Genomic DNA, 57,671 nt, shown 5'->3' with positions numbered 1-57,671 from the left:
GGAGAGTACCAATCAAGCGGATGATCAGCAAGGAGGCAGAGGCAGTACGAACAACAAACATATCACTAGAACTGATGAAGAACAGGCGTTGGGGATGCAGACAGAGCCTGCACAAGTTTGGAATAGGCATGAAGTGCTGACAGCGCTGGAGGAAGCGATTTGGGAGCTATGTGGTGAATATACGTGGTGTTTGCCTGCGCATTTTTCATCAGGGTCACATACACCGGCATGGCAGGAGATTGATCTGTTCACAGCGGAAACAGCGGGCATGCTGGCGGAGCTGTCTATTTTGCTGGATGGCGTAATTGATAAGCGTGTGATTGAGCGGATGCGGCTGGAAATTCGGCGGCGTGTGCTGGATGTGCTGGTGGAGGGGGAGCGGCATTTCGGCTGGGAGACGGCGGAGCATAACTGGTCTGCGGTTTGTGCAAGTGGTTGTGGAATGGCTGCGCTACTCGTAGAACAGCATGATGGACGCAAGCAGCTTATTTTAAAACGAGTGCTTACGGCGCTCGATTATTTTTTGGAAGGTTATGGCGATGATGGTGGGTGCGCGGAAGGAATAGGTTACTGGGTATATGGATTTGGCTATTTTACATATTTGATCGATATGCTGGAAGCTACAGGTTATCCGGTTCAGCTCAGTGAAGCACAGCAACGCAAAATCCATGCGATAGCTGCTTTTCCACAGGCGGCGCATTTATCGAATGGTGTGTTTGTTAACTTTTCCGATAGTGAGGAAAGGCAGGCTTTACCAACAGGGCTGCTAAGCCGTCTGGCCCAGCGGCAAGGGGTGGATGTATCCTTGCCATTTGAGCTGCCTTTGTTCAGCGAGGATCATTGTCATCGCTGGGCACATGTGTTACGTGATCTGTTATGGTCGGAACCGGAGCGCTGGGCTGTGGATCATGTAGGCAATGATGATGGGAAAACAGATGGTGAACAATTATGTCACGAAGGTACAGGTGAAGTATCTAAAGTATCTAAAACATCTAAAGTATCTAAAACATCTAAAGTATCTAAAACATCTAAAACATCTAAAACATCTAAAACATCTAAAACATCCAGTATAGTACCTGCTACAGTATCCATGCAACTCTCTATCCAGAACGCTATAAGTAATGATTGTAGTCTCCAAAGAGAGCTACCGTCAGATCATGATCTGGAAGGAGATGCACCTATTCCATACAATGATGGTCAGCAAGATCGTACTAATTCTGCTATAGCTAACACAGATCGCCATGTAATAACGAAGTCTGCATATGGTGCGTGTAGTGATACGAATCGTGATGCAAATAGGTATATGGGCAATGATGCAAACAGCGAAAGTCATTACTGGAAACAGCTGGAGTGGCTCGTTGTACGTGGACGAATTGGTTTTGCAGCCAAAGGTGGGCATAATGATGAGCCGCATAATCATAATGACCTGGGTAGCTTTATTATTCATGGCGGCGGACAGAATCTACTCTGTGATCCCGGCGCAGGGATGTATACACAGGCTTATTTTGCGCCAGGGAGAGAAACGATTTTGCATATTTCCTCGGCTGGCCATTCGGTGCCATGTATAAATGGAATGGAACAACAATCTGGACGTCAGCAGGCAGCGGTCGTGCTGGATGTGCAACAACGAGCGCAGGAGACATTATTTGAACTGGAACTAGCAGCAGCCTACCCAGAAGCAGCAGGAGTTGCTAGTTTTACAAGGCGTTTTCACTGGCAGTCGCTTGCTACCGCAGATGCTTCGACGACTATGGCACAGCTGGATGTGCATGACCGGTTTATTTTCCAGAAGTGTATGGCAGTGAATGATATAGAAACGAAGCAAGCTACAGACGAGACTAACGTTCATCTTTGTGAGCGTTTTATGAGCCGTGTGAAGCCGCAGTTGAATGAGAGCAGTATTGTCTGGCAGGGACAACAAGCGCTCGTTCGACTTCATATAGAAAAAGGGCGCTATGAAGTAGATGTAGAGGAACTTGCCAGCCATGATCATGAAGGACAGCCGATTACGCTGTATCGAACGAATCTCATTTTGATAATGGATGCGCACAAATTAAGCCATGCTGAAGACGAGTTAAGTCATACTAAAGGAATGAATCGATCCATCGTCGATAAACAGATACCAGATGAAAGTACAGAAACTGAAAGTATAGCAATTGAAGATATAACGACATTAGACACAGCGGCATTAGGTACAGCGACGTTAGATAAGCACATGCCAATACTAACTAAGACGCGCACACAAACTCGTATAAACGTAAGCAGCACAGAACGGAGAGAAGGAAATAAGGGGAAAGGACGACTTTTGAGCACGGGAATCTACATTCCCTTTCTAATCCGTAGATTCCTGTGCGAGACCGGAGTCCGTCCCCTTATTCCTTCCCGCAGTGGTGTACGCTCCATCATAAAAAGTTCGCGTACACACCCAAGTAAAGAACAAAGCAAAAAATCAACCCAAGAACCAAACCAAGAACCAAGCAAGGAACGAAGTAAAGACCACAGTGAACAACCAAACGTCATCAAACTGGATGGTAGGGATCACATGTCAGCAAGAAACGATGGACAGCAGCAATGTGGCATTCATTGCCTATTCACATTCACCGTTATTTCACAGATAGGACTGGAGACGGATCAAAGGACAAAGGAGCGATCGTCATGGAGCAGCAGGTAGAAAAGAGTCCAAGCTACAAGCAGCCGTATGCCTGGGCAGAAGCATTACATACGTATGAAAACAAATTGGAGCAATGTGAACCGCTAGCTTCATCATGGAATGTACAGCGAAGATTACAGTTATTGAGAGGGATCGTACAACATTATCGTGCGTACCAGCAATTAGATGGTTCCATCCATGATCCTTATTCGCAGCAGGAACGATATTACTCGACGCCTGCGTATGCGCTTGCTGCGGCTGTATTAGTGTCCAAAGGACAAACCGAGCTACTGGAATCAGCTGCATCGGCGTTGACGTGCAGTATACAAGCGTTGGTGGAAGAGCGCGCACCGGATGGTCATCCGGACTTTTTCCCGATTATGATCATGGGGGCGTATCGTATTCTTAAGTCGCTCTTACCAGAGCAGGCGCTACACTGGCAGCAACGCTTGAAGGAGATCGAGCCTGAACAGACCTATGTATTTACGATGAGTAAAATGAACGATCCAAACCGCATGATCAACTGGAACGCGATCATGTTGTCCGGTGAGTATATGCGCTATGCGGAGGGGCTGGACGGAGAGGATGCGAGCTGGATCGATACGTATTTACAGCGATATCATGTGCCGCGTTTTACAGCGCTTGGCTTGTATCAGGATGGGCCGCTACATAAGCCGAATTGTCCATTTGCTTACGATATCGTCACACGTTATCATCTCACATTGATGATGCAGGCAGGGTATAGGGGCAAAGCTGCGGATTGTGTGGACGAGCTGTTACAGCGCGGCGCTCGCAGCTCGCTATTGATGCTGTCGCCACTTGGTGAATGGCCGACTCGCGGACGCAGCTCACAGCATCAATGGAATGAAGCGACAGCGGCATTGATTTTTACGGTGCAGGCAGTGCGTGAAGCACAGCAGGGACAGATAAGACGGGCAGGAGCGTTTCGTCATGGTGCCGATCTTGCGTGGGAAGCGATCGAGCGCTGGCAGACAGAAGCAGGCGATCTGCATATTGTACGTAATTATTATTCGCCGCCGCAGCGTCATGGCTATGAAATATATACAAATCATACATGCTACAATTTATGGACTGCCGCGGCGCTTGCTTATGCGATCGTACATGGCGAGCAGCTGGAGCCGATTGTCGCTTATCCGATCCCAGCATCTTGCACCAGCTATACACTGGACACGGATGGCTGGTTTCAAACGGTATTTAGCGGTGTGCCGGGGCAACAGCTCGTCTGGCATACTGCGCTCAATGACCCGTACAATATTCCCGGCTTATCTCGCATACATCGTGCCGATATGCCTGCGCTGATCGGGCCATCGTCAGCCGGCTATCGCGATCAGGGTTTTACACGTTTTGCAGAGGGCGAAATATTCCCATTAATTCATGCGCCTGCCTGGCAAACGACAGACGGGATATGGCATCAGCTGGCAGACGGCATTCGTACAAGCGTACCTTTTGATTGTGATGCGGGTGTAGATCCAGCTGATGGAGGTGGCAGTTATCGGATTGTGGAAGCGAAGCATGAGGAACAGAGAACACGACTTGTTTTGGAATGGAGTGGTCCGTTATCGGCTGGTGTAGGGCAGATTCAGGCTACGTATGAGCAGCGACCTGGCATCATTAGGGTGAGCTATCGCATCACAAATGCAGATCAAGCGGACATTGAACGACTCGGTGCATGGATTCCATTATTTATGTATGATGGTAAGGAAGCGGCAGTATTGGAAATGGTGGAAGACGAAATGCTGGAGAATAAAGCGTTGTCCCGGACAAATGGCACTGTCACCGAGCGCTTACGTTTGCAGTATAATAACGGTCTTTTATCACTACGTTGCCTGACGCCAAACTGCAAAGTAACATTTCCGCCAGAAGCAAGTCATGTGGCTAGTCGCAACGGAATATTGAAAGGGGTTCGTCTGGAAGGAGAAGCGGGCCATGATTCTATTGCGTATGAGCTTCGATTGGAAAAGAGTCGTTCATCCGTGTAATTGACGTTTACGATCAATCGTTAAATTCGAGGATTCGATATACTGAGGATCGATACGATAGTATACGATAATGAAGTATCATATGAGAATAATGAGCTGTTTGATGGAGAGCATGCGTTACTGTGTAGTGATCATAAATCACTGTATAGTGATCATAAGTCACTGTGCAGTGATTATAATTACTGTATAAAGATGATGAATCGGTAATTCAACATAAGTAAGTAATGAGTTGCTATATGAAATGGACGAATCAATAAAAGGATACATCCATACATGAGATGAATAGTTGTTAAATAAACACGATGCATCACTACACAGCGAGAATAGAGCATAATACTATAATACGTCCTTACTAAATCACACTATAGATAGTCGGATATACATTATATTTTAAAAGGAACCCTACACCCTATTGAACAAAAGCTTGCGCTGACTGCTATGTACCTAAACTAGCAGTTAGCGCGGGCTTTTTCATTTGCATATGTATATGTTGTTGTATGGTACGCATATGCACAATCCAAGTCACGTCAAGTTACGAAATTTAGTTGACATTGTCCACAATACACACTATATTAATTTTAATCAAAAGTGGACATTGTCCACTAAATGATACGCAGCTTGAGCCATAAGATGTGATTGCTGACTGTTATACATACGATTTGAACGCACAGCATAAAACCGGGAGTGAACAACAACATGGACAAGGCGATGATCGCGGATATTCGCCATTTTAACCGCAGATATACGAATATGATCGGTGTGCTGAATAGCCATGTGCTCGATAGCGGGTATTCGTTTACCGAAGCACGTGTCATGATCGAGATTGGCATGAATGAGCCGTGTATCGCGAATATGCTGGTCGATTCACTAAATATCGATCGTAGTTATATGAGCCGAATTATTCGTCGTCTGGTGAAGCTGGGACTACTGTATAAGGAAGCCTCGGCAGAGGATCAGCGTGTTAGTCTATTGCGATTGACCGACGCAGGCAAGGCATCCTATCAGGATCTGGATGATCGATCCAATGAGCTGATCATTCGTTTATTTCGCGCTTTGCCGCCTCATGAACTGGAAGAAATGCATGCTGCTATGCAAAAGATTGAACAAAAATTAGATCAATTGGAGCGAAGAGACGATGATACGATTTGAAAGTGATTATACCGAAGGCGCGCATGAGCGCATTATCCAAAAGATGGTAGCTACCAATATGGAGCAGACGAGCGGCTATGGTGTCGATGAATATTGCGCACGCGCGCGTCAGCATATTCAGACAGCCTGCGGAAACGAAGCGGTAGATGTACATTTTCTCGTTGGCGGTACGCAGACAAATTTGACGGTCATTTCGGGCATTTTGCGTCCACATCAAGGGGTGATTGCGGCGATCACCGGTCATATTGCAGTGCATGAGACAGGTGCGATTGAATCGACCGGACATAAGATTCTCACACTGCCAAGTGACGACGGCAAAATTACCGCAGCTCAAGTTCAACAGCTGTACGATGAACACTGGAACGATGTGACGCATGAGCATATGACGCAACCAGGTATGGTCTACATTTCCCAGCCGACCGAAAATGGTACGATATATAGCCACGCTGAGCTGGAAGCACTGTACGATGTGTGCCAGCAACATGATCTGCCACTGTATATCGATGGTGCACGAATGGGTTATGCGCTTGCTTCACCGGAAAATGATCTTACGCTGGAGCGAATTGCTCAGCTGTGCGATGTGTTTTATATTGGCGGCACCAAAGTAGGTGCGCTGATGGGTGAAGCGGTCGTGATTGTAAAGGATACGCTGAAAAAGGATTTTCGCTATTTGATGAAGCAGCGTGGCGGTATGCTGGCTAAAGGACGGATTCTGGGCATTCAATTTGAGACATTGTTTGAAGATGGATTATATATGGAAGTCGCTCACCATGCGGTGCAGCAGGCGTTACGTATTCGTGATGCATTTGCAGCGCAGGGCTTTACATTCCGCTACGATTCTTCAACGAATCAGCAATTTCCGATTGTTTCTAATGAAGTGCTGGAAAAACTGCGGACAAAGTATTCCTTTTCGTTCTGGGAAAAAGTTGATGCGCAGCATAATGTCATTCGTTTCTGTACCAGCTGGGCGACGCAAATGGAACAGGTCGATGAGCTGGTACATGATATTGCTAAGCTGGGCCATGCCTGTTCGATAACAGGGCAATAAAGTTTAACGGATTGGAACGTATGCGGCGATCAATTTATCTACTAGCCATAGGACGCAGCATATTATGTAGTATAGATGATGTGCATAAAGGGGACTACGTATGAAGATCAGACCAATCGAGCCTAAAGATAACGAAGCTATTGAACGGATTATTAAGCAGTCATTGGAATCCTTCCAGCTGAACTTGCCAGGCACAGCTTATTTTGATCCACAGCTACGTCATCTGGCTGAATATTATAACAGCGATCCGCGTATGGCATACTGGGTTGCGGTTACAGATGATGATGTTGTGGTCGGTGGTGCGGGAATTGGCACCTTTGGCAAAGAAACGGAAGTGTGTGAGCTACAGAAGCTGTATATTACACCTGAAGCACAGGGCAAAGGCTTATCGCGTCTGCTCGTGCAAAAGGCACTCGATTTTGCCGCTCAGCATTATCGGTACTGCTATCTGGAAACATTTGATCGCTTGGAAGTGGCGAATACACTCTATCTCAAGTTCGGTTTCCGTCAGTTGGAACGCCCGCTTGACGGTACAGAGCATAATGCATGTGATGCATGGTATATGAAGGATCTGGCTCCGGTCAGTGGAGCGTCTGTCGTAAACGAGTAGCGGTAGATGAGCAGGCACTTGTAACGTTGCCATAGGGGTAAAGGTGTTACATTGCAGGTATTAACAGGCTAAAGATAGCATAGTTATTATTTTCAATGATGTAGCATCTGAACTACAGCATCATTATTGTAGGGATCGTGGATTGGCTAGAGTCGTGCAATGGAGAGGGATCGGCAGGAATAGGAAATACTTTGGAATTGGATAGTAGGATACAGCAGGTCGGTTGCCAATCGTTTCTTTGCAACCGGCTTTTTGCTGCATGTTTATATCATATAATCGTATAGATTTGCAAAGGTATGGATTATTATGCGTTTGACTGTTGCATTTGGATAGAATTCCTTTGACGCATCTTTTTGTAAGCGTTATCATCTTGAGGAGAAATATTCTATCGATGAATGATAAAGACTGCGCTGTTTGCTCACGCCATACATATTGGATACAGATCATTAATCCCTTAAAAGCAAAGGAGAGAGCATATGAATGACATGGCATCAAACGAATGGGTACACGAGGCATGGCAGTGGGTGACCGATCGAACGATCACGCAGGCTCAGGTAACGACCGATCATTTTCCACATGTAGCCGAGCATGGACAGTATGATCAATGTGATCCTGCATGGTGGACAGCTGGTTTTTGGCCGGGGTTATTGTGGCTCATATACAAGCACAATCAGCATGAGCAGCTTGCACAATGGGCGCAAAGCTGTGAGCGCCAGCTAGAGCTATGTTTGCACGATACAGAGCAGGTCGATCATGATCTCGGCTTTATCTGGCTGCTTAGCGGCGTAGCCCATTATGAGCAAACTGGCGATGCAGATGCTCGGCGCCGCAGTCTATTAGCAGCGAATCTGCTAGCCGCCCGTTTTAATGTCAAAGGCAATTATATTCGTGCCTGGAATTTTGATTCTCCCCATATGGATACGCGTGGTGTGGCGATTATCGATAGCATGATGAATTTACCGCTACTCTACTGGGCTTCACTGGAAACGGGTGATCCTCGTTATCGCGAACTGGCGATCGCTCACGCGGATACCGTCGCTCATGAGTTTGTACGAGCTGATCATTCCATATGCCATGTTGTGGAATTTGATCCCGTCACAGGTCAAAAGCGCTGCGAGCATGGCGGTCAGGGCTACGCACCGGGTTCTGCCTGGGCACGTGGCACCGCATGGGCATTACATGGCTTCGCACTCGCCTATGGCTATACAGGAAAAGCCCAATATTTAGACATAAGCCGCCAAACAGCTCAGTTCTTCCTCCAGCAACTCGGCGACGATATCGTGCCGTACTGGGATTTCCGCGCCCCAGAACATAGTCGCGATGCCTACGATTCATCCGCCACAGCGATCGCTGCCAGCGGTATGTTAGAACTCGCCAGGTATGTAGACGAACCGGAACGCCATTCTTTACAGCAAGCAGCATCCCGACTACTGTCAGGCTTGTACCATGACTATTCAACACGTACTAGCAACACCGAAGGATTAATCACCTATGGTACGGTTCACTATCCCGAACAACGCCAGCTCAATGTGTCCATTATCTACGGAGACTATTTCTTCGTGGAGGCACTTGCCAAGTTACGAGGGGAGCAAGGATGGTTTACGCCAGGGTTGTAAAATGAGTCGTGGATATAGGTTGAACATAGGTCTATAGAACAGCCTATCTGGTGCTTGGCTAGTAGGCGTTATAAGTACAACATGTAACGATAAGCTGAGCGTTAGGATGGTTTCTACATTCAGTATATTATAAATCATCGTTAGCGCTCCTGACTTGCATACGTACCTGTCATCTGCATAAACGACCCATCCCCCTTGACGCCACTCGCACCTTATGAAACTATAGAAACACAAGTAGGATGTGACAACGATACGGATATGCAACATCAAGCCGGGCCTGCTGTGTCCGGTTTTTTTGCCATGATATCGATTTCGTGCATGAAAAGGAGGATCAGCATGAGCGACAATATACAAGCAGCATGGTCTCAAATCGACCAGCTTCTCAAACAAGGACAGCTCCCTAAAGAAGACAGTGCTGCACTTCAACAACTGCTGGATGCGGTACAACATCTGGAAGCAGAAAACAAACGACTACGCACAGCACTGGTCAAAGCGAACAGCAAAAAGCCCAAAATGTCCAGCCGACTTAAAGACGCTTTATACGAGTAATTGAAGTTTGACAGCTGATCCAATAGGTCGAGCCAAGCTTGCTTGTCCAGCGGCAATCGAAGCTCGACTTTACATAGCGTAGCTGCATCTTATTCATCGATATGGTTATTTTGCTGCTTGAACTGGAATGCGATTCAGTATTAAGATGATGTGGTGTCAGCACGATATACGGTGCTCAGAAATTCATAATAGTCGATGGTATCTGAATGGATGATCGTGCTAACCTGCTTCATTGTGCATCATTTCGATGCAATCCCAACAGGCAGCATAACGAACGTACATTTCAAGCAAGCTATTCAAATCAGTCGATTTATTCAAACTAGCGAAAAGAGAGTGACTCATTTATGACAATACAATGTGATATAGCAATTCTTGGCGGCGGTACTGGCGGATATGTGGCCGCGATTCGCGCAGCTCAGTTAGGAAAAGAAGTCGTTATAATCGAACAGGATAAGCTTGGCGGAACGTGTTTGCATCGCGGCTGTATTCCGAGCAAAAGCTTGCTACGTAGTGCCGAAGTGTTTGCCATGATGCAGGATAGCGAGCAATATGGCATCGCTGCGGACGGTGTGCGTTTGCAATTTGATCAAGTACAGTCGCGTAAGCAAGGCATTGTCGATCAGCTGCATCGCGGTGTGCAATATTTAATGAAAAAGAACAAAATTACGATTGTACGCGGTCAGGGTCGTGTGATCGGGCCATCGATCTTTTCGCCACAGAGCGGCGCTGTTGCGGTTGAGCTGGAAGATGGCGAGATGGAGACGGTCGTTTCCAAAAATCTCATTATCGCTACCGGTTCGCGTCCGCGCGATCTGCCTGGTCTGGAAGCGGACGGTAAGCTGATCCTAAACAGTGATCATGCACTGCAACTGGAGCAATTGCCAGCATCGATCGTTATTGTGGGCGGCGGTGTGATCGGTATGGAATGGGCATCGATGCTGAATGATTTTGGCGTACAGGTGACGGTCGTTGAAGCGGCGCCGCATATTTTGCCACAGGAGGATGAAGAAGTGGCACGCGAGCTGCATCGTCTGCTGGAAAAGCGCGGTGTTACGATCTACACAGGTGCTTCGTTGCAGCTTGATTCTTACACAGCACAGGAAGATGGACTGAGCATCTCGCTTCTACACAATGAGCAGACGATTCAGCTATCTGCATCCAAAATGCTAGTGTCGGTCGGTCGCCGTGCCAATGTAGAAACGATCGGACTGGCGAATACCGATATCGCGATCGAGAATGGCTTTATTAAAGTGAATGAATATATGCAAACAAGTGAATCGCATATTTATGCAATCGGCGATGTGATCGGTGGCTTGCAGCTTGCTCATGCGGCTAGTCATGAAGGGATTACAGCGGTCAATCATATTTGCGGTGAGCCTGTTCATTACGACCCAGTCCAGGTATCACGTTGCGTGTATACCCGTCCGGAAGTAGCCAGCGTTGGCATTAGTGCAGCACAGGCGAAAGAGCAAGGACGTGAGATTAAGATTGGCAAATTCCCATTCAAGGCGATTGGGAAAGCGTTAGTACATGGCGACAGCGAAGGCTTTGTCAAAGTGATTGCAGATGCCCATTCCGATGATCTGCTCGGCGTACAGATTATCGGGCCGCAGGCGACCGATCTGATCAGCGAAGCGGCACTGGCTCAGTTTCTCGATGCAACGCCGTGGGAAATTGGGCAAACGGTTCACGCTCATCCTACACTGGCGGAAATTTTGGGCGAAGCGATGCTGGCCGTCGATGGCAAAGCGATCGGGATGTAATCCAGAAGTGGCATAGCAGAGGGGACGGAATTTCTCCTCACTGAATGTCCTTATTTATCGCACTCTGCATTGAAGTGCATCATACATTAAAAAGTGAACAAAATGGAAAAGATGGACTGTCCCGCACGACTTGGGACAAATCCATCTTTTCTTTTCGCTGTAAGTATGTTTATAATAGAATTGTACTCAAGTCTTAGTACCAGGTTTTAAGACAAGCGCTAATTACATGTTAAGCCGCTATGATGACGTTACGAAAACCGCGATATCGCGCAGCATAACCGATGTACGTTTGCGAAATGGTGTATGGGAAGTGTACCCTTACAAGTAGAAGCATGATCAACACACCAAACAGCGATCCTTTTGCTACCGCATGATGAAGGTGTACTACCCCATCAGCGAATGATAGCTGGAGGACGCGAAGTGAGCACGAAGCGGATTAGATCGCTTCGTTATTTATGAAGGAGGTACCTGCAATGAAGGCAAAAGGTACTATTGACCAGCAAACCCGGCATGAGCAGCTTGGACTGACCGATGACCAGGCGATTGAATTGTATCGATATATGATGATGGCGCGCAAGTTTGACGAGCGTTGCTTGCTGCTACAGCGCGCCGGTAAAATTAATTTCCACGTATCCGGTGTAGGACAGGAAGCCGCTCAGGTAGGCGCTGCTTTCGCATTGGATCGTCAGCAAGATTATTTCCTGCCGTATTACCGCGATTACGGCTTTGTATTGACGGTGGGCATGACTGCACGTGAGCTGATGCTGTCTGCATTTGCCAAAGCGGAAGATCCGAACAGTGGTGGACGTCAGATGCCAGGACATTTTGGCAGCAAACGTCTGCGCATTGTCACAGGTTCCAGTCCGGTAACGACGCAAGTTCCGCACGCAGTCGGTGTGGCACTCGCTGCCAAGATGAAGCGCCAGAAGCTCGTTTCGTTTGTTACATTTGGCGAAGGTTCTAGCAATCAGGGCGATTTCCATGAAGGATGTAATTTTGCCGGTGTACATAAACTGCCGGTTATCATTATGTGTGAAAATAACCAGTACGCAATCTCCGTACCGATTCACAAGCAACTTAGCGGCAAAATTAGCGATCGCGCGCTCGGCTACGGTTTCCCGGGATTGCGTGTCGATGGTAACGATGTGCTGGAAGTATATGCGGCGGTAAAAGAAGCGCGTGAGCGTGCCATTAACGGCGAAGGCCCTACATTGATCGAGGCGATGGTATACCGCCTAGCACCTCACTCCACGTCTGATAACGATCTTGCATACCGGACGAAGGAAGAAGTAGACGCGAACTGGGCAAAAGACGGTGTGCCACGTTACAAGCAATATTTGCTCGATTGCGGCATTTGGAGCGAGCAGCAGGATGAAGAGCTGCAAAAGGAATGCACGCAGATGATGAAGGAAGCGACCGAGTATGCCGACAACGCTCCTTATCCGCGTGCAGAAGACACACTGCTGCATGTATTCGCAGGTGACGGGGAGGATGCACAGTAATGGCAATGATGGAATATATTGATGCGATTCGTCTGGCGATGAAAGAAGAGATGGCGCTGGATGAAAACGTATTTGTACTGGGCGAAGATGTAGGCGTAAAAGGCGGCGTATTCACGACGACCAAAGGCTTGCAAGAGCTGTATGGTGAAGATCGTGTGATGGATACACCGTTGTCCGAGTCAGCGATTGCTGGTGTGGCGATCGGTGCAGCGATGTACGGCATGAAGCCGATTGCGGAAATGCAATATTCGGACTTTATGCTGCCCGCAACGAACCAGATTATTAGTGAAGCAGCGAAAATTCGTTATCGTTCTAACAATGACTGGAGCTGTCCACTCGTTGTACGCGCGCCAATCGGCGGCGGTATCTTCGGCGGACTGTATCACTCGCAATGTATGGAGTCGGTATTTTTCGGTACAGCAGGTTTGAAAATTGTTGCGCCGTATTCTGCGTATGATGCAAAAGGCTTGCTGAAAGCGGCTGTGCGCGATCCCGATCCAGTGCTCTTTTTTGAAAATAAAAAATGTTATAAACTGGTCAAGGGCGATGTGCCTGAAGATGATTATGTGGTACCGATCGGTAAAGCGAATGTGCTGCGCGAAGGCGACGATATTACGGTTATCAGCTACAGTCTGCCACTTCATTTCATTATGCAGGCAGCGGAGGAGCTGGAGCAGGAAGGGATCACTAGCCATGTGCTTGATCTGCGCACGATTCAGCCGATCGATCGTGAAGCGATTGTGGAAGCTGCACGCCGTACAGGTAAAGTGCTGATCGTACATGAGGATAATCTGACCGGCGGTGTAGGCGGCGAAGTGGCTGCGATCATCGCGGAGGAATGTCTGTTTGATCTGGATGCGCCGATTCGCCGTCTGGCTGGACCGGATGCACCAGCGATGCCAATCAACCCACCACAGGAAAAAGCGTATATGCTAAATAAAGATAAAGTCAAAACGGCAATGCGCGAGCTGGCACTGTTCTAAAACGAATAGCGTCCGATGCCTGACTTCGGTTATGCAGCTTGCCTATGTGCATTATTAAAATAAATTGCCGGTTCATCAACAGGATGGCCGGCAATTTTCAGGAGTGAATAAAATGTCTCAAAAAGGAAACCTAACTGACATCACGATGCCTCAATTAGCGGAATCGCTCGTATCGGCAACAATCGCCAAATGGCTCAAGCAGCCCGGCGATTCGGTTGATCAATACGAACCGATCTGCGAAGTCATTACCGATAAAGTGAATGCCGAGATTCCTTCGATCATGGAAGGAACAATGGGCGAGTTGTTAGCAGCAGAAGGACAGGAAGTCGCTGTAGGCGAGATCATTTGCCGCATTTATAGTACAGGCAGTGCCGAAACAGCAGCTCCAGCCGCAACACCAAGCGAATCGGCTGCTCAGCCATCTGCTTCCGTCAACGCCCCCGCTGCATCGGCTCCGTCATCTTCACCCGTAGCTGCGGCATCACGTCCGGCTGCTACAGATGCTGCTAGTAGTATGGCAGGTCGTTACTCTCCGGCTGTCCAGTCGCTTGCTGCCCAGCATGGATTGGACTTGTCACTCATTAGCGGAACAGGTGCAGGCGGACGCGTAACGCGTCGTGATGTGCTGAAAGCAGTGGAAAATGGTACCGCTCAGCGCGGTTCTGCTCCTGCGGCAACATCGACTCCGACTGCTATGGCAACGCCAGCTAGTAATGCTGGCATGGCTCAGCCATCAGCTGCCGATTATGCCGTCCGTAATTCCGGTATGCATCTTAGCGAAACGCCAGCGATTCCGAAGATTGAACTGGAACAGAGTGAACATGCAAGCGGACGCGGCGAGCATATGATCGATGTGACGCCACTGCGTAACGCAATCGCTCGTAATATGCGTCAGAGCGTATCCGAAATTCCGCACGCCTGGACGATGATCGAAGTCGATGTGACCAATCTCGTCATGCTGCGCAACAAGCTGAAAGACGAATTCAAACGCAGCGAAGGCATCACACTGACCTATCTGCCATTCCTGATCAAAGCCGTTGTCAATGCGATCAAAGATTATCCGATTATGAACTCCGTCTGGGCAGTCGATAAAATTATCGTGAAACGCGATATTAACGTTTCACTGGCAGTCGGAACCGAAGATTCGGTGATGACCCCGGTCATCCAGCGTGCTGATCAGAAAAACATCGCTGGTCTGGCACACGAGATCGACGATCTGGCACGCCGTACACGCGAAGGCAAGCTGAAACTGGACGATATGCAAGGCGGTACATTTACCGTCAACAATACCGGCTCATTCGGCTCTGTACTGTCGTATCCGATTATTAACTATCCACAGGCTGCGATTTTGACATTCGAATCGATCGTGAAGCGTCCAGTCGTCATTAACGATATGATCGGTGTACGCTCGATGGTGAATCTGTGTATGTCACTGGATCATCGTATTTTGGACGGCGTCATTTGCGGCCGTTTCCTGCAACGCGTGAAGGATAATCTGGAAGGCTATGGTATGGATACGAAGCTGTATTAAGATGAAAGTTGTATTGCCTTTGCAGGTGGGTTACATTTAATAAAGTGAAATGTCGTCTTTTAATAGGTTAAAGGATTACCTTTTAACAGGCATAACCTGCTAATGCTTTGACAGTCATTCATTTAGGTTATGAAGCCTATTGGAGTTCTGTACAAGTGTGATCTTCATAACATAAAGTAGATCCTATTTTAAATTTGAGTTGGTTATTGTATTAGAGCATTTATGCAAATTCGTATCAATGCAAGAGGCACAGAACGAAGGAAAGGAAATAAGGGGAAAGGACGACTTACAGTGTTAGCGATTTCCTAACACGGGGTTCAATGAGAAAAGGATTTTTGCATAGCAAAATATCTTACTACTTTGAGCACGGGAATCTACATTCTTTCCTACTCCGTAGATTCCTGTGCGAGACCGGAGTCCGTCCCCTTATTCCTTACCGGAGTGGTTGATGCCCTCACCATCTGCATTGGTATATATGCTCAAGCATCCAACAATTGCTTTCACCATGCACTACCACACCGGAATACACATGTAAAAGGTTGACAGCCCCGCGGCTTTGTCGACCTTTTGCTTATCCATCCGGTATGATCGCAATGAGTGGATAACAGGGAAAAGGAGTGCTTTATCATGAGTTCAATTATTCACGTATCCTATACCCCTCTGATGGAATATGCAGCGGCATGGGACAAACAAAAAGAACTGGTGCAGGCGATCGATACGGGGGAGGGGGGCGAACAGCTATTGTTGCTTCAGCATCCACCAACGTATACGATCGGCTCGCAGCGTCATCCTGAACATTTGCTGTGGAGTGAAGACGAGCTGAAAGAGCGTGGGATCACTCTGTTCCAAATCGATCGTGGAGGGGACATTACATATCATGGTCCAGGGCAACTGGTCGGTTATCCGATCCTGCTGCTGGATACGTCGAGAGGCTTGGACCCTCATCGTTATTTGCGCACATTGGAGCAGGTCATTATTGACTATCTGGCAGAGCAAGGAATCGAAGCTGGACGCAAAGAAGCCTATACCGGCGTATGGATAGGCGATTTGAAAATTGCTGCGATTGGCATCAAGTTTAATAAATGCCGCAGTCGCCGCGGCTTTATTACGAGTCATGGGTTTGCCTTCAATATCGCTTCAGGCATTGGGCAGCAAGGCTTCTCTGGTATTATTCCGTGCGGGATTGAAGAATATGGTGTTACCTCATTAGAGGATATAACCGGCCGTGCGTATGACATTCGCCAGATTGCGGACGAGATCGTGCCGCATTTTGCACGTCATTTTGGCTACGAACAGCCGGAATGGGGAGCTGCCTTTACAGGAAAGGCTGAGCAAGCGTAAAGATGACTGAGCCAACCATGGCGATCAGCATCACATAAATGAACACTTTAAACCATTTTTTCTGTTGCATAAGCTGAACTCCTTTACATGTCAATCTAGTTCATGCATGTACACAGGTGAATGGTATCATGCACATCATTTCTTATCATAACGTGTCTATGCCTTGTTTGCAAAACGATATCTGTATCGATCGTGTGAACAAACGGTAATGACAACCATATATCGGTTATATACGTTGTAGCCGGGCATTCGTTGCTATACAAAAGGAGCGTATTTATCGTGGTTAATCCAAGCAGATTAGTTGAACAATTTATGGAACTTGTACAGATCGATAGCGAAACGAAAAATGAACGTATCATTGCAGATCATTTAACCGAAAAGCTACTGGCACTGGGCTTGACGGTAATCGAAGATGAGTCCGCTGCCAAAACCGGACATGGTGCAGGTAACCTGATCGCCATGCTGGCGCCAAATACAGAGCAATCGATTCCGAAAATTTTCTTTACCACCCATATGGACACGGTAACGCCAGGGATCGGGATTCAACCTGTCATCGATGAGCAGGGCTGGATTAGCAGCGCAGGCGATACGATTCTCGGTGCGGATGATAAAGCAGGGGTAGCGGCGCTGTTTGAGCTTGTACATGTGCTCAAAGAACAACAAATTCCGCATGGTCAAATTCAATTTGTCATTACCGCAGGTGAAGAATCAGGCTTGATGGGGGCACGCGCAATGGATCGTTCTTTGCTCGATGCGGAGTTTGGCTATGCGATTGATTCGAATGGAGCCGTAGGCACGATCGCTGTTGCGGCGCCAACGCAGGCACGGATCGTGATGGAGATTTTCGGCAGATCCGCACATGCAGGGGTAAATCCGGAAGATGGTATTAGTGCGATTCAAGTAGCAGGTAAAGCGATCTCGCGTATGAAGCTTGGACGGATCGATCATGAAACGACAGCGAATATCGGCAGCTTTGAAGGCGGTGGCGCGACCAATGTCGTATGCGATTATGCGAAACTGCATGCAGAAGCACGCAGTCTGGTGCATGAGAAGGTAGAAGTACAGATTGCGGCGATGAAGGAATCGCTGGAAGCGACCTGTGCTGATTTTGGTGCGACTTGCAAATTCCAGAGTGTGATCGTATATCCAGGCTTTAAATTTACCGCCGATGATGCGGTCGTACAGCTTGCACAGCGCGCGTCGGCCAATCTAGGATTGCCGAATGATATTTTCCATACAGGCGGCGGCAGTGACGCTAATATTTTCAACGGAATGGGTGTGCCAACTGCGAATCTGGCGGTAGGTTATGAACATATCCATACGACCAGCGAGCGTATTCATCGGGATGAATTGATGAATGCGGCGCGGCTTGTGATTGAAATTGTACGTGAGACCGGGAAATTGAACGGTTAAACGATTAATTGTAGATCGTAATCGATAATGGCGTAAATATCGCGTTGCAAGGAGTTAATCGAAGATAATGCAGTGGAAACCATGTTGCCTTTGACGCTGATGTGCATATTTATTCTAAACACAATCACCAGCAGCAGACATACACTCAGGAGGGATACGATGAGCGATTCAACGAAGCATGATCATCAATCGAAGCACCAGCCTAATCCAGCATTGGATGAGGTGACATTATCTACAGAGCCAATTTTTGATGGCAAAGTGATTCGGGTACAGTTAGATACGGTCCGTCTTCCGAACGGCGAAATAGGCAAACGAGAGATTGTGCGTCATAATGGCGCAGTGGCGGTACTGGCGATTCATCATGATCGTATGATCGTCGTTGAGCAGTTTCGTCAACCGCTTGGACGCACACAGGTAGAAATTCCAGCAGGCAAGCTGGAGCCAGGTGAAGATCCAGGCGATGCGATTGCGCGTGAATTGAAGGAAGAGACAGGCTATACAGCTAAACAATTAAAACTGCTCTATTCCTTTTATACATCGCCAGGTTTTGCGGACGAGTTAATTCATCTGTATCTGGCAGATGAGCTAGTGCAGGGCGAGGCACAGCTGGATGAAGATGAGTTTCTGGAAATGAGTGCGATTACGCTGGATGAAGCATACGAGCAGATTCGCGCCGGACGAATCAGCGATGCGAAAACGATCATGGCGGTGCAGGCATGGCATCTGATCAAGCAGGGCATTGAACCGAAATAATGAAGCAATCGATGCCATCGGTTGAACCGCTGTCCGGTCTAAACGTACACAGTGAACATGCTGCGCAGCTACAGCAGGTGTATACCGATTTGCACATTCATATTGGTCGTAGTGAAGATGGTCAACCTGTCAAAATTAGCGGCAGCCGCAATCTGACATTTGCCAACATTGCAAAGGAAGCTTCCGAGCGCAAAGGGATCGGGTTGATCGGCATTATCGATTGCCATTCGCCTGGCGTGCGTGCGGATATTCGAGCATTGATCGCTAGCGGTGAAATGAGTGAACTCGCTGGTGGCGGAATCCGCTATCAAGATACGACTATTTTGCTTGGATCGGAGATTGAGATTCGCGAGCCGGGCTATCAGGAAAGCCATGTGCTGGTCTATTTTCGTGATCTGGAGCGAATGGATGATTTTGCAGAGTGGATGCGCACACGGATGAAAAATATCCAGCTTAGTTCGCAACGTCTGTACACGACCTACCGCGAGCTACAGCAGCAGGTCAAACAGCGCGGCGGTCTGTTTATGCCTGCTCATATGTTCACGCCGCATAAAGGCATCTATGGGAGTGTGACCGCACGTATGGGCGATGTGCTCGATCTGGACTTAGTGGATGGTGGCGAGCTGGGACTCAGTGCAGATACGACGATGGCTGGTTACATTAGCGAGCTGGATCGTTATCCACTGTTCACAAATTCCGATGCCCATTCGCTTGGCAAAATCGGACGTGAGTACAATGTACTGCGTATGCACGAAGCAAGCTTTGACGGCTTGCTTCGTGTATTGAGTGGCGACAATGGCGCTCATATCGAAGCCAATTATGGACTCGATCCGCGGCTGGGTAAATATCATCGAACGTACTGCCGTAACTGTGAGCACATTATTCACGAATCCGGTTCGATACTGGAGCGTTGTCCATATTGCGGCAGCACCCAGCTAACGATTGGTGTACTGGATCGTGTGCTGCATATTGCAGATCGCGCGGAGCCAGAGCCACCTGAAAATCGTCCACCCTACCGCTATCAAGTACCGCTCTCTTTTATACCGGGACTGGGTCCTGCCAAAATGAATCGTTTATTAGACGTATTCGGTACGGAGATGGCAATTTTGCATCGTTCTTCCGCAGCGGAACTGGAAGCGGTCGTTGGTAGTGAAATCGCACATTATATCGTGCTGGCACGTGAAGGACGTCTTACGCTTAGCGCCGGTGGCGGCGGAGCGTATGGCAAGGTGATCACGGGCTAGTCGATGGATGGGGATGAAGATCATTACAGAGTGATGTAATGGATGGAATAGACCGTGTAGGACGGGATAAGATAAAGCATGAACGAGCGCCAGCATAGCGATCATGCTCGTTCATGTTAATCTGTTACTTAGTTACTGACATTTCAGCTTCGATTTGAATGATATCGATCGTTTGAAGTCCAGTCTGATCTTTTGCAGTGGCTGCGTTTTGCCCTCAGGCAACAACGGTATGTGTCAGTTGCTAAAACGTTTGACTTTAACTTCATAATCCCCCTATAATAATTGGAGTGAGCATTTCAACGATGCAGTGATTTCCACAGGGGGAGGGCAAAAATGGAAGCACGGATCGATAAAATTAAACACCAGTTACAATCCAAAGGTTACAAATTAACACCCCAGCGGGAAGCTACCGTGCGAGTGCTCCTTGAGAACGAAGAAGATCATCTGAGTGCCGAGGACGTATTTATGCTCGTGAAACAAAAAGCTCCCGAAATCGGTCTGGCTACCGTGTACCGTACCCTTGAGCTTTTGAGTGAACTGCATGTCGTGGAGAAGATTAATTTTGGCGACGGCGTAGCGCGTTACGATCTGCGTACCGATACGAGCAAGCACCACCATCATCACCTGATCTGCGTTCAATGCGGAAGCATGGATGAGATTCGTGAGGATTGGCTTGGACCGCTAGAAGAACGGCTGGATAAGGAATTCGACTTTGCTGTTCTTGACCATCGTCTGGACTTTTACGGCATCTGTCATCGCTGCAAAGACAAGGAAAACGGCGACAACGGTGCAACGGACAAGTAAGCTTGTTACAGCCTGGTAATTGATGCAGTTTAGCTGTCTAACAGCAGTCGATACCGCAGCAATAGGGCCAATACAACTAAATAGATCATGTGGATACCAGAGACTCTCGCCCGATAGTATGGCTGTTCGGGAGAGGGTCTTTTTGATGCAATACCTGTATGTTGGAAACTGCAAGTACGAAAGGTATACATTGTTTTTACATAATCCCGGTGAAATCATATGATGCTACACGGTGCGGCATCGTATTGCAACTATATGTATACGGCCTGAAGGTGGCAGCCAACCGACAGTCCATGGCCAGGGCGTAGGCGTCCTATTCCGGCACATTCGATCGTGTCTGTAACCCAGACGCAAAGGAGGCTGATTGACAATGAAATCATATTTAGAGCAGTTTGTTCGATACTTAACAGAAGAGAAAGGGCTTTCACGAAATACGTTGGAGTCGTATCAGCGTGATTTAAGCCAGTTTATCGAGTTTGCTCATCAGCGTGATATTATGATGCCTGATCAGATTCGCAAAACACATATCGCTTTATTTTTAGGAGAGATGCGCTTGATCGGCAGAGCATCGTCCACGATTACACGTATGACAGTATCCCTGCGTTCGTTCTGTCAGTATCTTGTACGTGAAGGGATTATTCAGCAAGACCCATCGATCCATATGGAAGCACCAAAAGCGGAAAAGCGGCTACCGCAAGTGATGAGTGTAGGCGAAGTGGAGCAACTGCTGGATGCACCGGACAAGCATACCGCACAGGGACGTCGTGACCGTGCGATGCTGGAGCTGCTTTATGCGACAGGTATTCGTGTATCAGAGCTGATCTCCGTGAATGTGGAAGATGTGCGCCTGGATTTGAAATTTTTACGCTGTGCTAGCAATTCAGGCAAGGAGCGTATTATTCCGATTACAGGTGTGACCGTGAAGCGTATTGGCGAATATGTGCAAAATGGACGCGCTCATCTGGTACGCCAACATGTAGATGAAACAGCATTATTCGTGAATCAGCTAGGTACAAGACTGACACGTCAGGGCTTCTGGAAGATCATTAAAAAGTACGCACGTGAAGCAGGTATTGAAGCGGATATTACGCCACATACACTGCGTCATTCCTTTGCTGCGCATCTACTTGAAAATGGTGCAGATCTGCGTTCCGTACAGGAAATGCTCGGTCATGCGGACATTTCGACGACTCAGATCTATACACGTATTTCCAAAAAGAACATGAAGGATGTATACGAGGCGCATCACCCGCGTGCTAACGCTACCTGACTGTCTTTATATTCTGATGGCTGCTGAGTAAGTAATCACTACGATGCAGGAGGTTCAGATGAACAAGTACAAGGCTGGAGATCTATTTACGATTCCATTAAAAGATAGTAGGTGGGCAGTCGGACAAGTTGTATGTGCACTGCAAGATCGCCTGAGCAAAGCCTTCTCATTTGGTGTCGTATCCATCGCTGACGAGCCTCATGTGCCTGACGTGGATTGCGAATTCATCACGTTTGATTCGGATGGGAAACCGGTACAATTGATATTTGCAGCTTCGTCCAATATGCGCCGCAATTGGAAAGTGGTCGGTCATCTTCCGCTGACACAATCCAAGCAAAAGATGCAGTGGTTTCACTGTGGTGGGCAATTGTATCATAATGACGAATGGATTCGTGTTCTGCCAATTGAGGAATATAGTAAGTATCCAGCGATGAGTGTGTACGGTAATGAACTTGTGCAGATCCGATTGACCGGGTATCAACCTGATTCATAACTAAGCATAAGCTGTGCGGTCAGCGTGGTCGATCTTCAGCATATCGATACACCAATCGATCATATCGCGACCGCTAGTAAAGCGAATATGCAATACTGTATATAGAAGCAATATTGTATATAGATGCAACATCTATAACGATCACTATCTGTCGACTGCTCATTGCAACGAGCAGTCGACAGATAGCTACTTAAGGAGGAAACGTAATGACAACAATTACGCAAGCAACGATTCAAGAAGCAGCAGCTTACATCCGCAGTAAAAGTAATATCACACCAGAGGTAGGTCTGATCCTCGGTTCCGGTCTTGGCGTACTGGCTGATCTCATTCAAGACGGTATCGCGATTTCGTATAGCGATATTCCGCATTTCCCTGTATCGACTGTCGAAGGCCATGATGGTGAATTGCTGCTCGGTAACATTCAAGGTCGCCCAGTTGTGATGATGAAAGGTCGCTTCCATATGTACGAAGGCTACGGTCCAGAAGTGACAGCATTCCCTGTACGTGTGATGAAGGAACTGGGCGTATCCAGCCTGCTCGTAACGAATGCAGCAGGTGGTGTGAACACATCTTATCAGCCAGGTGATCTGATGGTGCTTAGCGATCATTTGAACTTGACTGGACGCAATCCGCTGATCGGACCGAATGACCCTGCACTCGGCGTTCGTTTCCCTGACCTGTCGGAAGCTTATAGCCGTCGTCTGCGTCAAATATTTAACGATACTGCGGCAAATCAGGGCTTGAACGTGCAGGAAGGCGTATATGCAGGTCTGCTTGGACCTACGTATGAGACACCAGCCGAAATTCGTATGCTGCGCACACTCGGTGCAGATGCCGTCGGCATGTCGACCGTATCCGAGACGATTGTAGCGCGCCATGCGGGGATTGAAGTGCTCGGTATTTCCTGTATTACGAATATGGCAGCCGGCATTCTGGATCAGCCGCTGTCTCATGATGAGGTTATGGAAACGGCAGAGCGTGTGCGTGATCAGTTCTTGAAGCTGGTACTGGCGATTATTCCGCAGATGTAAAAGTTTGTATTATATAAAGAAAGAGCCTGAATTTATATACTATTTCAGGCTCTTTTGTCTGTATCTTTAAAGATGTGTACGCAAACTTATAAGGGTAGCATCAACCACTTCACAAAAGAATAAGGGGACGGACTCCCGTCTCGCACAGGAATCTACGGATTAGAAAGGGAAGTAGATTCCCGTGCTCAAAAGCAGTGCGATATTTTGCTTCGCAAAAATCCCTTTTCATTGCACCCCGTATTAGAAGATCGCTAACACTTTAAGTCGTCCTTTCCCCTTATTTCCTTTCCTCCGTTCCGCATAACTCACATCCATACGAGTTTTGGCAAATACCTTAAAGGAGCTAATAAACAAAAGAGGTGAGAATATTGAATAAAAACTTGGTGTACATAACTGAAAATATAACTTTTAAGGATATCAAAAATGGAACATATAAAAGAAAAGAAGTTTATTTTAAACAAATGAAAAATTGGTTTTTTAAACCTGCTCAGTTGTTATTAGAAAGTAGTAAAACAGAAGGTAGTTATGAATATAAATTAGCAATTATGACTATACTGATTACATTTTTTGAATCACATGGGCAGTATTTAGAAGGTATAGGCAGTAATAGACGTTCCAAAAGAGTATTTACATCTGGATTTGAAGCTTATCTCGACTATTTAGTTCAACATGAAGGACATGTATTTGAAACGTATAGTACATTAAATATCCAGAAATTTTATGAGTTGGTTCGTTGTGGTTTAGTACATAATGGTTATATTGGAAATGGAGACGTGAGTTTTTTAATTGATATATTAAATCATGATACTAAGCATGTTATATATATCAATCCAATGTATTGTAATAATTGGTTGATTAATGTCGAGAACATGCTATGTACAATCGAGTCTTATTTGAATTACTATCTACAACAAATGGATAACGATCAGAATGTTAAAGAAAGGTTTGAAAAAATGTTTGATAAATTTTATTCAATATAACGATATATAGTTAATCCGTACACGCAAAGAAACCAGAATCTTCTCAACTTGGAGACTCTGGTTTCTTTGTCCGTCTTTAGTTTTTAAAACTATGAATCGGTGCCGGGATACGTCCACCGCGGTCGATAAAGTTCTGGCAGCTAAAGCCGTTCACCGGCATCACCGGTGCATAGCCGAGCAGTCCGCCAAATTCGGCGATTTCGCCTACCTGCTTGCCGATTACGGGGATAAGGCGTACAGCGGTCGTTTTGTTGTTGATCATACCGATCGCTGCTTCATCGGCGATAATACCAGAGATCGTCGATTCCTTTGTATCGCCCGGAATGGCGACCATATCGAGACCAACCGAGCAGACGCACGTCATCGCTTCCAGTTTTTCTAGCGTTAATGCGCCTTTTTGCACGGCTTCGATCATACCGTGATCTTCACTGACTGGAATGAATGCGCCGCTAAGTCCGCCAACATATGAAGATGCCATGACCCCGCCTTTTTTTACATTGTCGTTCAAAATGGCAAGAGCGGCGGTTGTACCCGGTGCGCCAGCTTCTTCCAGACCCATCACCTGGAAAATTTCAGCGATCGAATCGCCGATTTCCGGTGTAGGGGCAAGCGACAGATCGACGATCCCAAATGGAATACCGAGACGTTTGGACGTTTCCTGAGCAACAAGCTGTCCTACACGCGTAACTTTGAAAGCGGTCCGTTTAATCGTTTCGCATAATGTTTCAAAGTCGCTGTCTTTGGCATCTTCCAGTGCCCGTTTGACTACGCCAGGCCCGCTGACTCCTACGTTGATCACACATTCCGCTTCGCCGACACCATGATAGGCACCTGCCATAAATGGATTGTCTTCAACCGAATTACAAAAGATAACGAGCTTGGAGCAGCCCGCCGAATCGCGATCAGCGGTCAGTTCAGCGGTTTGTTTAATAATACTGCCCATCCATTTGACTGCATCCATATTGATTCCACTACGAGAAGAGCCGATATTGACCGAGGAACAAACACGCTCCGTCGTTGCCAGTGCTTCTGGAATGCTGGCGATCAGGCGGCGGTCACTCGTCGTAAAGCCTTTATGTACGAGTGCGGAAAAGCCACCGATAAAGTTCACGCCTACTTCGCGAGCTGCTCGATCCAGTGTCTCAGCGATCGACACATACGATTCGGCTTCGACACCGCCTGCTGCAATCGCGATCGGTGTGACGGAGATCCGTTTATTAATGATCGGAATGCCAAATTGGCGCTCCAGATCCTGACCGGTTTGGACTAAATTTTCAGCCAAACGTGTAATTTTATCATACATATTGCGATTAAATGTATCGATATTGCTGTGTGCGCAGTCGAGCAGACTGATGCCCATCGTGATCGTGCGCACGTCCAGATTCATTTCGCGGATCATTTTATTCGTTTCCTGTGCTTCTACAATTGAGATCATGCTTGTTCCTCCTCGTTCGTTAAACCGATCTATTCGTCTATGACATTATAATAAGCAATCATCAGCTTGGGGTAGATGAAGAGATGTCCATAGTTCTGTGGACAGCGCTACTTGCTTCTACGATGCACGAGCAACAACTAAATCCGATGCATCGTGCTGAAAATATCCTCATGCTGTAGCTTAATTTCCACACCGATCTCAGTGCCAAGCTGTTGCAAATCTTCGACCAGTCCTTCAAAAGCTTTACCTGCATTCGACGCATCCACAATCATCATCATATTAAAATAATCCTGAACAATCGTTTGCGAAATATCCAGAATATTAACGTTTTGTCCGGCTAGATATGTACATACGCCAGCGATAATACCGACCTTATCTTTTCCAAGTACAGTAATGATTCCTTTCATAACCAACAACCTCTCCTTATACGATAATGAGCAGCATAAACGGACGATACGGATCATGTTTCTCTATTGTACGTCACCGCGTTGTCGCATCCGTTCAGCGGGCTATCGTTATTATGTCAGACGTTTCAGTTGGGTTCAAGCGCATTTGACGACAGGAACGGATTGTTTTAGTATATGTTGCTAAGATCGACAAATATGTAGCAGATGGAATATCGTGTCCACGGGGAAGGCATATGGATTGTACAGCTATTGACAGTGTATCGCACGGTCTGCGATAGCATGCCATCGTATGACGCTGAATAGTATAAGCAGATGATGAATGGTGGCAGCAAATCTAGGAGCGTATAGGCTGAACAGGCTTGAGAATAGGCGAATAACGTAAAGGAAAAGTGGGGGATGAGCAAAAGATCAGTTAAAAACGCCTTATCTAGCTTAACCGATCAGCCGCATGCTGCAATGTAATTGAAGCGAACGTATGTGTTTCGCATATGTACATAACATCTAAATCAGGTACGATCTATGGAAGGGATGGCGAACCAAGATGGCAATTGAACAGGTCAAAGAACATTTTCGGAAATGGGAACGAGAGCAGGATATATTGGAATTTACTACGTCCAGCGCTACGGTGCAGGAGGCGGCAGATACGATTGGTGTCATTCCAGCACGAATCGCTAAAACGTTATCGTTTCGCAAAGGGGAAGGCGATGAGCAGGCGATATTGATTGTCGCGGCAGGTGGTGCGCGCATCGATAACAAAAAATTTCGCGCGGTGTTTGCGCTTAAACCGCGTATGCTCAGTCCAGACGAAGTGCTGAAGCATACCGGACATGCGATTGGCGGCGTATGCCCGTTCGGATTGGCGACTCCATTGGAGATATATTTGGATGAATCGTTAAAACGGTTTGATACCGTATTCCCAGCTTGTGGCAGTAGTAATTCTGCGATTGAGCTGACGTTACCGGAATTGGAGCGTTTTGCGGAGGCGAAAGGCTGGGTGGATGTGTGCAAAGATTGGGAAGAGAGCGTACCGTCTACATCGGTAGAACATGATGCGATGTAGCGATGTAGCCATGTAAAGCAGATGTGAACAAGAACAGTTGATCCACATAACCATGTGAATGAACTGTTCTTGTTCATTTGCGATTAAAAGTGTCTATTCTTAGTACACATACGTAGTTAACGTAACATTCGGAAAGCTTACTGTTGCTCGGCATGGCTACAGATGCACGACAACGATACGCAGTAACTGTGAACCCTATCGGACGAAGAAAATGATGACTATAATCTTTACAAATAAATATACGGTCGACCCTACAGCACCAATCCTATAGCACAATCCTATAGCATCAACTTAAAACCGATCGAAGTTGAATGGAGATACAAGCTGCCATGTAGTCGTAACTTCAATTGAAATGATGACACGCTTGAAATGATGACACGCTGTACTCCATCAATCATGCTTCTATTACCGTTGTGGCGCAACAAGTTGGGAACATATCAATGACAGTTGGACAGCTGGCGCGTCACGATTGCAGGAGGTTGACTACGTCCATTCCGTCGTTTACTTTGCTTACGCCTTCTTTACTGTCCATACGTAGCATTCTCCACAGTCGAAGGCTCTGCACCCTCTACTGTAGCCGGATCAACAGGCGCCGTTGTCGCTTCCGGCGGTTGCTGCGATTCAGTTGGCGGTACGACAGGGGCTACAGGTTCTGGACTGGTGAACTGTATTTGTCCGGTTCGGCTATCGACGACAAGGGCTGCGCCTGTCGCCTGACTGATCAGGCGAGCAGGTACATAGATCATGCCATCGATTAGGAGTGGCTTGCCGGATAATGTGATCGTTTTGCCATTCACCTGTGCATATGCCTGATTGAGTGTAAAAATAACGGTGCCGGATGCGCTGGAGGTGGCAGTGACGGTGCGTGTGCTTTGATCCCAGAATGCGGTAAAACCGTACTGCTCCAGTAGCGGCTTATAGGCAACATAATTTACCCCTTTTTGCATAAATGCTTTCGTTTGCTGAGCCGGTGGTTGTCCGTCAATTTGCACACTAATATTTTGTACTGGATTAGGATGACGCTTGTTCCATAGCGAATAGCCTTCCTGTGCCAGCCATAGTCCAATCTTCTTATTGCGTCTCCATTCTTCGGGAAATGCAGATACAGGCAAATTCGTTTCGCCTGGCTTGATGCCGATCTCTGGTGTAAAGGCTGGACGGTTAAACGTAGTAATAAACCAGTCGGTATAGCCACCACCAGATGAATCGCTGCGCTGTGGCATTAGGCGGTAGCCTGTGAGATTGCTAAACGTATTCGCCAGACGTTTGTCACGCGGCAGATTAGCCGGCAGGGTGTGAAAGCTCCAATAAATGATGCGTCCTGCGGAATGATAGGAAACAGCAATTTCGGGATCAATCTCGCGCGTAAAGCGCACGAGGGCTTGATTTTCCGGCGTTTGGACGGGAGCGGTTCCTTTATGATTGCGCCAAAATGGATAGGCGATATTCGCTTCCAGTGTGGCCCAGTACGAATCGTACTGTCGATTCGGATCGATTCCCTGCGGATTCGCTTTCCAGCGCTTGAAATTAGTGCTGCCCCCATTCATACGAATGAGTGCGGTATGTACAGAGGCTGGAAATGCGCTAAGTCCAAATTGCTGCAATGTCACGCCATCCGGATTGACCATCGGCACGAACCAGATCGTCGTTTTATCCAAAGTAGTCCGTGCAGGATACCCTTCATACGTGCGATTTGCGGTGTAGGCAGCAGCGTATTGCTCAATCATCGTCATATTTAGCGTCGTCGTCAGCCATTCTCTGGCATGATGAGAACCATTAATAAAAATGGTCGCTGTGCCCTTTCCGAGACCCACTGCCCAGATATCACGGCCGTATTTCGTTTTGCCGATCGAGCGGTAGGTGATGATATCCGGGTAGGTGGCAGCGAGCGTCCCAATATCCTTTGTCATTCGTTCATAGGTATAGGTGGCGGTAGCATCCACAATCGAACGACTGGCAGCGGAAATAGGATGTAGCGGAATCGCAGTCAACATGAGGAGCAAGCCGAGCACAGTAAGCGCAAATGTTTTCAAGTAAACCCTCCTGTATGTAATAGTGATGAGCATAGGTGTGAATAGGTATGAATATGTAGCAGACTTTGTAACAGTATAACAACGATTCCGATACGTTTGGTATCAGAATTTGTCGTCGATTTCATTTATTTAGCGATATATTCAGTAAACGATTCCGTTTAGACGTATGATCTTTTAGCCTACAGATCGATGAGAGAATGAACAAGCGCTGATGATCTCTAGCTCTAATCCTTGATCTCTGGCTCTAATCGTTGTGCAAATTTCCAGACGATTTGACATATCGATCTTTTTCGATATACACTGTGAAGCATGACCGAAATCGATATGTTTAAAGCATTATCCAATCGCACGCGTCTGCAAATTTTGCAATGGTTGAAAGAACCGGAGCAGCATTTTCCGAAGCAGCAAGCACATTTGCCCAGGGAGGTTAGCATTAAGGGAGGCGTTTGTGTAGGGGATATTCAGGATAAGGTGAATCTGTCTCAATCTACGGTGTCACATTATTTATCGATGATGCAAAAGGCGGGTTTGTTAGAAGCTGTGCGTTATGGACAATGGACGTATTATCGACGTAACGAAGATAACATTAAGAAGTTGGCCCGGTATTTGGACCAGGAAATCTAACCGGGTCAGTTTCTTTTTTGTTTGTCTATATCGAATATTCTCGATATATAAATATAAAGGAGTGGAGTAGATGACTAAACTGTTTATTTATGCGGCAGCGATCATTGCAGGTATGTCGCTCAGTATCGAAGCAGCCATTGGTGGTGCGCTTGGCGAGCGGATCGGTGAGCTGGAAAGTACGTATTACATTTTTATTATTGGAGCGATGGCGACTTTTCTGGTAACGCTCTTTTTTGGTAAAGGCAACTTGAAGCAAATTTTCACCGTACCACGCTGGAATTTGACAGGTGGGCTGCTCGGTGTCGTCTATCTCGCATTGCTCGTTATTAGTGTGACCCTGATCGGGGTAGGGGTATCGGTTACCGCCGTGATCGTGGGACAGATTGTGATGAGTATGGTGATTGAACATTTTGGACTGCTTGGCGCACAGCGGATTCGGTTGAATGCCAATCGATTGATTGCCGCCGGCTTGCTGGCTGTATCATTTATATTGATTTTATAGGAGGAGATAGCGATGAGTTTGATCATGATGATTTTACCGCTGCTGGCTGGGATTGGACTTAGTGTACAGTCGGCGGTTAACGGTACACTCGGTCGTCAGATTGGGACGATTGAGAGTGCATTTTTTACTTTTTTCACAGGAGCGATTGTGCTTACGATTGTCGTAAACTTTTTTGGACAGGGAAATATGTTGAACTTGCATGAAGTACCACGCTGGCAGTTATTATGTGCGATTTTTGGAGTCATTTATTTATCGTTGATGGTGCTCGCTGTACCAAAAATTGGCGTGACATCTGCGGTCATTTCCGTTATTGTCGGACAATTGCTTGCAAGTATGGCAATTGATCATTTTGGCTGGTTTGAAAGTGTGGTTGTGCCGTTTGGTTGGAAACGTCTAATTGGCGTTGTGTTGATGCTGGCTGCATTATATTTTGTATTCCGTGAAAAGCGGTCTGACGAGCAGCAGGCAGCATCAACAGCAGCGTAAGGGCACAGGCTGCGCACGGCTTATATTAAGATACGAACAAACAAATACACGAATAAGCGATAACGATTGGATTCAGTTTATAAACGTTTGTAAAACTGTAATCGCGTATAACAAGCATAACATGCTGTTCACCACACATCGATTAGGATGCGATCCGGTTCGATGTTACAATATAAGGAAAAGTAAGCATTTCATATGCAAGCATCATGACTGCACATGCTCAAGCTTGAGCAACAACGACTGGAGGAAACCCGATGCTTCAACCTATCGTAGTGGAAAGAATATTGCAGGCTGCACTGGAGACAGGCGGCGATTTTGCAGAAGTTTTCGTAGAGGATCGTACTGATCGCGATCTGGGCATGATCGGTGGCGTACTGGAACGGGCGTTATCCGGGCGTGATTATGGCATTGGGATTCGCATTTTAAAAGGAGTCTTTTCTGTCTATGCGTACACAAGTGATTTGAGCGAAGACAATCTCCTTCGCACAGCACGCAAAGCAGCAGGAGCGCTTGACGGTTCCAAACTGGATACGGTGCTGAATTTTGAACCATTGCAGGTAGATAATCGCCATCCGGTGCTACAGCAGCCATCGGCAGCACAAAATGCGCGCAAGCTCGACATCATGCGTATGGCGCATGAAGCGCTCAAGCAGGGTGATCCGCTCATTGAGCAGACGTCGGTGGGCATTTTAAGCTGGCAGCAAAAAGTGCTGATCGCCAATTCGGAAGGACTATGGGCAGAAGATACGCGTACCTACACGCGTCTTCGTCTGAGTGCTGTCGCTGTGGATGGCAATCAGCGTCAGTCCGGTATGCGTGCTCCGGGCGCACTGGCTGGGATGGAGTTTATCGAAGGATTGGATATTGGCGCAGAAGCGGCGGAAGCAGCACGTATCGCGGCTACGATGGTCAAAGCCGGTTATGCGCCAAGCGGTAAATTACCGGTCGTGATTGAAAATGGCTTTGGTGGCGTATTGTTCCACGAAGCGTGTGGTCATGGGCTGGAAGCGACTGCGGTTGGTGTAAATGCATCGGTGTTTGCCGGTAAACTCGGTCAGCAGATCGCTTCGCCTGTCGTGACGGCGATCGATGATGGCACGATTCCGAATGCATGGGGATCGCTCAATATCGATGATGAAGGTATGAAAACGCAGCGTAATGTGCTAATCGAAAATGGAATTTTAAAAGGCTATCTGATCGATCGTGTCGGTTCACGCCGTATGAATATGGCACCAACCGGTTCAGGCAGACGCCAATCGTATCGTTTTGCGCCAACATCGCGTATGAACAATACATTTATTAGCGAGGGCGATTCTACGCGCGAGCAGATGATCGCTGCTACGGAATATGGCATTTATGCCCGTTCGCTGGGCGGTGGCTCAGTCAATACAGCGACAAGTGATTTTAACTTCGCTATTAATGAAGCATATATGATTCGTAATGGTAAAATCGCCGAGCCGATCAAAGGCGCTACACTGATCGGTAAAGGGATTGATACATTACAAAAAATTGATATGGTCGGTGGCAATCTGGATCATGGGCAAGGGATGTGTGGCTCGGTTAGTGGCAGTCTGCCGGTAAACTGTGGTCAACCTACGCTGCGTGTATCTGAAATGACCGTTGGCGGTAGAAAGGGGGAGTAAGCGATGAAGATTACGCAATTTCAAGAGCGACTATTTGAACAGGGCCGCGAATATGGATATACCGATATGGAAATCTATTATTCGGCTAGCCGTTCCGTAGCCGTAACGGTGCGTGGGGGCGAAGTGGATAGCTATCGTGTTGCCGAAACGCACGGTATTTCTTTTCGCGGACTGATTCGTGGGCAAATGGGCTATGCTTCTACCGAGCAGCTTGAAACGGACAGCATTGCTTTTTTGCTGGAAGAGGCAGCAGGTAATGCGGCAGTGCTTGATACTAACGATGATAGCGATCTGTTCGGTGGATCAGATCAATACCCACAGCTTCAGACGTACACGGCTGGTTTACTGGATACACCACCTGACAAGCTGATCGATGCAGCGAAAAAGCTGGAGCAGCTCGTCCTTCATGCTGACAAGCGCATCACAATGGTACGTCAGAGTTCGGCGAGTGTACGTGAACATGAGGTACTGATCGCCAATACACGCGGTCTGCATTGCCATCAGCAGGACAGCATTGGTAGCATGAGCGTCTACGTACTGGCAGGTACCGAAAGTGAGACGGTAAGCGGAGGCTGGTTTGATTATGATCTGAGTAACTTTGAAGCGATTGATCCGCAACGTATAGCGGAGCGTGCCGCTTATGAAGTCGTCTCCAAACTGGGCGCTTCCTCGATGCCGTCCGGCATGATGCCTGTGATCTTACGCGAGGATGCGGCATCTTCATTGCTCGCCGCTCATGCCTCGATCTTCTCGGCGGAGCAGGTGGAGAAAGGTTTTTCCAGTCTGGTCGGCAAGTTAGGTCAAACGATTGCTGGTAGTAATATTACGCTCGTCGATGATCCGCTTATGGAGCGCGTGCCCGGCACAACGATCTTCGATGCGGAAGGCGTCGCTACCAGCCGTCACGTATTGATCGAGCAGGGGAAGCTGAACACATTCCTCCATAATCGCAAAACAGCTACCAAAGCAAGTACAACGACGACGGGTAACGCCGCCAGAGGTGGTTATAAAGGCAAACTGGGTGTGTCCTATCATAATCTACATTTGGAACCCGGTACACGTAGTCTGGAGCAAATGATCGCCGGGATCGAGCACGGCGTGTTAATTACAGAGCTGCATGGACTGCATGCCGGTACCAATCCAACCAGCGGTAACTTCTCGCTTAGCTGCATTGGCTATTTGATCGAACAGGGTGCGATTGCCCGTCCGGTGAATCAGATTACCGTGTCTGGTAATTTTAATGAGTTGTTAAGCGATGTGGTTGAATTAGGAAATGATGCCCGTTTTACAGGAAGTTGTACTTCGCCATCGCTGCATGTGCGCGAGCTGTCGATTTCGGGTTCGTAGGTAGTCGAGGATTCAGACGAACTCCTAAAAATTTTATCTTTGAAGCTTTAAAAGCCTGATCGTCCCATAGGGTAATATACGATGCTGTTCCATCAGAATATCGTATACTACCTTATGGGGCTTTTTTAAATAAAGTTGTACACTTCATACATCTAACCCTGTACACTTAACAAAGTCATAAACGGAGACAAGGATATGAGGCGAAGCACGATTTTGGAGGGATAGAAATCTTTATATCTTCCCCATGCCAAAAGATTCGCGTGGCTCCACTGAGTCCGTTCCCATATCCCCCATCACAACTTTATGCCAAGTTAACACTCCCACATACATCACCCTTCCATTTGATGCTACAATATGACAGAACCCTAACCATAAAACGCACAAAACGTGCAAAATACAAATGTTCAGCACAATAGTCCATTCTGAACACCAGCCAACAATTTTATACTGACGATACATTACACAATACGCAGTGATCAGGCTAACTTTAGCCTGACCTATCGCTGCATCCAGTTGACAGAACGAACGGAGGACAACGATGTATTTACATGGAACGAGCACAATCAATGAACAGGGCCATCTGGAAATCGGTGGCTGTGATACAGTAGAACTCAAGGAACAATACGGTACACCGTTATACATTATGGACGAGCAGCTGATCCGTCAGCGTTGTCGTGACTATATGGATGCTTTTCGCGCAACTGGCATGGAATTTCAGGTAGCGTATGCGAGTAAGGCATTTTGTACGATGGCGATGTGCCGCATCGTTGAAGAAGAAGGATTATCGCTCGATGTCGTCTCGGAAGGTGAGCTGCACACGGCGCTACAGGCAGGTTTCCCGTCTGCACGCATTCATTTTCACGGTAATAACAAAACACCGGATGAGCTTGAGATGGCGCTGGATGCAGAGATCGGCTGCTTTGTCGTAGATAACTTTATCGAAATGCAAATGCTCGATGCGATCGCAGCGGAAAAAGGGCTGAAGCCCGGCATTTTACTGCGCGTCACACCAGGCGTGGAGGCGCATACCCATGAATTTATTTCTACCGGTCAGGAAGATTCCAAATTCGGTTTTGATATCGGTAACGGTACAGCCGAAGAAGCGGTAAAGCTGGCGCACAAGCTGGCACATGTAGAGTTACTTGGTTTGCACTCGCATATCGGTTCACAAATTTTCGAAGTGGATGGCTTTCAGGTTGCTGCCCAGCGTGTAGCTGATTTTGCCCGTCAATTGCAGCAGGAGATCGGGGTTATTTTTAAAGTGATCAATCTTGGCGGTGGCTTTGGTATTCGGTATACGGAGGAAGATAGCCCACTCGATACGGCTGAATACGTGCACGCGATTGCCGATGCGGTGAAGCAGCAATTTGCCGGTCTGGAAGGACAATTGCCGCAGATCTGGATTGAGCCAGGACGTAGCATCGTAGGGGATGCAGGTACGACGCTGTATACGATCGGCACGAGCAAAGATATTCCCAATGTACGCAAATATGTTGCTATTGACGGTGGTATGACCGACAATCCGCGTCCTGCGCTGTATGATGCTGTCTATGAAGCCGTGCTGGCGAATCGCGCAGATGATGAAGCGACCGAGCTTGTGTCGGTAGCTGGCAAATGCTGTGAAAGCGGCGATATGCTGATCTGGGATATCGAGCTGGCTGAGCCAATCGCCGGCGATCTGTTGGCTGTGTCTTGCACAGGTGCGTACAATTATTCGATGGCGAGCAACTACAATCGTATTCGCCGTCCAGCGGTTGTACTGGTGCATGATGGCGAAAGCGATCTGATCGTTGAACGCGAAAGCTTTGAAGATATTACGCGCAATGATGTGGTGCCTGCCCGTCTGCGTAGTAGCGTTTCGGTTCAGCGCTAAGTGTCACCATTTCCTTTACCCTTTACGGGTACCGACATTTCATAGTAAACTGATAGGGTGCTGTGCCACGGCTGTACTGCTGCGGGCATGGCATCCTGTATTTATGATGCGGGCCTATAACCGGAATGGTGGCGAGTGGACGCTAGAAATAGCATAGCGGCAGGACAGCGCGAACGTTATCAGAGCAAGCACTTCGTTTATCATTTCGTCGCAGTTTTATCTATCCGGCATGATCATCATGCCCATTGCTGAGAGGAGATCGATGTAATTATGACAAAACAGGCAAAAATCAAACTGGCAAACGGTGGCGAGGTTGTCATCGATTTGTTCGATCAAGATGCTCCTAATACGGTAGCAAACTTTGAAAAGCTGGCTAATGATGGCTTTTATAACGGTCTGAGTTTCCACCGTGTTATTCCAGGCTTCGTAGCACAGGGCGGTTGTCCGAATGGTACAGGTACAGGCGGTCCGGGTTACACAATCAAATGTGAAATCAACCCGAACAAACACGAGCGCGGTTCACTCGCTATGGCTCACGCAGGTCGCGACACAGGCGGTAGCCAGTTCTACATCTGCTACCAACCACAACCACATCTGGACGGTCAACATACCGTTTTTGGTAAAGTTGTAAAAGGTATGGAGTATGTTGATGCATTCCAGGGCCGTGACAAAATGGAAACCGTTGAAGTCGTAGAAGCTTAATTTCACGAATTTACGCATGTATCGTATGTGCATATATCGTAAAACATCGTAAAACAAAAACGAAGGTTGCGTGGAGCAGCCTTCGTTTTTTGTATATTGAAGATCGTTTCGTGCATCTTTTGTGCATCTAAAGTAGCTTTATATATTGAAGATTGTGTTGTATAGTCAAAGTATTTTTGTACAGTAAAGATAGCTTTGTACATTGAAAATAATTAGTATAGTCAAGTACGTTGACCGAGATGAATGTTAACTTTACATCCGATTTAAATTCTTATTTACAAAAATGCCATCATACAATCCAATATAATGTTTAACCTGGTCAATGTATTAGGCGTATGCAGCAATGTTAGAATACACAGCAATGTTAGAATTACACAGTACATTGATCTGTACAGTCACAAATGTACGATAGTAGTTGAGCCAATCCTGCTTATGTTAAACTAAGCATAGTGATCTGTTGGTAATGATCATGAGCACAATCCGAATCCGAACGAAAATTCGTCTATTCCAGATGACTGAGCGAAGGAGAATACAGATGACACAAACATTATACATAAACGGACATTTTCGCCCTGAACTTGGCTTACCTGCTGGAACAGAAGCGATCTATGCTGAACAGGGGATCATTCGCGCCATCGGCAGCCATGACGAGCTGAAGCTTCAGCTTAGCGGTCAAAGTTACACAACCGTCGATTGGGACGGCGGCTATGTGTTGCCCGGCCTTGTCGATTCACATATGCATCTGTCCATGCATGGCATGAAGCTGTCGATGCTGGACTTTTCCAATGTACGTTCCAAACAGGAGATGCTAGAGCTAATTCGGCAGCGTGTTGCGATCACACCAGCCGGAGAGTGGATTATGGGTTTAAACTGGAACGAAAATGTATTTACCCCGGCGGTGCCACCGCTGCGGAGTGAGCTGGATGATATTACTACCGAGCATCCAATTTATTTGACCCGTACATGTTTTCATGCGTTTCTCGCTAACAGTGAAGCATTTCGTAGAGCCGGGATTGTTGCGACTACGCCCGATCCGCCTTCCGGTTCATTTGGACGCGATGCGGCTGGTGAGTTCAATGGCTGGGTATATGAGGAAGCGAATCAAGCGTTTGTGCGCGTTCAGCCTGAGCCGGATTATGCTACCAAAAAAGATGCGATTCGCCGTGCCTGTCAGGATGCGTTACGTCTCGGTTTGACCGGAGCGCATACGGAGGATTTGCGTTTTCTCGGTAACATCGATACGATGCTGCGTATCCATCGCGAGCTGCATGAGGAAGGTTTGCGTTTTCGCAGTCATCAGCTTATTTATTATACACATCTGGACGAAGCAGAATCGCTCAAACTGCGTGCAGGCGATGGGGATGAGTGGCTGCGTATCGGTGCAGCCAAAATTTTCTCTGACGGTGCTATCGGTGGACGGACAGCATTACTACGTCAGCCTTATGCCGATGATCCATCAACTTTCGGTATGGCGATTCATGATGAGGCTTGCCTCGGTGAACTGACTGCACGCGCGCGTAGTCTCGGCTTCCCAATCGCCGTCCATGCGATTGGCGATGGTGCTGCACAGATGACGATTACAGCGATGGAAAATCATCCGTTGACAGGAATTAGTCATTTACCGGATCGCTTTATCCATGCTCAGGTTTTGGATCGAGAACTAGTAGAGCGGATGAAGCATCTGCCGCTGATCGCAGACATTCAGCCCCGCTTTGTGGCTAGCGATTTCCCGTGGGTGCTGGATCGTGTTGGCCCAGAACGAACAGAATATCTATATGCCTGGAAAAAGCTACTGCAAGCAGGTATTGTCTGTGCTGGCGGTAGCGATGCTCCGATCGAACCGCTTGATCCGCTACTCGGCATGCATGCTGCGGTTACGCGTCGCCGTCCAGATCAATCCGAACCGGTAGCAGGTTATTTGCCGGACGAGCGCTTGAGCATTACGGAAGCAATAAACCTGTTCACAGCAGGCAGTGCTGCGGCAGTTAGCGAACAACAGACGCGTGGACGTATTGCCGTCGGTAAAGCTGCTGACTTTACCGTGTTGGATCGTGATGTGTATACGGAATCAGAGCAATTGCTTAGTGCTAAAGTACGCATGACGGTTGTGAATGGCGAGACAGCTTATACTAGCGTTTGAGTTTGAGTAAGAGTAATGAACAATCGAAATACCCTGATGACGTTAAGCATCAGGGTGTTTCAGCATCGTATATAGTTTGATTTTGTGCAAACATGATCGATAATTGGACAAATGTAGGGTTAATATGGACACAAATAGGGTAATGACCATGCTTATTCAACGGTATACGCCCTATTTTTGTCATAGTTCGATGGATAAAGGCTAAAATGCTGTCCATGTTGCACTTCATATAGGTCGACATTGTAATTCATATCTACTTATAGAACGACCGTACATGTGTAGATGTTCAAAGTATTTGCTCATTGAGGCGCTTTTGGCAAATATATAACGATGTCAGATGATGCTAAATTATTCAGAAATACTTGCTCGATAAGGCACCCTATTTTTGTCCATCTTTCTCATCGAACGTTACGATCGACTCTATTTGAAAATACGAATGGAAGATATAGATATAGATATAGATATAGACGTAGATGGATAGGATGAGCATGGGCGTAAGTAAAATAAGCTGACGATTCAGCATAAGATCTGTTTTTTGCGTCTCTTAGTCTGCAAATCAACTACTGAAAATTAACTATAGAATAAAGTATAATATCAGAGTTAGACAAATGTAGGGTTAATGTGGACACAAATAGGGTAATGATAAAGTTTGCTCTATGGCATACGCCCTATTTTTGTCATAGTTAAAGCAGATTGGGTTAAATCGTGTTTCTTTTTACGCTTTCTATGCCTTTTTATAGGCTCGGTATGCTTTATTTATAGAATATGTGAGCTTTTATACGCTAACTTTGCTTGTTTATCGTCATTGTGAAAGAGTTAGATCGATCAAGTGATCGCCCTAGTAACGATACGCCCTATTTTTGTCCATCTTTAGAAATGGCATTGAACCAATCTCCATAAAATACATCAAAAAGCTCAAAAAGCTCAAAAAGCTCAAAAAGCTCAAAAAGCCAGCATCCATCAAGGTTGCTGGCTTTTGATCGTCTATCGATCATTGGGATGATATTGTCTTATCCTGTTTATACATTCATTCCGTCTCCGTCTGTTGCTGGCAATATAGCTCAAATGTATAGTCTTTAAAATATTTCTTTTGAATATACTGGATAAAATAACTACCACTTTCGCTAAGCGGATCGATAACCTGATCATCTACAATATCGATACCTAGCGTGCGAACGCTATATTTTAGCCCTTCCAGCTCCAATTGCATCTGTTGAGGCGACAGATTGTCAATATAGAGCCGAACTTGCTGCGATAGCTCCTGAATATAGGCTTCCATCTGATCAATACTCATCTGCTTCGCTTGCTGTGTGGCGATTTGTTCTTCTTCCAGACCAGAGCGCTTTTTGCGATAATCGGTTTTTAGTGCTGACATCGTATAAGCAGGGATGTCTTTGATTTTACCGCGCTTGGCATCGCTGCGAACGACTTCTAAATTTTCGGCAATATAATGCTTATCATATTGCGTTAGCACCTGATCAATCGCTTTTGCCTGTAAACCAAATTCTTCTTTGAGCTGCTGACGCAGTCGGGAAGAGGTATGATGGCGAGTCCCAGCAGGCTTGTCGGCATTTGCGATCACACTTGTTTTGGAGTCAGCAGATTTGCTGCTAAGCAGAAACTTAATCTCCGTAATTTTACGTCCGGTTTTCATTTCCTCAAACGAAAATGAAATATCCGTATGCTTATTAATTTCCTGCTGCGCTTTAACGAGCACACGCTTTTTGAAATCGGCATAAACGGGATATTGATCTTCAATGCCAAGCAGTTCTTTCAGCCGTTGTACGGTAAACGTGCGGCTACCGATGCGCTCATATTGCTTGAGTAACTCGTAAATCCGCATCGCATACGCGCTTTTCAGCTTAATAATATCGATCAGTCGATACGTGGTGAACTTCTCTTTCAATTGCAGCAAATACGGCTTCAGTTTGGGCGAAAACTCCACTTCGACGACGCCTTCACCCGGAAAATATTCGGCAGAGGCAAGCCATGTCACCTGCAAATTGTCATGCAAATAAAACGGCTGTGACATCAAGCTGTATGTATAATCCTTAATTTGCTGATGAATGTTTTTGTTCTTCACGCCGATCATTTTGGCAAATTCGGAAATTTTGAATCGATACGGCTTAAAATCATCGTCATGCGGAGAAAGGGTACTGATCAACACAATGACAATCCGCATTTCAACGACCCCTAATTTCAATGGTGTCTCGATCAAGTTGTTTGATTTCGTAACGAGGTTGTTGCCGCGCATGTCAATTCCTCCACAACAAATAATAAAGCCCATTATATAGCATAAATGAGTAGAAACATAGAGTGAAAGCAACAACGAGCGGCTTGTGATGTTTTACTCCTGTTTTACATTTCTTGTTTAACCTGTTTTAAAATATTTACTTGTTTTATAGAGTCAGAAAGTCAGTATTATCATAGCTTTTTCAGCTTCAAGGTGGACAACTTTAGGGTAAAAGAGGACATTTTTAGGGTCAGTTATAGACGTTTTTAGGATGAGGTATGGACGAATTTAGGGTTGCATGATGGACAAAAATAGGATGAAGTCGGACAGATTTAGGGCGAAAGAGGACAATTTGAGGGTCAGTAAGGTCAAAAATAGGGCAAAGACGCCTGTTAAGCGATCTTTGCCCTATTTTTGTCATAGTTCTGCTGTAATCACACGTAAATGATATTAAATCCAATCATTGGAAATCGATGTTGCCGTCCTACGCCCTAAATTTGTCCATATTAAAGTCCACACAAAATTAAAGTCTCCATACATGATATGCACCAAGCTTTTGATGTTATTTGTGCTCATAGGTGGGTGTGACTTCTGTTTTCATGATTTTTAAGCCAGCGAGATCCTAACTTGCTCGCACGATGAGAAAAGATTGTGAGAAAGACAGACAGCAACACAGACAGACAGCCCGGAGCATTTGTCGTATGCGCTCCGGTGCTGTCTACGCTGTCTATTAGTAAGGCTGGTGAACCTGTATCCGTGCTTGAGCTGCGTATCATGCGATCGTGTACTGTCTATTCATCATGCTTCATTTGTCAAAGGTGCTCAATTTAGTATATGTGCTTATATTTCTGCAATAGTGAGTTAATTATTTTCATCAATACGTATGACAATATTCCCGAACTGCTCGCTTTGCTGCATTCGTTGGAAGGCAACACCGATATCAGATAGCGTATACACGTGATCTATCACTGGACGAATACGATGCTGCTCCAGCAGTGCAATCATAGCTGCAAATTCTGCATGACTTCCCATCGAGGTGCCCACAATGTTGATCTGCGGGAAAAATAACGATCGCATCGGAATCGTAATTTCGTCACCGGAGCTGGCTCCGAATACAACGATCGTTCCATTCGGCTTGATCACTTCAAAATATTGCGAGAATATTGCTGGACCGATACTGTCCAAGATGAGATCTATCGTATGGGAACCCATCTCCTGCACCCAGTCGCCATGACTGTCCAGCACACGATCAATCGGCAATTGCTGCGCCTGAGCGCGTTTCGCTCCATTTCTGGACGTGGCGGTAACGTGCGCTCCGATCGCGGATGCCATCAACGCAGCAAAAGTAGCGACGCCGCCACTGATGCCCGGAATCAGCACATGGTTGCCCGGCTGTACATGCCCTTTTGTGAACAAGGCACGATAGGCTGTAAGCGCAGCTAGCGAAAGTCCACCGGCTTCTTCCCATGACAGATACGCTGGCTTGCGAACGACATTTGCTTGCGGCACAATGACATATTCGGCGAGTGTGCCTGAAGTAGGGCCACCAAGTATGTTCGGAACGCTAGGCACTTCATCTGTTTTGACCCAATCCAGGCATGGGTTAATGATCACTTCGGTGCCGATTAGCAGCTCATCCACGTCAGCACCAACCGCTTCGATCATGCCCGCACCATCTGATCCGAGAATTAGCGGGACATCGTGCTCATTGCGCGCTGCCATTAGAAACAAATCGCGATGATTTAATCCAGCTGCTTTCAGTCGTATTTTCACCTCACCTGTACCGGGAAAACGTTCCGGCATCTCTGTCTGCTGAAGATGTTCTATACCTGAACCGCCTGTATGTATGATTGCTCTCATGTTGTACCTCCTGATAGGATAATGTTAGATTTCAAGTATATAGGTTGTGCATACATAGCATAAGTATGCACATAAAGGTTATAAACTAACCTTTATGTTAGTCATAGGAGGATCGATATGGACTTTGATGTCAAATTTGGGAACTGTCCCATTTACTACACCATTTCGAAAATTGAAGGGAAATGGAAATGGGTGATTTTGTACAAGCTGCACAAATGTAAAGTGATCCGCTATAACCGACTATGGGATGAACTGAAGCCAATCGCGCATCGGACACTCAGTCGACAGCTCAAGGAACTGGAAGCGGACGGACTTGTGCATCGGGAACAATATAATGAAATTCCGCCACGCGTGGAATATTCGTTAACTCTGGTGGGCGAGACGCTGGCACCGATTTTGGAACTGATGTCTGAGTGGGGGGCGGAGCAGCTCAGCAATGCTCAATTCCAACATGATGGATAAGAATTGTTGATTTTCGATGATCAAGGTGATATGATTTCACCATTACGCTGTATGTTAGTATGCAGCGGATGATTGGTAAGTGATACCTACAGTTGAATAAGTTTATATCCTCGGGGCGGGGTGAAATTCCCCACCGGCGGTGTTGAGATACCAGACGACTCATTGTCGTCTGTAAGCTCTAAGTCCGTGACCCGGCATGCATCTATGATGCTTGGCGGTGGATCTGGTGAGAATCCGGAGCCGACAGTATAGTCTGGATGGGAGAGGAACAGAACAGGTCTGACGTATGTGCAGGCGCTGTTCGTATGGAGATTCATGCGTTTTGGACAGGCATGAATACAGGATTGCCGATTGGAGGTGGCTTATTGGGCTGCATTCCTTTATTTGGGCATCTTTGTATACAGTCATGACTTGTCCCAATAGCAAGCTTGTATCAAGCTGCATGACAGTGTCTGCCGGAGCATCGGTATGTATTGCTGATGTCGTCGTTTGCATATGACCTGAATCCATATTTCGATCTGTTTAGGATGCCCCGTAGTACCGGAATAATGCCGGTCTGCGGGGTTTTTCGTATTTTCGGATTGTTCATAAGGTGTGATTTTGTTACTATGTTATAAATGGTAACTAAATAAACCGCTTGATCTGTCCTCTCATTTCCTGCTTGCATCATTTCAGGGGCATATAGGGGCATATACTATACCCTACGCGATGAACAGGTGGACGAGGTTACAGATCACATTTTGCACAATACGAAGGAGCCTTGAAGATGAACTTGTTAAACGATGAATTTTATATGTCACTTGCATTAGATATGGCGGAGCGCGCCCAGGGACAGACGGAGATTAATCCTGTTGTCGGCTGTGTCGTTGTTAAAGATGGGCGAGTTGTAGGTATGGGTGCGCATTTGAAGCGCGGCACCGGACACGCGGAAGTGCACGCGCTGAATATGGCAGGTGCGGAAGCGAAAGGTGCAACGGCTTATGTCACGCTAGAACCGTGCAGCCATTATGGCAAGACCCCTCCATGCAGTGATCGATTGATTGCAGAAGGGGTAAAACGTGTCGTTGTGGCCGCCGTGGATCCGAATCCTCAGGTGGCTGGCTCAGGCATTGAGCGTCTGCGCAGTCATGGTATTGAAGTGGTGACCGGTGTGCTGGCGAAGCGTTCGGAGCGTCTGAATGAGACATTTAACAAATACATTACGACAGGTATGCCATTCGTAACACTTAAGACAGCGAGCACATTGGATGGACGACTCGCTTCTCGTACCGGCGATAGTAAATGGATTTCCAATGCAGCTGCACGTGAACGTGTACATGCGATGCGCCATCGTCATCAGGCGATTATGGTCGGTATTGGTACCGCACTGGCGGATGATCCAGAGCTGACGACACGGACGGAAGTGCCCGGTTTGAATCCGATTCGAATTGTGATCGACTCGAAGCTACGCATTGGAAATGAAGCGCGTCTGCTGGATACGACGCTGGCACCGACTGTGGTCGTCACGACGACAGCAGCGGATCGCGCGCGTATTCAGGAACTCCAAAGTCGTAACGTACAGGTGCTAGTTTGCGGCGAAGGCGAGCATGTCGATTTGCAGCTGGCGATGCGTCGTCTTGGTGAACTTGAGATTTCATCTATTTTGCTGGAAGGTGGAGGCAAGCTGAACGGAGCGATGCTGGAAGCAGGACTGGTTGACCGGATGACGCTCTTTTTTGCACCGAAGCTGATTGGCGGTACGCTGTCCACATTCGTGTTTGACGGCTTTGAGCGGATGAATCAGGCGGTGACGCTGGATGAAGTCGAAGTGGAGACACTGGATGACAATGTGTGCATTAGTGGACGTGCGCTCTACCATCATTTGTAAAATTGGCAAAGGAAGGTGATGCCCTATGTTCACCGGATTAATCGAAGAAATCGGTACATTGAAAAAAATAGATCGTCGCGGCGAAGCGATGGTGCTTGGCATTCAAGCTTCCCATATTATGCACGGACTGGCACTCGGCGACAGCGTAGCTTGTAACGGTGTCTGTCTCACCGTAACGACGATATCCGGCCCCCTCTTTACCGTGGATGTGATGCCAGAAACGTATCGTCTGTCCAGCCTCAAGGATCTGCGTACAGGCAGCCCAATCAATCTGGAGCGTGCGATGGCAGCGAATGGGCGCTTTGGCGGTCATATCGTGCAAGGACATGTGGATGGTGTGGCGACGATTGAAGGGATTGAGAGTAACCAGAATGCGGTCATTTTCCGCATTAAACCGCAGCATGCCGATCTGTTTCGCTATATTATTCCGAAAGGTTCAATCGCGGTAGATGGCATTAGCCTGACGGTCGTTGCTGTCGATAGCGGCAGCTTCACGATCTCCATCATTCCGCATACGCTTAAGGAAACGGTGCTTGCGCATCGTAAGCCAGGCGATACGGTCAATATCGAATGCGATGTGCTGGGGAAATATATCGAGCATATGATGAATTATCGCCAGTCCACACCGAATGATGCACATGATGCGCGTGGTGGTGGCGTAACGGCAAACTTTTTACAGCAAAACGGGTATATGTAAACTAAGTATATCGATACATGTACAACTAGAATAGCATCCTGACAGATAGAAGGAGGCGGAGCGCATGAATGAGGAACTTACCGGTCTGAACCGGATTGAGGATGCTGTGCACGATTTGCAGCAAGGGAAGGTTGTTATTGTCGTCGATGATGAAGATCGAGAAAATGAAGGCGACTTTATCGCGCTGGCAGATCATGCGACACCAGCGATTATTAATTTTATGGTCACAGAAGGACGTGGACTGGTCTGCTTGCCAATTACAGCCGAGCGAGCGCAAGAGCTGAAGCTGGAGCCGATGGTACAGCAAAATACCGATTACCACGGTACAGCATTTACCGTTTCGATTGATCATGTGGATACGACAACTGGCATTTCAGCGTATGAACGCTCGTTGACAGCGATGGCGATTACGAAGCCCGAAGCAGGATCAGAACATTTTCGCCGTCCAGGTCATATGTTTCCGCTTATCGCCAATCCGGGCGGTGTGCTGGCAAGACCTGGTCATACCGAAGCAGCGATTGATCTGGCACGTCTGAGTGGTGCTTATCCTGCCGGTGTCATCTGCGAAATTATGAATGAGGACGGTACGATGGCACGACTGGATCAACTACGTACACTGGCGCGCAAGCATGATCTCAAGCTGATTAGCATTCAGGAGCTAATTCATTATTTGCAAAATCACAAGAGTGAATTGCATAGTAAATAAGTTTAGGTCATCCACTTTGGGGAAGCAAGCCTAGACCATCAAGCTTTAATGAATAAGTTCAGTGAATAAGTTCATTAAATAAATTGAGTAAATAAATTCAGCGAATAAATCCCGGTAATTAAGTTCCATTAATTAATCTCAGGTAAAAAGGCATTTCGGTCTTCGAACTTACGATGTGACTTATGGTGTAATTCCACATTTCTACTTTGATCATCTATAGCTTGATCATTTATGGGTGGATCAGTGGATTGTGGCGATTCGGTCGTCCGACTTGATCGTCGGTCATGTTCTACGATCTCGAAGCCGAAATGCATAGCATATACAATTTACCCACTATACTAACTAAAGCGAGGAATCCAATCATGGCGAACATTTTCGAAGGACATTTAGTTTCTCAGGGGTTAAAATTTGGTATCGTTGTTGGCCGTTTTAATGAGTTCATTACGAACAAGCTGCTAAGCGGCGCACTGGATGCATTGCAACGTCATGGTACAGCACAGGATGATATCGATGTTGCCTGGGTGCCAGGCGTATTTGAAATTCCGTTAATCGCGCAAAAAATGGCAGAGTCTGGAAAATATGATGCGGTCATTACACTCGGTACCGTTATTCGTGGTTCCACAACGCATTATGACTATGTGTGTAATGAAGTAGCTAAAGGTGTAGCGGCGATCAATCTGAAAACCGGTGTACCGGTGATCTTCGGGATTGTGACGACTGAAAATATTGAGCAAGCGATCGAGCGTGCCGGTACGAAGGCAGGGAACAAAGGCTGGGATGCGGCAAATGCCGCTATCGAAATGGCCAATCTGTCCAGTCAATTCAAGAACTAATTGGTGTAGCATTCATATCAAAGTTCACAAAAAGAGGCCATCCAAAAAGGATTGGGCCTCTTTTTGCTGAATAGGTATAGTCATGCCTTCACATTAAGGATAAAATAAGGTTGGTATGATACGCTATATGTGCTTACACTGTGTATGGTTAGATGAGCATCGTATGAACGCATATGAAATTAAGGGAGTGTGCCTGTGACTGTACTATACAAACTCGCTACGTTCGAAGGGCCGCTCGATCTGCTGCTTCACTTAATTGACGAATCGGAAATTGATATCCAGAACATCCCGATTAGTGAAATCACGGAACAGTATCTGGATTATCTTCATAGTATGAAGGAACTTGAGCTTGAAGTGACCAGTGAGTTTCTCGTGATGGCGGCGACACTGCTCTCGATTAAGAGCAAAATGCTGCTGCCCAAACCGCCGGTGATGGAGATCGACGATTTTGATTATATTGAAGATGACGATATGGACCCACGCGCCGAGCTGGTGCGCAAGCTGGAAGAATACCGGAAGTATAAAGGCATCGCCGGTCATTTGCGTGAGCGCGAAGAGGAACGGAGCCTGATTTTTACAAAGGAACCGGAAGATATGACTCCCTTTGTCGCTCGTGTCAACTACAATCCGGTCGAAGGCTTACATACGATGGATCTGGTGGAAGCCTTCCAGAAGGCGCTTCGCCGGGCGACAAGGCGTGTGCGTGTGACCCGGATACAGCGTGATGAGATTTCGGTAAAAGATCGTATTCGGCAGGTGGTGGATCACTTCCAGAGATTGGAGCGGGGCGAGCAATTGCTCTTTTCCAAACTACTGGAAAGTGAAGTCGTTCGTCAGGAGATCGTAGTGACTTTTCTGGCGGTACTTGAAATGATGAAAATGCGGCAGATTTGCTGCTACCAGAGTCGTCTGTTTGACGACATTGTGATGGAGTGGAGAGGAGAAGTAAGCCTTAATGAAGTCCCAGAAGTTGAAAGCAGTTATTGAAGGCATGTTATTTCTCGCAGGTGAGGAAGGACTGAATGTACGACAGATTGCCGAGGTGACCGAGCAGCCTGTCGATGTGGTGCAGATTGCGATCGACGAGCTACAGGCCGATTTGAAAAAGGCGCGCCGCGGCATCCAGATCGTCCATATCGCAGGCTGTTATCAGCTATCGACCCTGCCTGCGCATGCAGTCTACTATAAGCGGCTGGCAGACTCGCCAAGCCGCTCCTCCTTGTCTCAGGCAGCATTGGAGACATTATCAATTATCGCGTATCGCCAGCCGATTACGCGGGTCGAGATTGAAGAGATTCGCGGTGTTAAAACGGATCGTGCCATCTATACACTCGTGAACAAGGATCTGATTCAGGAAGTTGGTCGTGCCGAAGCGATCGGACGTCCGATTTTGTACGGTACGACAAAGTCGTTTTTAAATTATTTTGGCTTGAGTGGTTTGCGTGAGTTACCGGATGCGTCACAGTTCGAGACCGAAGGTGACCTGGAGGAGGAAACCCAGCTTCTGTTCAACCGGTTGGAGGAACAGACGTATGGGGAGGATCTTCCTGAGCTGGCGGAGCTAGGTGAGGAATTAATCGAAGCAGCAGAAGCAGCTGGCGTACAGGATGTGGAACTGCCGGAGTCGCTTCGTGAAGCTGCACATCATGATGGTCATAGCGACGAAGAGGACGCATCGAATCAGGAGCAACCGTCTCAACATCAATCGTCTGCAAAAGATGAATCCCATGATCGTCATTCGTTTTGAGTTATTGGAGTAACTAGGCTGCTTTGGCAGGTAGATAGTAATGATCACCATTGCAGAAGATGGGAGATCGAAACAGAGTGATCTGTGGTCGATTCGCATCATGCTAACCGAAAACAGGTCCGTTCACGTTAGCGTGAAGGACCTGTTTTTGTGTGTTACGTTGCATGTATAAATACGAGACGATGAAAGCAACTTGCCAGATGACCAAAGCCATGTACAAGATGAGCCAAATAATGAATTGGGATGTTGGAGTTCGCGATGATTAACGCCATCAGGGTGTTTCGAGCGCTCTCATTTGTATCATAACGCAAACACTAGTATAGGCTGTCCTCACCCTCACCGTTCACACCCGTCATGCGCACGTTAGCGCTGAGCGATGACTTGGAGTAGTACAAATTTATATAAGTGCATGCGATAAACTTCGACCGAGTCAGAAAGCAATAATTTGAATGGAATCTTGTCTCGTACAGAAAGCTAAAGAGCCAGCCGTACATTTCAAGCCCTATTCGTTTTGCTCTATTAAAGTGAAAATTACATCTACACTAATTACATGTGCCCGTTGCCAGCTTCCGCGTACTCCTTTTTCTCCACCGGAATATAAATGTCCATCACCAGATTCTCGTCCCCGTAACAACGCTGATCATACACCTCAAAGTCCACGCCGCCACTGGCATACGCATAACCTGAACTTGGAAACCACTCATTAAAAATATAACTTGTTGTGCCCTGAATGGCACGTCTAAAGCCACCGTCAGCACGATTGGCAGGAGGGGTGGTGAACACGGCATAGGTGGATGCAGGAATGACTGTTGTAAACAGTCCGTCCGGTACATGTTCAAAACCCTCTACTTCAACGCCGATCACATAGCGGAAGTGCTCGGCGTGCGGGTCATTCATAATGCAGGCGCCATATTCGGTATGACTTACAGGCTGGAGCACTTCGTGTAGCATATGCTCCCCATTTTCCTCCGTATAACGCTGCCAGAAGGCAGGAATATCGGTCATATTGTCACCGTTCACCCGTGTTTCGATGGCATAGCCTGCCAGCTTGAATTCCGGTTTGATTACAAAGGTTGGTCGCATCATCATTCCTCCGATGAGTTGGTAGTTGGCGAGCTTCGCAAGATCTACCTTTTCGGGAACATAGCCGGTAGCATGCATACGATATTGCTCTGGAGACAAACCGTATGTTTTACGAAATGCTTTAGTAAAGCCAGCATGCGTTTCAAAGCCATAATCCAGTGCGATATCGAGCAGTGTACGTGTGCTTGCCATGTCGGCAGCGGCATACGCTAACCGTCTGCGGCGAATATAGTCCATTACGGGCAGTCCGGTCTGTGACTGAAACACTTTATAAAAATGGTACAGCGAGAACCCTGCCAGCCCAGCAAGTTCTTCTGCTCGCAGCGGCTCTTTAAGATGCTGTTCGATATAGTCAATTGTCGACTGAATGCACTCCATATAATTCATAGATTGGTTCCCTCCCGATCGGTAACGTTATTGTAGCAAAAGGGATTGTACTCGGCTTGTCCATTTTTGCGAATAGTTTGAAGGGGAGCGGTGGAGCGTAGTGAGAGGCTTATCTTTGATCGTGCTATTTGATCGTGCTAATGGGAGGGATGCAGCAAAAAGGCTTTGTCTATGATGATGCTTTAGACAAAGCCCTGGTGTTGGAATGTTAGCTTAAATTGATGGTAAATGAAGCTGTTAGACTTGGATTGGAAGGGGCGGTTCCATAAGGCTTGTATCCTGTTGCAGTTTTCAGACAATTCCTAAATAAAATAAACCAAAGGGTGAAGTCCCCAAAATACAAGCTCCAAAATATAGACTTCAAACTACAATCGAATCCGCCTCTACTACTTTTTCAGTAGCAAATACAAAAAGTACGGTGCACCGATAAAAGCAACCACAACCCCCGCAGGCAAGCCGTCCGGTTCGGTCAGATTGCGACCGATCGTATCGGCAAGCAGTAGGAGCCAGCCACCGATCAGTATGGATACAGGGACAAATAGTTGGTGCTTCGGACCAACAAGTGCGCGTGCGATATGTGGAGCCATTAGCCCCACAAAGGCAATACCGCCGGTTACGGATACGGCCGAAGCAGCAAGGGCTACAGCGGCTAGCATGAGTAGTAGACGGTCACGTTGAATCGGAACGCCGGCACCTACTGCGGTCTCCTCATTAAGTGCGAGCAGGTTGAGGGAGCGGCATTTGTAGAGGACGAATGGGATCAGTAAGATTAGCCACGGCAATAAAGATAGAACAAAAGGCCAATCGGTTCCCCATACATTACCGGCAAGCCAGCGGGCGATAAAATCGACTTTGACCTGGTCGACCGAGGCGATCAGTACGACCATCACACCGGATAGGGCGAGCGAGAAGCCTACGCCGGTAATAATCAGCTTCATAGGCTGCAAGCCTTCGGCGCGGCTATAGGAGAAAAAGTAAATAATGATCGCCGTGACCAGTGCAGATAGAAACGCAACGATTGGAATCATATAAGCAAAGTTGCCGACTTCCAACGGAGCGAATAGGAAGAAGACAGTAATGCCAACGCCGGCGCCTGCATTAATACCGATGATGCCGGGATCGGCAAGTTCATTGCGTGTAATGCCCTGTAACACGGCGCCTGATAACGCGAGTGCCATGCCTGCCAGCAATGTGATCAGCATGCGTGGGAGACGGATGGAGAAGATTACGAATTGATCCATAAAGCTACCCTGTCCGAGTAATGTTGGAATGATACGATCGAATGATACCGATGAAGAGCCAAGACCGAGTGATACCACCACTGTGACGATAGTGAGTAGTATCAGTATGAACATCACCAGTTGCTGCCGACGAAACGTTTGCACGGCTTTGATCATAAGCTTTGCACTCCTTTACGGACGATGAGCAGGAAGAACGGTAAGCCCATAATCGAAAGGATGGCAGCAACCGGTGTCTCAAATGGAGCATGAATCGTGCGAGCAAGCATATCGGCAAACACCATAAAGGCAGCCCCAATAATCGCGGATAACGGTAAAATCGTTCGATAATCGGTTCCGGCGAACATACGCACAATATGTGGCACCATCAGACCGATAAAAGCCAGATTACCTACGAGTGCAACGCCTGATCCAGCGAGCAAGGTAATGAGCACGAACAACGCGATTTTGATCGGCATCGTTTTCAGACCTAAACCGACAGCCGTGCTTTCACTCAGGCTCAAAATCGTAAGCTGTCTGGACAGCATAATGGAGATGATCAGACAAATCACGATGATGGGTGTGAGTGCTTGAACTTGCGCCCATGTTGTACCTGCCAGACCGCCGGATGTCCACATCGATACACTTTTGGCCACTTTAAATTTGAGGCTGATGCCATCGGCAATGGCGCTTAATAATGCGGATACCGCAGCACCTGCCAGCACCATTCGCAGTGGTGACATATTACGTTTGCGCAGCGCCGCAATGCCGAATACGAGCATCACACCAATCGCTGCACCGATAAAGCAAGCAATCATCGTACCGATATAGCCTGCTGCTGGAAAGATCGCGAATACGAATGCGAGTGCTGCACTGGCTCCAGCGGTTAAGCCGAGCAGACCTGGATCAGCAAGTGGATTGCGTGTTAATCCTTGCATAATCGCACCCGCTACCGCCAGCGCTGCACCAACGAGTACACCAGCTACTTCACGTGGTAATCGAATTTCACGAATAATTGAAATATCGCCGCCACTCAAATGCGGACTAAAGATCGCATCGCGAATGTCGGCAAGTGAAATGCTTTTGGCACCGAGCAGAATCGCCACTACAAACACAACGACAAACAATACCAGACTGAGCACAAGCTGCAATGGAAAATAACGCATGCGTTTATGAAACGGAGGAGTTTTCATTCATCAATCAGTTCCTTCACTGAATTTGGAAAAAGGAACGCATCGCGTTCCTTTTGGTGTATAGCATTGTGCAGTTGAATGTGTGTATGATCAGGATTGACCGAGCAGGTCTTTTTTGATCAGATCCAGCTGGAAGTCCAGCGTCGTTGCATCATTAAATGTAAACCCGCGTCCATCGACTTCATACAGATGGTTATTTTTTACAGCTGGAATGTTTTTAAATGTATCCGTGCTTTCGAATGACGTATCTGAATCTGGATATTTACTGAAAAATACATAATCACCCATATAATCCGGCAACACTTCAGCAGATAGGGTATAGTACCCTTCTTTCTTCGTCATTTCTTTTACTTTTTCCGGCATGTTCAGACCCATTGCCTGATAAAGAATTTCCGTACCCCGTCCCCATGCATCGCCGAAAGTGTACATTTCTTTACCATACACTTCAAATACAGATACGGTGGAATCAGCGCCGATTTTCGCTTTAATCTCTTCGCCTGCTTTAGCCGCACGCTCCTTGAAATCTTTCACCCATGCTGCGCCTTCTTCCGCTTTGTTCACCACTTTAGCCGTTTCCTCAATCTGTGTCAGATAGTCGACTTTGTTGTACGTAAACGAAACGAGTGGAGCGAGTTGTTTCAGTTTGTCGATATTTTTAGTCGTGCTGCTGGTAATGATCAGATCTGGTTTCAGTTCAATAATTTGCTCCAGATTGTCAGCCGACACTTCTTTGGCGTTGCCAAGATAAGGTTTCATATTCGGATTGGACATTGTCCATGTGTCTGCACCTACGATCGGTACGCCCAGCTTAGCGAGTGTACCGGCAGAGCCGTCCAGCACAACGACACGTTGTGGGTTGGCAGGCACTTCAACAGGACCATTTTCCGATTGATATGTAATCGTTGAGGCTTCAGTCGTTGTCGCTTCACCAGACTGACTGCCTGAACCGTTCGTGTCCGTTCCTTTTGTTGCCGTGCTCTGTGCATTGCCACATGCTGCGAGCATCAATACGAGTACAACCATTAAAGGCAAAAACCATTTTCTCATGCTATAATCCCCTTTTTCTTTGTTGAAATTGATAATCATTATCATATGCAATAATCAAACTTTACGTGGGGAGCTATTATTTGTCAACCCTCATTTGCTTCTTGCGTACAGTCGTAGTAAGGTGTATGCATAACAGTTTAGCCAATTGGAAAGGATGATCTCACCATGACCGATTTGCAATTGACGCCTCACCGACAAGCCTTAACAAACTGGAGTTTTAAAGCAACTGATGACAATGAGTGGTTACAAGCAACTGTACCGGGTACCGTGCATACCGACCTGCTTGCACTTGGCAAAATTCCTGATCCATTTTATGGTACGAACGAGAAGGATGTACAATGGATTGATAAGAAAGATTGGGAGTACATATCGACGGTTACCATTGAATCTGCGACACTTCGCCATACCCATGTGGAACTCGTATTTCACGGACTGGATACGTATGCGGATGTATATTTAAATGATCAACTGGTGTTGTCGGCAGACAATATGTTTCGTACATGGCGCGCAGATGTGAAAGCGTATGCGAAAGCAGGTGAGAACACACTTCGCATCGTATTTCGGTCGCCGATTCAGGAGGATTTGCCGAAGCTGGAAGCGCTTGGTTATCCGTTGCCAGCAAGCAATGACCAATCCGATGTGGGCGAGCTGGGAGATAAGCGAGTCAGTATTTTTGCTCGTAAAGCGCCATATCATTATGGCTGGGACTGGGGTCCACGTTTTGTAACAAGCGGAATCTGGCGTGAAGCAGAGCTGGTAGCATGGTCGGAAGTACGGATCGAAAGCGTATTTATCCGTCAGGATCAGATTACGTCCGAAGCGGCAGAGCTGACCGCTATCGTCCAGGTGTACTCGGAGCGTGAACGCGAAGCGAATATCCATATTCAAACGGATGGCGAAAACTGGGAGCGCAAAGTGACACTACAGGAAGGGACAGACGTGATCGAGCTGTCACTTACGGTAGAACAGCCTCGTTTATGGTGGTCACGTGGTCTGGGCGAAGCAAATCTGTATACGTTTACAACGGAAGTACTAGATGAAGCGAGCCATCAGCCGCTCGCTCGTCAGGAAGTACGTACTGGACTGCGCTCGGTGCGATTAGTACGGGAGCAACATGAGGATATGCCGGGCACGTCGTTTTATTTTGAACTGAACGGTGTACCTGTATTTGCTAAAGGGGCTAATCATATTCCGAATGACAGCTTTTTGACGCGCGTAACCCGTGAACGTTATTTGCATGAAATCGTGTCGGCAGCCGATGCCAATATGAATATGCTGCGTGTATGGGGCGGCGGTATTTATGAAAATGATGACTTTTATGAACTATGCGATGAGTACGGTATTCTCGTATGGCAGGACTTTATGTTTGCATGCAGTATGTATCCGGGCGATGAAGCCTTTCTGGATAGCGTACAGGCAGAGGCAGAAGACAATATTCGCCGTCTGCGCAATCATCCGTCGATCGTGCTCTGGTGTGGCAATAACGAAATCGACTCCGCCTGGGCGCATTATATCGAAAATGGCGGCTGGGGCTGGAAAAAGGATTATACCGAGGAGCAGCGCAATAAAATCTGGGCGGATTACGAAGCCATTTTCCATGAGCTATTGCCTGAAGTCGTGGAAGCAGAAGCACCAGGTGCAGAATACTGGCCTTCATCACCGCTTGTTGATCTGACCGGAGATGAAAGTCAGCATACCCGTTCATTGACTGATACCGGAGATATTCACTACTGGGGCGTATGGCACGGAAGTGAGCCGTTTGAAAATTATAACTCGTATGTCGGTCGCTTTATGAGTGAATATGGTTTCCAATCGTTCCCGGAATACCGCTCTGTGCTTACGTATGCGGAGGAATCGGATCTGGAACTTGAATCCGAAGTGATGCTGCGTCACCAGAAAAATGGTGCCGGTAACCGTCTGATCAAAGAATATATGGATAAATATTTGCCACAGCCTAAGGACTTCCCGTCCTTCCTGTATATGAGCCAGGTGCTGCAAGCTGAAGCGATGCAAATGGCGATTGAAGCACATCGTCGCAATAAGCCGTATTGCATGGGTACGTTATACTGGCAAATGAACGATTGCTGGCCGGTCGCTTCATGGGCGGGCATGGATTATTACGGTCGCTGGAAAGCGTTACACTACTATGCAAAACGCAGCTTCCGTGATCTTGCCGTTTCAGTCGATGGGACAGATGGGGAGAACTTCCATATTTATACGATCTCCGATGTGTTGTCGCCAGCTGCATTGACGCTGCGGGTAAAGGTGCTCGGTTTGGATGGTGGATTGTACAAAGAAATTCCGCAGTCGTTCCATCTGGCTGGCAATGATTGTGTGAAACAGATGTCCCTGTCCAAAGTGCATTTGTTAGACGGTGTTGATCCGCATCAGGCGGTATTATTAGTAGAGCTGGAGCACGAGGGCAAGATCGTAGATAGCAAGCTGAATTACTTTGTTCCGGCAAAAGAAGTTGCGCTGAGTCAGCCGAACATTACCGTAACCGAAACGACGGAGAACGGAGTTAGCGCCATCCAGCTCACGACGGATAAGCTTGCACGTCAAGTCTGGCTGTCTGCTGACAATACAGGTGAATTTAGCGATAACTATTTTGACTTGCTGCCAGGACAAACGTATACCGTTTACTTTAATCATCTTGCCGCTATACCACGTAGGGATGCACAGCAGCCACAGCATGGCGTAGCAGCTGCAAATTTCATACCGGCTGTCGCTGAAGGATTGAAGGTTACTTCGATGGCGGATTATATTCAGCTTTGATAACATTTAATTAAAATGTCTTAATTAAATTAATATTACGCGACCTGTAGATCTCCTTTAAAGTTGGGAGCGATCTACAGGTTGTTTTTTTGGAGCTTATAAAATGTACAAGCATAGAGACTGCTTGTGTTTTATAATTTGCTTGATTATCATTATATGCACAAAGCATGTTAAGGTAGGAGGATATAATGGATATTAATAAGCAAATTGTTGACCAATGGGTTCATAAAATGGTTAAAGATTGCCCGGACTGGTTTCTTGATCATCGTGATGAGAATCGTAAAATATCAAGAGCTTTTATTATTATCGGTGCAGCTTCTTACTTATCTATTGAGTCATCAGAAGCTGAATCTCTTCTTACAGACGGCGGAAACGACGCGGGAATTGATGCTATTTATATTGGCGACACAGATAATGATAATGTTAGTTTTCCTGTTGTTATTTTCCAAGCAAAGTATACATTTGATTTGACTAAAGATTCAAATTTTCCATCTAATAGTGTGATGAGAGTAACGAACGCGATTAAAGCTATTTTTAATCCAGAAAAAGACTTGATTATGAATTCGATTTTGCGGCAAAAAG

Annotated in this window: 46 protein-coding genes, 2 pseudogenes and 1 riboswitch (2 of these 49 running past the window's edge); of the genes and pseudogenes, 38 read left to right on the top strand and 10 right to left on the bottom strand. The window is 47.0% G+C overall.

What is annotated here, in order from left to right; translation table 11 throughout:
• The 12 genes from AAHF22_RS15905 to lipB form a co-directional block, all read left to right on the top strand.
• A protein-coding gene (locus AAHF22_RS15905) for a heparinase II/III family protein (RefSeq protein ID WP_347326009.1) crosses the window boundary here: on the top strand, positions 1-2,671 show its 3' portion. 389 nt of this gene lie to the left of the window's left edge; 2,671 of the gene's 3,060 nt are visible here — the last part of the coding sequence; the start codon falls outside the window, past its left edge; the stop codon is at positions 2,669-2,671.
• Positions 2,656-4,650 (top strand): glycosyl hydrolase, encoded by a 1,995-nt coding sequence (locus tag AAHF22_RS15900; protein ID WP_347326008.1) that lies wholly within the window; start codon positions 2,656-2,658, stop codon positions 4,648-4,650. The genes AAHF22_RS15905 and AAHF22_RS15900 overlap by 16 nt, the downstream gene beginning before the upstream one ends.
• A 696-nt stretch (positions 4,651-5,346) precedes the next feature.
• Positions 5,347-5,799, top strand: coding sequence for a MarR family winged helix-turn-helix transcriptional regulator (locus AAHF22_RS15895; RefSeq protein WP_347326007.1), 453 nt, complete (start codon positions 5,347-5,349; stop codon positions 5,797-5,799).
• On the top strand, positions 5,786-6,847 hold the full coding sequence (locus AAHF22_RS15890; protein WP_347326006.1) for a threonine aldolase family protein: 1,062 nt from the start codon (positions 5,786-5,788) through the stop codon (positions 6,845-6,847). Before AAHF22_RS15895 ends, AAHF22_RS15890 begins: the two co-directional genes overlap by 14 nt.
• A gap of 100 nt (positions 6,848-6,947) precedes the next feature.
• On the top strand, positions 6,948-7,457 hold the full coding sequence (locus tag AAHF22_RS15885) for a GNAT family N-acetyltransferase (RefSeq protein WP_347326005.1): 510 nt from the start codon (positions 6,948-6,950) through the stop codon (positions 7,455-7,457).
• A gap of 476 nt (positions 7,458-7,933) precedes the next feature.
• Positions 7,934-9,073, top strand: coding sequence for a glycoside hydrolase family 88 protein (locus AAHF22_RS15880; RefSeq protein WP_371834078.1), 1,140 nt, complete (start codon positions 7,934-7,936; stop codon positions 9,071-9,073).
• 336 nt (positions 9,074-9,409) lie between these two features.
• Complete coding sequence (locus AAHF22_RS15875; RefSeq protein ID WP_347326004.1) at positions 9,410-9,622, top strand: hypothetical protein; 213 nt, start codon at positions 9,410-9,412, stop codon at positions 9,620-9,622.
• Between the two features lie 344 nt (positions 9,623-9,966).
• Complete coding sequence (gene lpdA / locus AAHF22_RS15870; RefSeq protein ID WP_347326003.1) at positions 9,967-11,385, top strand: dihydrolipoyl dehydrogenase; 1,419 nt, start codon at positions 9,967-9,969, stop codon at positions 11,383-11,385.
• Positions 11,386-11,858: 473 nt separating this feature from the next.
• Positions 11,859-12,887, top strand: a complete 1,029-nt coding sequence (locus AAHF22_RS15865) for a thiamine pyrophosphate-dependent dehydrogenase E1 component subunit alpha (RefSeq protein WP_347326002.1) — start codon at positions 11,859-11,861, stop codon at positions 12,885-12,887.
• Positions 12,887-13,870 carry an alpha-ketoacid dehydrogenase subunit beta gene (locus AAHF22_RS15860; protein ID WP_347326001.1) on the top strand — a complete coding sequence of 328 codons (984 nt, stop codon included), beginning with the start codon at positions 12,887-12,889 and terminating at the stop codon, positions 13,868-13,870. Before AAHF22_RS15865 ends, AAHF22_RS15860 begins: the two co-directional genes overlap by 1 nt.
• Before the next feature lie 112 nt (positions 13,871-13,982).
• Positions 13,983-15,401 (top strand): dihydrolipoamide acetyltransferase family protein, encoded by a 1,419-nt coding sequence (locus tag AAHF22_RS15855; RefSeq protein ID WP_347326000.1) that lies wholly within the window; start codon positions 13,983-13,985, stop codon positions 15,399-15,401.
• Between the two features lie 627 nt (positions 15,402-16,028).
• On the top strand, positions 16,029-16,742 hold the full coding sequence (lipB, locus tag AAHF22_RS15850) for a lipoyl(octanoyl) transferase LipB (protein WP_347325999.1): 714 nt from the start codon (positions 16,029-16,031) through the stop codon (positions 16,740-16,742).
• Here lipB and prli42 read toward each other — a convergent pair.
• Entirely contained in the window at positions 16,717-16,812 is a 96-nt protein-coding gene (gene prli42, locus AAHF22_RS15845; protein WP_347325998.1) for a stressosome-associated protein Prli42, read from the bottom strand. The two genes, lipB and prli42, sit on opposite strands and share 26 nt — an antisense overlap.
• A 209-nt stretch (positions 16,813-17,021) precedes the next feature.
• Here prli42 and AAHF22_RS15840 point away from each other — a divergent pair, with 209 nt between their 5' ends.
• The 8 genes from AAHF22_RS15840 to AAHF22_RS15805 all read left to right on the top strand — a co-directional run bounded on the left by AAHF22_RS15840 (position 17,022) and on the right by AAHF22_RS15805 (position 24,730).
• Positions 17,022-18,155 (top strand): M20/M25/M40 family metallo-hydrolase, encoded by a 1,134-nt coding sequence (locus AAHF22_RS15840; protein ID WP_347325997.1) that lies wholly within the window; start codon positions 17,022-17,024, stop codon positions 18,153-18,155.
• A 159-nt stretch (positions 18,156-18,314) separates the two neighbouring features.
• Entirely contained in the window at positions 18,315-18,908 is a 594-nt protein-coding gene (locus tag AAHF22_RS15835) for an NUDIX hydrolase (RefSeq protein ID WP_347325996.1), read from the top strand.
• Between the two features lie 11 nt (positions 18,909-18,919).
• Complete coding sequence (locus AAHF22_RS15830; RefSeq protein WP_371834080.1) at positions 18,920-20,152, top strand: endonuclease Q family protein; 1,233 nt, start codon at positions 18,920-18,922, stop codon at positions 20,150-20,152.
• Positions 20,153-20,485: 333 nt separating this feature from the next.
• Positions 20,486-20,956, top strand: a complete 471-nt coding sequence (gene fur / locus AAHF22_RS15825) for a ferric iron uptake transcriptional regulator (protein WP_347325994.1) — start codon at positions 20,486-20,488, stop codon at positions 20,954-20,956.
• Between the two features lie 370 nt (positions 20,957-21,326).
• Positions 21,327-22,226, top strand: a complete 900-nt coding sequence (xerD, locus tag AAHF22_RS15820) for a site-specific tyrosine recombinase XerD (protein WP_347325993.1) — start codon at positions 21,327-21,329, stop codon at positions 22,224-22,226.
• 58 nt (positions 22,227-22,284) lie between these two features.
• Positions 22,285-22,719 (top strand): immunity 26/phosphotriesterase HocA family protein, encoded by a 435-nt coding sequence (locus tag AAHF22_RS15815; RefSeq protein ID WP_347325992.1) that lies wholly within the window; start codon positions 22,285-22,287, stop codon positions 22,717-22,719.
• A gap of 206 nt (positions 22,720-22,925) precedes the next feature.
• Positions 22,926-23,750 (top strand): purine-nucleoside phosphorylase, encoded by an 825-nt coding sequence (locus AAHF22_RS15810; RefSeq protein ID WP_347325991.1) that lies wholly within the window; start codon positions 22,926-22,928, stop codon positions 23,748-23,750.
• Between the two features lie 368 nt (positions 23,751-24,118).
• Positions 24,119-24,730, top strand: a complete 612-nt coding sequence (locus AAHF22_RS15805) for a hypothetical protein (protein WP_347325990.1) — start codon at positions 24,119-24,121, stop codon at positions 24,728-24,730.
• Positions 24,731-24,806: 76 nt separating this feature from the next.
• Here the strand turns inward: AAHF22_RS15805 and AAHF22_RS15800 are convergent, their stop codons facing one another.
• Positions 24,807-26,165, bottom strand: coding sequence for a PFL family protein (locus AAHF22_RS15800; protein WP_347325989.1), 1,359 nt, complete (start codon positions 26,163-26,165; stop codon positions 24,807-24,809).
• A 137-nt stretch (positions 26,166-26,302) separates the two neighbouring features.
• Positions 26,303-26,572: an ACT domain-containing protein gene (locus AAHF22_RS15795; protein WP_188775244.1), complete on the bottom strand. Its 270-nt coding sequence runs from the start codon at positions 26,570-26,572 to the stop codon at positions 26,303-26,305.
• A gap of 541 nt (positions 26,573-27,113) precedes the next feature.
• Between AAHF22_RS15795 and AAHF22_RS15790 the strand changes: the two genes are divergently transcribed.
• Complete coding sequence (locus tag AAHF22_RS15790; protein ID WP_347325988.1) at positions 27,114-27,632, top strand: YbaK/EbsC family protein; 519 nt, start codon at positions 27,114-27,116, stop codon at positions 27,630-27,632.
• A gap of 521 nt (positions 27,633-28,153) precedes the next feature.
• Here the strand turns inward: AAHF22_RS15790 and AAHF22_RS15785 are convergent.
• Positions 28,154-29,665, bottom strand: coding sequence for a M14 family zinc carboxypeptidase (locus AAHF22_RS15785; RefSeq protein ID WP_347325987.1), 1,512 nt, complete (start codon positions 29,663-29,665; stop codon positions 28,154-28,156).
• 309 nt (positions 29,666-29,974) lie between these two features.
• Here AAHF22_RS15785 and AAHF22_RS15780 point away from each other — a divergent pair, with 309 nt between their 5' ends.
• The 8 genes from AAHF22_RS15780 (at position 29,975) to AAHF22_RS15745 (ending at position 38,982) form a co-directional block, all read left to right on the top strand.
• A complete protein-coding gene (locus tag AAHF22_RS15780) occupies positions 29,975-30,289 on the top strand; it encodes an ArsR/SmtB family transcription factor (protein ID WP_347325986.1) in 315 nt (104 codons plus the stop codon).
• Positions 30,290-30,359: 70 nt separating this feature from the next.
• On the top strand, positions 30,360-30,791 hold the full coding sequence (locus tag AAHF22_RS15775) for a DMT family transporter (protein ID WP_347325985.1): 432 nt from the start codon (positions 30,360-30,362) through the stop codon (positions 30,789-30,791).
• 12 nt (positions 30,792-30,803) lie between these two features.
• The gene (locus AAHF22_RS15770) at positions 30,804-31,277 is read left to right on the top strand and encodes a DMT family transporter (protein ID WP_347325984.1); all 474 of its coding nucleotides are present in this window, start codon (positions 30,804-30,806) and stop codon (positions 31,275-31,277) included.
• Between the two features lie 254 nt (positions 31,278-31,531).
• Positions 31,532-32,920 carry a TldD/PmbA family protein gene (locus AAHF22_RS15765; RefSeq protein WP_347325983.1) on the top strand — a complete coding sequence of 463 codons (1,389 nt, stop codon included), beginning with the start codon at positions 31,532-31,534 and terminating at the stop codon, positions 32,918-32,920.
• Positions 32,921-32,923: 3 nt separating this feature from the next.
• The gene (locus AAHF22_RS15760; RefSeq protein ID WP_347325982.1) at positions 32,924-34,267 is read left to right on the top strand and encodes a TldD/PmbA family protein; all 1,344 of its coding nucleotides are present in this window, start codon (positions 32,924-32,926) and stop codon (positions 34,265-34,267) included.
• Between the two features lie 538 nt (positions 34,268-34,805).
• Positions 34,806-36,140: a diaminopimelate decarboxylase gene (gene lysA, locus AAHF22_RS15755; protein WP_347325981.1), complete on the top strand. Its 1,335-nt coding sequence runs from the start codon at positions 34,806-34,808 to the stop codon at positions 36,138-36,140.
• Positions 36,141-36,410: 270 nt separating this feature from the next.
• A complete protein-coding gene (locus AAHF22_RS15750) occupies positions 36,411-36,842 on the top strand; it encodes a peptidylprolyl isomerase (RefSeq protein ID WP_347325980.1) in 432 nt (143 codons plus the stop codon).
• 535 nt (positions 36,843-37,377) lie between these two features.
• Positions 37,378-38,982: an amidohydrolase gene (locus AAHF22_RS15745; RefSeq protein ID WP_347325979.1), complete on the top strand. Its 1,605-nt coding sequence runs from the start codon at positions 37,378-37,380 to the stop codon at positions 38,980-38,982.
• A gap of 1,027 nt (positions 38,983-40,009) precedes the next feature.
• Here AAHF22_RS15745 and AAHF22_RS15740 read toward each other — a convergent pair.
• Positions 40,010-41,236, bottom strand: coding sequence for a replication initiation protein (locus tag AAHF22_RS15740; RefSeq protein WP_347325978.1), 1,227 nt, complete (start codon positions 41,234-41,236; stop codon positions 40,010-40,012).
• A gap of 840 nt (positions 41,237-42,076) precedes the next feature.
• On the bottom strand, positions 42,077-43,075 hold the full coding sequence (locus tag AAHF22_RS15735) for a quinone oxidoreductase family protein (RefSeq protein ID WP_347325977.1): 999 nt from the start codon (positions 43,073-43,075) through the stop codon (positions 42,077-42,079).
• A 117-nt stretch (positions 43,076-43,192) separates the two neighbouring features.
• Here AAHF22_RS15735 and AAHF22_RS15730 point away from each other — a divergent pair, with 117 nt between their 5' ends.
• The 7 genes and pseudogenes from AAHF22_RS15730 to scpB form a co-directional block, all read left to right on the top strand.
• Positions 43,193-43,537: a winged helix-turn-helix transcriptional regulator gene (locus AAHF22_RS15730; protein ID WP_347325976.1), complete on the top strand. Its 345-nt coding sequence runs from the start codon at positions 43,193-43,195 to the stop codon at positions 43,535-43,537.
• 102 nt (positions 43,538-43,639) lie between these two features.
• Positions 43,640-43,810: riboswitch (FMN riboswitch) on the top strand.
• Positions 43,811-44,303: 493 nt separating this feature from the next.
• Positions 44,304-45,404, top strand: a complete 1,101-nt coding sequence (ribD, locus tag AAHF22_RS15725; protein ID WP_347325975.1) for a bifunctional diaminohydroxyphosphoribosylaminopyrimidine deaminase/5-amino-6-(5-phosphoribosylamino)uracil reductase RibD — start codon at positions 44,304-44,306, stop codon at positions 45,402-45,404.
• A 25-nt stretch (positions 45,405-45,429) separates the two neighbouring features.
• A complete protein-coding gene (gene ribE / locus AAHF22_RS15720; protein WP_347325974.1) occupies positions 45,430-46,101 on the top strand; it encodes a riboflavin synthase in 672 nt (223 codons plus the stop codon).
• Between the two features lie 64 nt (positions 46,102-46,165).
• Positions 46,166-46,795: pseudogene (ribB, locus tag AAHF22_RS15715) on the top strand (3,4-dihydroxy-2-butanone-4-phosphate synthase); the annotation flags it as partial.
• A 374-nt stretch (positions 46,796-47,169) separates the two neighbouring features.
• Positions 47,170-47,640, top strand: a complete 471-nt coding sequence (gene ribH, locus AAHF22_RS15710; protein WP_347325973.1) for a 6,7-dimethyl-8-ribityllumazine synthase — start codon at positions 47,170-47,172, stop codon at positions 47,638-47,640.
• A 195-nt stretch (positions 47,641-47,835) separates the two neighbouring features.
• The gene (locus AAHF22_RS15705; RefSeq protein ID WP_347325972.1) at positions 47,836-48,627 is read left to right on the top strand and encodes a segregation and condensation protein A; all 792 of its coding nucleotides are present in this window, start codon (positions 47,836-47,838) and stop codon (positions 48,625-48,627) included.
• A pseudogene (scpB, locus tag AAHF22_RS15700) lies at positions 48,596-49,192 on the top strand (SMC-Scp complex subunit ScpB); the annotation flags it as partial. The gene AAHF22_RS15705 and the pseudogene scpB, both read left to right, overlap by 32 nt.
• A 741-nt stretch (positions 49,193-49,933) precedes the next feature.
• Here the strand turns inward: scpB and AAHF22_RS15695 are convergent.
• The 4 genes from AAHF22_RS15695 to AAHF22_RS15680 form a co-directional block, all read right to left on the bottom strand.
• Complete coding sequence (locus AAHF22_RS15695; RefSeq protein ID WP_347325971.1) at positions 49,934-50,857, bottom strand: AraC family transcriptional regulator; 924 nt, start codon at positions 50,855-50,857, stop codon at positions 49,934-49,936.
• A 386-nt stretch (positions 50,858-51,243) separates the two neighbouring features.
• A complete protein-coding gene (locus tag AAHF22_RS15690; protein ID WP_347325970.1) occupies positions 51,244-52,254 on the bottom strand; it encodes a FecCD family ABC transporter permease in 1,011 nt (336 codons plus the stop codon).
• Complete coding sequence (locus AAHF22_RS15685) at positions 52,251-53,267, bottom strand: FecCD family ABC transporter permease (protein WP_347325969.1); 1,017 nt, start codon at positions 53,265-53,267, stop codon at positions 52,251-52,253. Before AAHF22_RS15685 ends, AAHF22_RS15690 begins: the two co-directional genes overlap by 4 nt.
• 90 nt (positions 53,268-53,357) lie before the next feature.
• Entirely contained in the window at positions 53,358-54,314 is a 957-nt protein-coding gene (locus tag AAHF22_RS15680) for an iron-hydroxamate ABC transporter substrate-binding protein (protein ID WP_347325968.1), read from the bottom strand.
• Between the two features lie 165 nt (positions 54,315-54,479).
• Between AAHF22_RS15680 and AAHF22_RS15675 the strand changes: the two genes are divergently transcribed.
• A complete protein-coding gene (locus tag AAHF22_RS15675; protein WP_347325967.1) occupies positions 54,480-57,089 on the top strand; it encodes a beta-mannosidase in 2,610 nt (869 codons plus the stop codon).
• Between the two features lie 188 nt (positions 57,090-57,277).
• On the top strand, positions 57,278-57,671 hold the 5' portion of the coding sequence (locus tag AAHF22_RS15670; RefSeq protein WP_347325966.1) for an AIPR family protein. Its footprint extends 1,265 nt past the window's final position; only the first 394 of its 1,659 coding nucleotides appear in the window; the start codon lies at positions 57,278-57,280; the stop codon falls past the right edge of the window.

It is taken from the genome of Paenibacillus wenxiniae (assembly GCF_039822605.1).
GTDB lineage: Bacteria > Bacillota > Bacilli > Paenibacillales > Paenibacillaceae > Saccharibacillus > Saccharibacillus wenxiniae.
The sequence above is the reverse complement of the archived record's forward strand: the minus strand, read 5'-3'. Positions and strand labels throughout refer to the sequence as shown.

Bases quoted from the DNA above. Each gene is read 5' to 3' on its own strand.
- AAHF22_RS15865 (WP_347326002.1), top strand. From the start codon at position 11,859: ATGAAGGCAAAAGGTACTATTGACCAGCAAACCCGGCATGAGCAGCTT.
- AAHF22_RS15735 (WP_347325977.1), bottom strand. From the start codon at position 43,075: ATGAGAGCAATCATACATACAGGCGGTTCAGGTATAGAACATCTTCAG.
- ribH (WP_347325973.1), top strand. From the start codon at position 47,170: ATGGCGAACATTTTCGAAGGACATTTAGTTTCTCAGGGGTTAAAATTT.
- prli42 (WP_347325998.1), bottom strand. From the start codon at position 16,812: ATGCAACAGAAAAAATGGTTTAAAGTGTTCATTTATGTGATGCTGATC.
- lysA (WP_347325981.1), top strand. From the start codon at position 34,806: ATGTATTTACATGGAACGAGCACAATCAATGAACAGGGCCATCTGGAA.
- AAHF22_RS15890 (WP_347326006.1), top strand. From the start codon at position 5,786: ATGATACGATTTGAAAGTGATTATACCGAAGGCGCGCATGAGCGCATT.
- AAHF22_RS15790 (WP_347325988.1), top strand. From the start codon at position 27,114: ATGGCAATTGAACAGGTCAAAGAACATTTTCGGAAATGGGAACGAGAG.
- AAHF22_RS15765 (WP_347325983.1), top strand. From the start codon at position 31,532: ATGCTTCAACCTATCGTAGTGGAAAGAATATTGCAGGCTGCACTGGAG.
- AAHF22_RS15770 (WP_347325984.1), top strand. From the start codon at position 30,804: ATGAGTTTGATCATGATGATTTTACCGCTGCTGGCTGGGATTGGACTT.
- lpdA (WP_347326003.1), top strand. From the start codon at position 9,967: ATGACAATACAATGTGATATAGCAATTCTTGGCGGCGGTACTGGCGGA.
- AAHF22_RS15835 (WP_347325996.1), top strand. From the start codon at position 18,315: ATGAGCGATTCAACGAAGCATGATCATCAATCGAAGCACCAGCCTAAT.
- AAHF22_RS15745 (WP_347325979.1), top strand. From the start codon at position 37,378: ATGACACAAACATTATACATAAACGGACATTTTCGCCCTGAACTTGGC.
- AAHF22_RS15675 (WP_347325967.1), top strand. From the start codon at position 54,480: ATGACCGATTTGCAATTGACGCCTCACCGACAAGCCTTAACAAACTGG.
- AAHF22_RS15750 (WP_347325980.1), top strand. From the start codon at position 36,411: ATGACAAAACAGGCAAAAATCAAACTGGCAAACGGTGGCGAGGTTGTC.
- AAHF22_RS15695 (WP_347325971.1), bottom strand. From the start codon at position 50,857: ATGAATTATATGGAGTGCATTCAGTCGACAATTGACTATATCGAACAG.
- AAHF22_RS15810 (WP_347325991.1), top strand. From the start codon at position 22,926: ATGACAACAATTACGCAAGCAACGATTCAAGAAGCAGCAGCTTACATC.
- AAHF22_RS15815 (WP_347325992.1), top strand. From the start codon at position 22,285: ATGAACAAGTACAAGGCTGGAGATCTATTTACGATTCCATTAAAAGAT.
- AAHF22_RS15730 (WP_347325976.1), top strand. From the start codon at position 43,193: ATGGACTTTGATGTCAAATTTGGGAACTGTCCCATTTACTACACCATT.
- AAHF22_RS15875 (WP_347326004.1), top strand. From the start codon at position 9,410: ATGAGCGACAATATACAAGCAGCATGGTCTCAAATCGACCAGCTTCTC.
- lipB (WP_347325999.1), top strand. From the start codon at position 16,029: ATGAGTTCAATTATTCACGTATCCTATACCCCTCTGATGGAATATGCA.
- AAHF22_RS15740 (WP_347325978.1), bottom strand. From the start codon at position 41,236: ATGCGCGGCAACAACCTCGTTACGAAATCAAACAACTTGATCGAGACA.
- AAHF22_RS15690 (WP_347325970.1), bottom strand. From the start codon at position 52,254: ATGATCAAAGCCGTGCAAACGTTTCGTCGGCAGCAACTGGTGATGTTC.
- AAHF22_RS15880 (WP_371834078.1), top strand. From the start codon at position 7,934: ATGAATGACATGGCATCAAACGAATGGGTACACGAGGCATGGCAGTGG.
- AAHF22_RS15895 (WP_347326007.1), top strand. From the start codon at position 5,347: ATGGACAAGGCGATGATCGCGGATATTCGCCATTTTAACCGCAGATAT.
- fur (WP_347325994.1), top strand. From the start codon at position 20,486: ATGGAAGCACGGATCGATAAAATTAAACACCAGTTACAATCCAAAGGT.
- AAHF22_RS15885 (WP_347326005.1), top strand. From the start codon at position 6,948: ATGAAGATCAGACCAATCGAGCCTAAAGATAACGAAGCTATTGAACGG.
- ribD (WP_347325975.1), top strand. From the start codon at position 44,304: ATGAACTTGTTAAACGATGAATTTTATATGTCACTTGCATTAGATATG.
- AAHF22_RS15780 (WP_347325986.1), top strand. From the start codon at position 29,975: ATGACCGAAATCGATATGTTTAAAGCATTATCCAATCGCACGCGTCTG.
- AAHF22_RS15900 (WP_347326008.1), top strand. From the start codon at position 2,656: ATGGAGCAGCAGGTAGAAAAGAGTCCAAGCTACAAGCAGCCGTATGCC.
- AAHF22_RS15795 (WP_188775244.1), bottom strand. From the start codon at position 26,572: ATGAAAGGAATCATTACTGTACTTGGAAAAGATAAGGTCGGTATTATC.
- AAHF22_RS15680 (WP_347325968.1), bottom strand. From the start codon at position 54,314: ATGAGAAAATGGTTTTTGCCTTTAATGGTTGTACTCGTATTGATGCTC.
- AAHF22_RS15830 (WP_371834080.1), top strand. From the start codon at position 18,920: ATGCCATCGGTTGAACCGCTGTCCGGTCTAAACGTACACAGTGAACAT.
- AAHF22_RS15760 (WP_347325982.1), top strand. From the start codon at position 32,924: ATGAAGATTACGCAATTTCAAGAGCGACTATTTGAACAGGGCCGCGAA.
- AAHF22_RS15685 (WP_347325969.1), bottom strand. From the start codon at position 53,267: ATGAAAACTCCTCCGTTTCATAAACGCATGCGTTATTTTCCATTGCAG.
- AAHF22_RS15860 (WP_347326001.1), top strand. From the start codon at position 12,887: ATGGCAATGATGGAATATATTGATGCGATTCGTCTGGCGATGAAAGAA.
- AAHF22_RS15775 (WP_347325985.1), top strand. From the start codon at position 30,360: ATGACTAAACTGTTTATTTATGCGGCAGCGATCATTGCAGGTATGTCG.
- ribE (WP_347325974.1), top strand. From the start codon at position 45,430: ATGTTCACCGGATTAATCGAAGAAATCGGTACATTGAAAAAAATAGAT.
- AAHF22_RS15800 (WP_347325989.1), bottom strand. From the start codon at position 26,165: ATGATCTCAATTGTAGAAGCACAGGAAACGAATAAAATGATCCGCGAA.
- xerD (WP_347325993.1), top strand. From the start codon at position 21,327: ATGAAATCATATTTAGAGCAGTTTGTTCGATACTTAACAGAAGAGAAA.
- AAHF22_RS15855 (WP_347326000.1), top strand. From the start codon at position 13,983: ATGTCTCAAAAAGGAAACCTAACTGACATCACGATGCCTCAATTAGCG.